Below are 57,671 nucleotides of genomic sequence, written 5' to 3' on the forward strand. Positions count from 1 at the left end.
TTCGGATGTGAATCGCTTTTTCGGCATGGTCTGACTCTCCTTTTCAATAGCATATGAAATTTCAAGTCGGACCAGTTTTTTCAGGTCAGGTCAATGTCAGGGATTGTGTTGGTCAGGCCCAGTTCGTGGGACGCTGGCTGCACAAGGGGGGAACGTCGTCGACGGTGATGGCGATGCTGGGGGTACAAGCATGATTCAAATCAGAGGCATTGTCGCGTACAGCCACGATGGGCGTTCGCGGACGTTGGACATCGAGCCAGGGCGCGTCAATATCATTTCAGGAGACTCGCGAACCGGCAAGTCCGCTATCCTGGGCATCATCGACTACTGTTTCGGCGCGTCCGAGTGCGACGTTCCTGAGGGAAAGGTCCGCCGCAATGTGTCCTGGTTCGGTTTACTCCTTCAAACGGAACGAGGACAGGCGTTCGTCGCCCGACAGGTTCCTGCCGGTGAGGCCAAGTCCAGCGAGTCTGTTTATGTCAAAACTGATGTCGAGGTTGCCATCCCGATGGCGGGAGAGCTTCGCCAAACAACAAACAAGGAAGGGCTGCGGTCGTTGCTGGCTTCCTGGGTCGGGTTGTCAGACTACCTCCATGAGCCTCCGGGTGGGCAGACTCGACTTGCGCTTGCGGCAACCATAAGCCATGCGCTGGCATTTTGTTTGCAGTCACAGAACGAGATAGCGCAGCGACGCCATCTCTTCCATGGTTCGAGCGACAGATTTGTTGCGCAGGCGATAAAAGACACTTTGCCTTACTTTCTGGGCGCTGTGACCGATGACTATGTCGCTACGCAGCAGGAGCTCAAGAAGGTTCGCGCCGAGGTGCGCCAGATCGAACGACGATTGGCTGAAGCATCTGCGATTCGTGGAGAAGGTGTTACCCGCGCGGACACGCTGTTGGCAGAGGCCAAAGCGGCCGGAATTTCCTCGCTGGAAGATAGTGCGCCGTGGCAACAGAAGCTCGAAGCTTTACGGTTGCTTCAGAGTTCGCCTGTTTCAAGTGCACTCGGTGAGGACCTCGACGATACCGAATTTCGCCGGCTGTCCACTGAACGGAATGTGCTTGTTCAGGAGCAGCGTGCATTGACGTCAACGCTGGAGCGCGCCCGCGCCTTTGAGGGTAATTCACGAGGATTTTCTTCCGAGGTCAAGGAGCACGCTGCCCGGCTGAATGCTGTGTCGGTGTTCGAGCACGACGTGGAGGGGCACGCATGCCCGTTGTGTTTGCAAGATTTGCCGAATGAGTCGAGCGCGCCATCAATTGGGGATCTGCGTGCCGCGCAGGAGTACATCGGTGAGCGGAGCGGCGCAATGGATTCTGCAACGCCGCGCATCGAATCGGCCATCCAGGACGTCGAGGCAAAGTTGGTCGATGTCCGACGGCGAATGAATGACAACCGCGAACTGTTGACCGCGGTCAAGCGGTCTAGTCAAAGATTGCAACTGGCGGCAGACACCGACGCGCGGCGTGCAATGGTCCTAGGTCGTATCAGCCTTTATGTGGAAAACATTCCGCAGATGCCAGATCTCACCGTGCAGCAGCAGCGCTTGAATGAACTGAAGGTGCAGGAAAAGCAATTGGATCAGGCGGTCAGCACCGATGTGATTCAGCAAAAACTCGAATCCTGTCTATCGAACGTGAATCGCCATCTTTCCGACTATGCACAGCGAATTGGCTTGGAGTACTCGGATAGTCCGCTCCGGCTTGATCCTCGGGCACTGACCATCATTGCGGACACGCCCGAGCGATTCATTCCGATGTCCGAAATTGGCAGCGGCGAAAATCATGTCGGTTACCACATCGTTGCACATCTGGCACTTCATACCTGGTTTGCGAACAGACAGCGGCCAGTCCCGTCATTTTTATTGCTCGATCAGTTGTCGCAGGCACACTTCTCGCCCGATGCAGTGCCACGTGACGGCGTGACTCAGGAGAAGCTCGATTCTGATCGGAAGGCTGTCAAAGGGTTGTTCTCGCTCATATTCGAAGTTGTTGAAAGCCTTAAGGGGAAATTCCAGGTCATCATCACCGATCATCCTGATTTTACCGATGACATACGTTTTCAAGCTGCGCTGCGCGAGCGCTGGCGGGATGGGGTGAAACTGGTGCCCGAGGATTGGCCCGCAAGTAGCAACGCCGCATGATCGATTCTCGTATAAGCGTGGTGTGCTGTGAAGTGTCTGAGTTGACTAGAGGGTTATGCAGCCCTCGATTACCGCGCATCGACTGGCTAACGAGGGCATTGCGTGGTTCTTCTCGGCTGTGAAACGCCGCGCAGTGTGCATGCGACGACCCTTGTTGGTATCATGACCAACGATTGATCATGGTGTCTTCAGAATTGTCGTCCCGCAAATCACCCCATCTTTCGCGCCAGCAAAAGATGTGCGCTTCTGACGGTAAAAGCGACGGTAAAGCCCAAGTCAATCACCACCAATCCCTTTAACCACGCGGATCTCGGTGGCCTATTGATGACCGAGTGGGAGTGAGTTGCAATTGTTATTAATATTGCATAGTCGCGCATTTGAAGGATTTAAGGCCCTGTTTTTACAGGGCCTTTTTCATATATTCGTCGTTCGCGAGCCGCTGGTTTTTCATCCCTTTGGCCGCCATTTCAATCGGCCGTGTCTATAGGACAGAACAGAACTGTTTGCTATCGGCCCGCGTGGCCGTTGCCCCCGTGTGCGGCAATGAACATGGCGACGGCGGAGCGGCAATAGGATTCGATTTCCTTGTCGTCCTCTGCTCTCGCCTCATCGAAGAGAGCGATTGTCAGGAGGTCGGATCCTTTGATAAGCGCGGCAAACAAGCGGGCGGACCGGAGAGGATCGGGCACGTTCAGAACCGCGTTCGCGTGCAACTGACGCAACAGTGCCTCGATCTGGGCGATGACATAGGCAGGGCCGGCTTCGTAATGGAGCTTGCTTAACGACTTCTGATTTGTCTTGTCGGCCATGATCATGGCTTCGACACTGCGCACGTCCGGGCTCAACAGCGTGCGAAGGAGGGATGATCCCACCGCCATGAGCTGTTCTTCGGCCGAACCGTCGACGTCTTCCATAAGGGCCTGTGGTGCAAACTGATGACAGTGAGCCGCGATGGCTGCGCTGAACAGCGCCTCCTTGTTCTCGAAGTGCCGATAGATACTTAGCTTGGATATTTTCGCCCGTTGGGCGACCTTGTCCATTGTCGTCGCTTGAAAACCCAATTCCACAAAGAGTTCGCTCGCGGCGTCGACTATCGTTTGGCCAAGCGCCTCGTTGGCCGGCCGGCCGCGCCGCCCCTGTTTTTTTTCGGTCACGAAAATTCCAGTACTTGACAGTATTCAAATTGATAAATTATGATACTGTAAATTACCTGAAATTTGCAACCAATGGACAGGTTTCAACCTGTTGCCCAAATCAAGTTTCCCGGGGCCGCCCTGCGATATCCCCTCCATCCACAACACGGAGCCCATCACCATGAATGACGTCATCATCATCGGCGGCAGCTTTGCCGGTCTCGCCGCTGCCTTGCAGCTCGGCCGTGCCCGCCGCAAGGTCACCGTTCTCGATACCGGCCTGCCGCGCAATCGCTTCGCCGGCCACTCGCATGGTCTGCTCGGCCACGATCACAAGCCCCCGCAGGACATCCTGGCCGAGGCACGGCGGCAGCTGGCGCGTTATCCCGCGATCAGGCTGGTCAGTGCCCGGGCCGACAGCGTCTCCGGCGCCATCGACGATTTCTCCGTGTTGACTGGCGATGGCGAAAACCTTGGAGCGCGCCGCCTGATCCTGAGCTATGGCGTCGCTGACCAGATGCCTGATGTTCCGGGCTTTGCCGAAAGCTGGGGCACGTCCATCGTGCCTTGCCCCTATTGCGACGGCTTCGAAGTCGCCGGCCAGCATTGGGGCCTCGTCTGGTCTGGTCCGCAGTCGCACAATCAGGTCAGGCTGTTCCTCGATTGGACCGATAAGTTGACTGTCTTCGCCGATGGTCACGACATTGCGCCCGATATCCGGGCCGATCTGGCACGCCGCAACGTCCCTGTCGTCGATGGCCGGATCGTCGAGATCTCCCATCAAAAGGGCCATATCACCACCGTCAATCTCGATAGCCGCCTTAATATCGCGGTCGACGTCCTGTTCGCCCATCCGCGCACCAAGCCCTCCGCAAGCCTGCATGAATCATTGGGCCTCGCTACGGTGGATACGCCCACTGGAGTCGTTCTCAAAGTCGACGAGCGCCGCCAAACCAGCATGCCCGGCATCTACGCCGCCGGCGATCTCACGACGCCTTTCTTGCCCTCGGTCACCCAGGCATCGTCGCAGGGTGCGATGGCGGGTATCTTCGCCCAGCAATCGATGCTGGTCTGAGGAACAAATTCCTTCTCCGGCTGCCTCGATCCAAGGGGCGCTAATCAAGAAAGTTAGTTAAGAACGAATCAGAGCAAGGAGAGGGCATGGCGGAGCAAAATGCCTATCAGGTTGCCGACTGGAATGGCCAAAGCGGGGAGTACTGGGGCGCCAACCAGGCTCGGCAGGCCACCAAGCCCAACGCCGGCCTGCGCGCCCGCGACGAACTGATGCGCGACTGGCCCGCCATGGCCGGCACGCTCCACAAAAGCCCGCTGTAACCGATAGTGCCGCAGAGGCGGAGGCGCGCGATTCTGGAGCGTGCAGTGAAACCGTGAAGGCCTGTTGAGTGCGTTTCGGGAATTCCCGGCCTGTCCCTGCCGCTGTGCATGTTTTTTGTGCAATCACCGCGAGAATGTTTTGCAGGGGGCCGGCCTGACGGGGATAATAGCCGCCACTCCCATTTTTAGAGCCCCTCATGGAAATTAAGGTCAACTTCCTCGACAAGCTGCGCCTCGAAGCCAAGTTCGACGACTTTACCGTCATTGCCGACCAGCCCATCCGCTACAAGGGCGACGGCTCGGCGCCCGGTCCGTTCGATTACTTCCTGGCTTCGTCGGCCTTGTGCGCGGCTTACTTCGTGAAGTTGTACTGCAACACGCGCAACATTCCGACCGAAAACATCCGCCTGTCGCAGAACAATATCGTCGACCCGGAAAACCGTTACCAGCAGACCTTCAAGATCCAGGTCGAGCTGCCGGCCGACATCTCGGAAGCCGACCGCCGGGGCATCCTGCGTTCCATCGAGCGCTGTACCGTCAAGAAAGTGGTGCAGGAAGGCCCCGAGTTCGTCATCGAAGAAGTCGAGAACCTGGATGCCGATGCGCAGGCCTTGCTGACGGTGAAGCCGGACAGCGAGGCCAATACCTACATCCTGGGCAAGGACCTGCCGCTGGAGCAGACCATCGCCAATATGTCGGGCCTGCTGGCGGAGCTGGGCATCAAGATCGAAATCGCCTCGTGGCGCAATATCATTCCCAACGTATGGTCGCTGCACATCCGCGACGCGCACTCGCCGATGTGCTTCACCAACGGCAAGGGCGCGACCAAGGAGAGCGCGCTGGCCTCGGCGCTGGGCGAGTACATCGAGCGCATCAGCAACAACCATTTCTACGCCGGTTCCTACTGGGGCGAAGACATCGCCAACGCCGGGTTCGTGCATTACCCGAACGAGCGCTGGTTCAAGCCGGGCCGCAAGGATGCGCTGCCGCAGGAGATCCTCGATCCCTATTGCCTGGCAATCTACAACCCCGACGGCGAGCTGCGCGCTTCGCACCTGGTCGACACCAACTCCGGCAATGCCGGGCGCGGCATCTGCTCGCTACCGTACGTGCGGCAGTCGGATGGTGAAACGGTGTATTTCCCATCCAACCTGATTGAAAACCTGTTCGTCAGCAACGGCATGAGCGCCGGCAATACGCTGGCCGAAGCGCAGGTGCAATGCCTGTCCGAAATCTTCGAGCGGGCGGTCAAGCGTGAAATCCTGGAAGGCGAAATCGCCTTGCCCGACGTGCCGCAAGAAGTGCTGGCGAAATACCCCGGCATCGTGGCCGGGATCCAGGGGCTGGAAGAGCAGGGCTTTCCGGTGTTGGTCAAGGATGCCTCGCTGGGCGGGACTTATCCGGTGATGTGCGTGACCCTGATGAACCCGCGCACCGGCGGCGTCTTCGCCTCGTTCGGCGCGCATCCCAGCTTCGAAGTGGCGTTGGAGCGCAGCCTGACGGAATTGCTGCAGGGACGCAGTTTTGAAGGCCTCAACGATTTGCCGCAGCCGACCTTCGAAAGCAACGCGGTGACCGAGCCCAACAACTTCGTCGAGCACTTCATCGATTCCAGCGGCATCGTGTCGTGGCGCTTTTTCAGCGCCAGGTCGGATTTCGAGTTTGTCGAGTGGGACTTTTCCGGCCAGGGCGAGAACTCCAACGCCGACGAAGCGGCGGCCTTGTTCGGCATTCTCGAAGCGATGGGCAAGGAAGCCTATACGGCGGTGTACGACCAACTGGGCGCGACGGCCTGCCGGATCCTGGTGCCGGGATATTCCGAGATTTATCCGATCGAGGATCTGATCTGGGACAACACCAACAAGGCGTTGCTGTTCCGCGCCGACATCCTGAACCTGCATCGCCTGAACGACGCCAGCCTGGCGGCGCTGCTCGATCGCCTGGAAAACAATGAACTGGACGAGTACTCGGACATCGCGACCTTGATCGGCATCGAGTTCGATGAAAACACCGAATGGGGGCAACTGACGGTGCTTGAGCTGAAGCTGCTGATCCGCCTGGCCCTGAAGCAGTACGAGGAGGCGCACGAGCTGGTGGGCGCCTTCCTGCAGTACAACGACAACACGGTCGAGCGCGGATTGTTCTACCAGGCCTTGAACGTGGTGCTGGAAGTGCTGCTCGACGACGAACTGGAACTGGCCGATTACGAAGCCAACTTCCGCCGCATGTTCGGCAATGAACGGATGGATGCGGTCATCGGCTCGGTGGACGGCAGCGTGCGTTTCTACGGACTGACGCCAACCAGCATGAAGCTGGAAGGGCTGGACCGGCACCAGCGCCTGCTCGACAGTTACCGGAAGCTGCATAAGGCGCGAGCCAATGCGGCGGCAGGCGTGAAGAACTGATTGTGCGTTTCCCGGAGACGGGCAAATAAGGCGGGCGGACAAGTCGGGCGGATAAGTCAGGCCGCCCGTTCCACAATCACATAATGCTTGCGCACCGGTTCCACGACTTCAAAGACGCCCTTGAAGCCGCCGGGGATCACCAACGCATCTCCCGGGCCGGCTTCTGCGGCATGGCCTTGTTCATCGATGACGCGGCAACGGCCTTCCAGCACGTAGAAATATTCGTCCTTGTTGGGGGCGAAGGCGATGCGCCAGCTGCCTTTCTCGCAGGCCCAGATGCCGGCGTTGATTTCGCCGCTGGCGTTGGTGAAATGATTCCAGGTCGTGCGTTTCGGATTGCCTTCCAGTCTGCGCTCTTCACGTGGATGATCGTATTCAGGCGAGGGAGCCTGGTGGCGGAATTCGGTGATGGCGGGTATGTTCATGGCATAAGGAGGGGGAAATTGGCCGGGAGTTTAACAGGGGCCAGCTCCGCCGCGCATCTCAAGGCGTTTTCTTGCTTGCCTTGCCGGCCCGGTTCAGTTGCGCGGCGGCACGCACCAGCGCCTGGAATGCATCCCGATTCAGTGTCGCGCCTTCGTGGATGTCGATGGCGCGTCGCGTATTGCCTTCCAGCGAGGCATTGAACAATCCGGCTGGGTCGTCCAATGACGCGCCTTTGGCAAAGGTCAGCTTGATGTAATTCTTGTAACTTTCCCCGGTGCAAATGATGCCCCCGGCTTCCCACACTGGCACGCCGCGCCATTTCCATTGTTCGACGACGTCCGGCACCGCCTGTCTGATCAGGGCGCGCACATGCGCCAGTTGTTCGCCGCGCCAGTCGCCAAGCTCGGCAATACGCTCGTCGATCAGGCTGGAAGGGGACGCTTGTTCGCTTGTTGCAGGCTTGGCCATGGGCTCTCTCATTGATGTGATCGACATGCCGATTCTAGCCGACCGGAAAAGCCAGGGGCGGAACGGCTATAATGTTGCCCTCGGCCGTTGGGGGAATTTCCCCGAAATATCAGGCATTTAAGCAAACATTCTCACCGGCCTGCCAACCCCTTCCCGCAGCGATATCGTGACCTACAGCATCAAAGAAATCTTCTATACCTTGCAAGGCGAGGGCGCCCACGCCGGCCGGCCGGCGGTGTTTTGCCGTTTTTCCGGCTGCAACCTGTGGACAGGGCGCGAAGAGGATCGCAGCAAGGCGATTTGCCGGTTTTGCGATACCGATTTCGTCGGCACCGACGGCGAGAACGGCGGCAAGTTCAAGTCGCCGCAGGAGCTTGCCGCCAAGATCGACAGCCTGTGGCCGTCCACTTATGCGCTTAGCAAGTATGTGGTCTTTACCGGCGGCGAGCCGTTGCTGCAACTGGATGGCCCGCTGATCGACGCCATGCACGCGGTTGGTTTCGAGATCGCCATCGAGACCAACGGCACCATTCCCGTGCCGCCGGGCGTGGACTGGATCTGCGTCAGCCCCAAGATGGGTTCCGAACTGAAGGTCACGCGCGGTAGCGAACTGAAAGTGGTTGTGCCACAGCCCGGCCAGCCGTTGGCCGAGTACGAGAAGCTGGACTTCCAGAACTTCCTGCTGCAGCCCATGGACGGTCCCGACGCCGCCGCCAACACCCGGCTGGCCATCGAGATGGTCAAGAACAACCCGAAGTGGAAACTGAGCATCCAGACGCACAAGCTGCTGAATATTCCCTGACGCTTCCTGACCTGATTACAATCGCTTATCGCTTGCCGGACATGGTTCGGCGGGCTCCCATTGAAAATACAGATTCATGCTGACCATCACCCGCAAACTCGAATTCGACGCCGGCCACCGCATTCCCGACCACAAGAGCCAGTGCCGCAACCTGCACGGCCATCGCTATACGCTGGAAATCACGCTGACCGGCGCGGTGATCGACATCGAAGGCAATTCGGACAACGGCATGATCATGGATTTTTCCGACATCAAGTCGCTGGCCAAGGAGCATCTGGTCGACGTCTGGGACCATGCCTTCCTGGTCTATGAAAAAGACACTCCGGTGCGCGACTTCCTGGCCAGCCTGCCGGGCCACAAGACGGTGGTCATCGACAGCATCCCGACCGTGGAAAACCTGGCGCGCGCCGCCTTCAATATCCTCAAGGCGGCCTACAAGGACCGCTACGGCACAGGCTTGCACCTGCAAAAACTGGTACTGCATGAAACGCCCAACTGCTGGGCCGAAGTCACTGCGGATTGATACCGATGGATGAGGCCATGCAAACCGAAGACGACTTGCGCCATATGCGCGCAGCGCTGGACCAGGCCAATAACGCCTGGGCGCTGGGCGAGGTGCCGGTGGGCGCGGTGGTGGTCAAGGACGGGGTGGTGATCGCCACCGGGTTCAACCAGCCCATCGGCAAGCATGACCCGACCGCGCATGCGGAAATCATGGCGCTGCGCACGGCCGCCGAGAAACTGGGCAATTACCGTTTGCCGGGCTGCGAGCTGTATGTGACGCTGGAGCCTTGCGCGATGTGCTCGGGCGCGATGATGCATGCGCGCCTGGCGCGGGTGGTATACGGCGCGGCCGACCCCAAGACCGGTGCCTGCGGCTCGGTGCTCAACCTGTTCGAACAGGAACAGCTGAATCACCATACCGAATTGCAGGGCGGCGTGATGGCCGAAGAATGCGGCCAGCTGCTGAAGGATTTTTTCGCCATGCGGCGCGACCAGCTGAAGCAGCAGCGGCTGCTGGATACGGCGGCGAATGGGCAAACCGACGACGAAAGCGAACAGCAATGACAGAGGCAGCAACGGCCGCCGGCCGTGAACTACTCGATGGGCTGGTGCCGGCCGGCACCGGCGTGGCGATCGTGGCCCCGTGCGGCCATGCCGGTGATCCGGCAAACGTGGAGCGCGGCGTGGCCCTGCTGGAGTCGCTTGGTTGCCGCGTGCGCAATTTCTACAGCCACGGGGCGCGCTTCCAGCGCTTCGGCGCCACCGACGAGCAGCGCGCCGCGCAACTGATGGAAGCCGCGGCCGATCCGGATATCGATGTGCTGCTGTGCCTGCGCGGCTCCTACGGCATAAGCCGCATCCTGCCGGCGTTGGATATCCCGGCGCTGGCGGCCAGCGGCAAGCTGCTGGTCGGCTACAGCGACGTCACCGCCTTGCAGTTCGCCTTGTTGAAGCAAGCCGGCATGGCCGGTTTCCAGGGGCCGATGCTGGCCGGGGATTTCGGCGCCGAGCAGCCGAACAGGCAGGCGCTGGCGACGTTCTGGAACACCCTGTCTGCGCCGCAGACTGTGGTGCGCAACTACACCGGCCCGGCCGGCGCCGACCGGGCGCCCAACGGCGACCGCCGGACCGACCCGCACAGCCCGGCCGTGCAATGCGAGGGCAAGCTGTGGGGCGGCAACCTGGCGATGGTGGCGCACCTGGTCGGCAGCCCGTGGTTTCCGCAGATCGATGGCGGCATCCTGTTTCTGGAAGATGTCAACGAGCACCCGTTCCGGGTCGAGCGCATGATGCTGCAACTGGAGCACGCCGGCGTGCTGGCGCGGCAAAAGGCGATCGTGCTGGGGGATTTTTCCTGCTACCGGCTGGGCGAGGTCGACAACGGCTACGACTTCGGCGAGATGCTGGCCTTTCTGCGCCGTCGCATCGCCGTGCCGATCGTCACCGGCCTGCCGTTCGGCCATGTGCGCGACCTGGTCACGCTGCCGGTGGGCGCGCATGCGGCGCTGGATGCGAAGGGGGCCGAAGGCTTCACGCTGACGCTGTCGGGCTATCCGACGCTGCGCAGGCGATAATTCCAATAATTCCTACTGCTCCTTGATTTCCACCTTCACCGCATCCTTTTCCACGGTGATCTTGCCCGGTTCGAAACGCTTGCCGTTCATTTGCAGTTGCTCGGGAGTGAAGGTATAGACCGCATAGTCGCGCAGCAGCTTGTCGGCGGCGGCATTGCCCAGCGCGCTCAATTGCTGGCTGTATTGCGGCGGCAGGTCTTGCGAATCGACGTTTTCCACCCTGGGCGCATCCAGCCGCAGCGAGCGCGTGGCGGGATCGTACTTGAAGCCGCTGCTCATGGTCAGCACGGCATTGACCGGCCGGGCCAGCAGCAACGAGTTGGCGATTTGCGCATCGACCACGGTGCTCAGGCGGTTCTTGTCCGGCTCCATCCCCAGGCGCGGGTTGCTCAGGGTAACCTCGAAAATTTCCATATAGCGCAGCTTGCGCGGAAACTGCGGCGCGATCGCCGCCTCCAATTCTTTTTTCGACACGCTGTATTCGCCGGTCCAGAGGTTGTAGGCGGCATGGCTGGCCGCGGCAAGTCCCATCCCGATGAGGGCAACAGCGGCGAGGGCGGCGAGAGTGGTGCGGCGGGGCATCTTTTTTGCTTGCGTCATATCGTCTTCATGTCAATGCTGCGAAGCAGCTTGGAGTGAGAGCGTGTTATGAACTATTACAGCTCCCGCGCAGCCCCGGCAACGGGCCGGATGCAAGGCGCGACGACGCGCCGTGGTGGCGCCACGGCACAGCAGGCGGCCCGTTGCCGGGGCTGCCCGAAGGGTTCAAATGAGAAGGGCACAGTGCGGCGTTGCGGCGCTTGCACAGGGCACCACCCTGTGCGGCGCACCGCGCCTTGCACTGCACCCTTCTCATTTGAACGCGGGGGCTGTAATAGTTCATAACATGCTCTGGGCTGGCTAAAATCCCGGCCATTGTAGCTTTCGGCGGGCAGGCGGGCTGCGCCTGAGGCTTGCTGCCGGGAAAGGGCAGCGGAATCGGGCGGCGCCAGTTGCCCCGCAGGCGGGCTGCAACGCAAGCCGGCACTGGCCCGCAGTGGTAAAATTGCCGTTTTCGCCCGTTTTGGCGCGCCTGGCGGCAATGCCCGCTTTTTTGCCGCGCGCACGTTTCATTTTAGAAAAGGTTTTTCGCAGTGCTATCCACCGCTAACATCACCATGCAGTTCGGCGCCAAGCCGTTGTTCGAGAACATCTCCGTCAAGTTCGGCGACGGCAACCGTTACGGCCTGATCGGCGCCAACGGTTGCGGCAAGTCGACCTTCATGAAGATCCTGGGCGGCGACCTCGAGCCGTCGGCCGGCAACGTCAGCCTGGACACCAACGAGCGCCTGGGCAAGCTGCGCCAGGACCAGTTCGCCTATGAGGAAATGCGCGTGCTGGATGTGGTGATGATGGGCCACGTCGAGATGTGGGCGGCGATGACCGAGCGCGACGCCATCTACGCCAATCCGGATGCCACCGACGACGACTACATGAAGGCCGCCGACCTGGAAGCCAAGTTCGCCGAGTACGACGGCTACACCGCCGAAGCGCGCGCCGGCGAACTGCTGCTGGGCGTGGGCGTGCCGATCGAACAGCACCAGGGGCCGATGAGCAATGTCGCGCCCGGCTGGAAGCTGCGCGTGCTGCTGGCGCAGGCGCTGTTCTCCAACCCGGACATCCTGCTGCTGGATGAACCGACCAACAACCTGGACATCAACACCATCCGCTGGCTGGAAGACGTGCTCAACGAGCGCAACTCCACCATGATCATCATTTCCCACGATCGCCACTTCCTCAACCAGGTCTGCACCCACATGGCCGACATGGACTACGGCACGCTGAAGATCTATCCGGGCAACTACGACGAATACATGCTGGCCTCGTCGCAGGCGCGCGCGCAGCAACTGGCGGTCAATGCCAAGGCCAAGGAAAAGGTCGCCGAGCTGCAGGACTTCGTGCGCCGCTTCTCGGCCAACAAGTCCAAGGCGCGCCAGGCCACATCGCGCGCCAAGCAGATCGAGAAGATCAAGGTCGAGGATGTCAAGCCGTCGTCGCGCGTGAACCCCTTCATCCGCTTCGAAGGCGAGAAGAAGCTGCACCGCCTGGCGGTGGAAACCCAGGGCATCGCCAAGACCTACGACCGCGACATCTTCAAGAACTTCAGCATCATGGTCGAAGCCGGCGAAAAGATCGCCATCATCGGCGCCAACGGCGCCGGCAAGACCACGCTGCTGCGCACCATCGGCGGCGACGCGGCCGGCGGCGTCCATCCGGACCAGGGCCTGGTGAAGTGGGCCGAGAACGCCAACGTCGGCTACATGCCGCAAGACCCGACCGAAGAGTTCGCCAAGGGCGAGACCCTGACCGACTGGATGGGCATGTGGACCCAGGAAGGCGACGACGACCAGGCCGTGCGCGGCATCCTGGGCCGCCTGCTGTTCTCGGGCGACGACGTCAAGAAATCGGTCAAGGTGCTGTCCGGCGGCGAGAAGGGCCGCATGATGTACGGCAAGCTGATGCTGGGCCGCCACAATGTGCTGCTGATGGACGAGCCGACCAACCACATGGACATGGAGTCGATCGAGTCGCTCAACATCGCGCTGGAAAAGTACGCCGGCACGCTGATCTTCGTCTCGCACGACCGTGAATTCGTGTCCTCGCTGGCCACCCGCATCCTGGAGGTGAAGGATGGCCAGGTGATCGACTTCCAGGGCAATTACGAAGACTACCTGGCCAGCCAGGGCATCCAATAACCCGCAGAGACAACCTACTGCCATGCAAGCAACAGCAACCAAGGTCGTCGAATTCGAGCGGCCGCAAATGGAGACCGGCGGGAGTTGTACCGCCAACGCCTGGGCCAAGGTGCCGCCGACGCCCAGCGCGGAGGAGCGCGCCAGCCTCAAGGCGCGCATCAGGCAACTGCTCAAGCAAAAGCAGGCGGTGCTGGTGGCGCACTATTACGTCGACGCCGACCTGCAAGACCTGGCCGAGGAAACCGGCGGCTGCGTGTCCGACTCGCTGGAGATGGCGCGCTTCGGGCGCGACCATCCGGCCCAGACCCTGGTCGTGGCCGGGGTGCGCTTCATGGGCGAGACCGCCAAGATCCTGAGCCCGGAAAAACGCATCCTGATGCCGGACCTGGATGCCACCTGTTCGCTCGACCTGGGTTGCGCCCCGGACGAATTCGCCGCCTTCTGCGACTTGCATCCGGACCGCACCGTGGTGGTCTACGCCAACACCAGCGCCGCCGTCAAGGCGCGCGCCGACTGGATGGTGACCTCCTCGATCGGGTTGGAGATCGTGCAGGAGCTGCACGCGCAGGGCAAGAAGATCCTGTGGGCGCCCGACAAGCACCTGGGCAGCTACATCCAGCAGCAGACCGGCGCCGACATGCTGCTGTGGCAGGGTTCCTGCCTGGTGCACGACGAATTCAAGGGCGTCGAGCTGGAACTGATGCGCGCCGAGCATCCCGAGGCGCTGGTGCTGGTGCACCCGGAGTCGCCCGCGGCGGTGGTGGCGCAGGCCGATGTGATCGGCTCGACCTCGCAGCTGATCGCCGCCGTGCAGGCCTCCGATGCGCCATCGTTCATCGTGGCCACCGATAACGGCATCCTGCACAAGATGCGCCAGGCCGCGCCCGGCAAGCTGTTCATCGACGCGCCCACGGCCGGCAACAGCGCCACCTGCAAGAGCTGCGCGCATTGCCCGTGGATGGCGATGAACGGCTTGCAGAATCTGTTGCACGTACTGGAAACCGGCGCCAACGAGATTCACGTCGATCCCGCCGTCGGCAAGCAAGCCGTGGTGTGCATCGACCGCATGCTGGATTTCGCCGCCAGAAAGAAAGCCAATGTCCGCCCCTCGGCGCGGCTTGAAGACGAACAGACCCTGTTTGCAGGAATCGGCCCAGCATGACACTCCACGCCATCAAAACCAGCCCCAGCAGCATCAGCGCCACCAGCAGCCTGCGCAATCCCTTCGCCCCGTTCGATGCCGCGCTGCACGCCGCGTTCGACGCCAACGTTAACCAGGCCATCGCCGAGGACGTGGGGGATGGCGATTACACCGGCCTGTTGGTGCCGGAGAACGAATTCGTCAAGGCGCGCGTGATCGTGCGCGAAGCCGCCGTGCTGTGCGGGGCGCCCTGGTTCGAAGCCGTCATGACCCGTCTCGACCCGCGCCTGCAGATCGGCTGGCGCTATGCCGAAGGCGACCTGATGCAACCCGACACCGAGGTCTGCACCATCGAAGGCCCGGCGCGCGCCTTGCTGACCGCCGAGCGCGGCGCCCTGAATTTCCTGCAATTGCTGTCCGGCGTGGCCACCGCCACCCGGCGCTACGTCGACGTGGTGGCCGGCACCGGAGCGAGCATCCTCGATACCCGCAAGACCTTGCCCGGCCTACGCCTGGCGCAGAAGTACGCGGTCCGCGTGGGCGGCGGCGCCAACCAGCGCCTGGCGCTGTACGACGGCATCCTGATCAAGGAAAACCACATCGCCGCGGCCGGCGGCATCACCGCCGCGATGAACGCCGCGCAGAAACTGGGGGCGGGGGTGGGCATCCAGGTCGAGGTGGAAGACCTCGCGGAACTGAAGGAGGCGCTGGCCGCCGGCGCCGTCTCCATCCTGCTCGACAACTTCTCGCTGGAGATGATGCGCGAAGCGGTCGCCTGCAATGCCGGTCGCGCCGTGCTGGAGGCGTCCGGCGGCATCAACATGGAAACCGTGCGCGCGATTGCCGAAACCGGGGTGGACCGCATTTCCATCGGCAGCCTGACCAAGGACATCCGCGCGGCGGATTTTTCCTTGCGCGTGATTGCTTGATCATCTGCTATCCCATCCCTGAAAACGCAGCATCAATAGCAGAAATTCCGTTCCGTTCAATTAAGAAAATCGTCATCCCGGCGAAGGCCGGGATCCAGTGCCTTTCGTTGTGCTTCAATGGCCGGTCAACGACCCTGGGCCCTGACTTTCGTCAAGGCGACGGAGGATGGATTTCGACTTAACTGAACGGCATTCGACGCAATAGCGGCTTTTTATTGCCGGTCTCTTGAGCGCCTGCTTGCCAGTGCGACGCCATGCGCCGTCCTGATAGAATGGCCGGCATTATCGCGGCCAAGATCGCGCAGGCATCGCCACCTTCATTTCCGGGGACTCCATTGTGAAACCAGACAATCTTGTTGCGCCATTGGCGTGGGCTGTCGTGTATTTCCTGTTCGGCTTCGCGTCGCATGAGCTCAACGGGGCATTCATCGCCAGCGGCTATATCTGGCTGCCGGCCGGCATCACCGTCGGCGCGCTGCTGCTCACGCCGACCGCGCGTTGGTTCCCGTTGCTGGTGCTGCTAGTGGCGGCCCAGGTGTTGCTGGGCTGGATCGAGCAGCGCGAACTGTGGCGCATGATGCTGTTTTCGCTGGACGAGATCGGCGTGGCCGCCATCGTCGTATGGCTGGTACGGCGCGCGCCCTTCCCGATGGAAGGGTTGTTCTTCGTGCGCGGCCTGCTGATCATCGGCGTGGGCGTGAGCGTGGTCAGCGGTATTTTCGGCGCCGCCTGGTTCCAGTTCACACAAGGCTTGTCGTTCTGGCAGACGCTGCGCATCTGGGCGCTGTCCGACCTGGTCGGCATCCTGATCATGACGCCGGTGCTGGCCGGCTGGTCGCAGTTTCGCGCGACCCGCTCGGGGGGCATCGCACGCACCGAGTTCCTGCTGGGCCTGGCCTCCTTCGTCGCCATGGTCGCATCGGCGTACCTGGCCTTCGACAGCCACATCGACCGCCTGGTATTCGACGTCGAATTCTCCACAACTTACGTTCCCCTGTTTTTCATCGCGCTGGTGACCCTGCTGTGGGGCGGGCGCGGCGGCGCACTGTCGGTGGTGGTGCTGTCGCTGATGGCCTTCGTCTACAACTCGCTGGGGCGCGGCCCCTTCGTCGAGCTGGTGCGGCTGCATTCCAGCAATGCCTTGCTGGAGCTGCAGGTCTACCTGGCGGTGGCCTCGCTGCTATCGCTGCTGATCAGCACGCTCAAGACTACCCGCGAGCAATTGCATGACGATGTCGCGCGCTGGAAAAACGAGGTCGAGCTGTCGCTGTCGGCCAGCCGCCAGTTGGCTTATACGCTCGATCCGCAGCAGCTTGTCTTCACCTGGAGCGGCGATGTCGAGGCGCTGCTGGGCTTGCCGGCGACGCAGTTGCACACGCTGGATCAGGTGCTGCGGCGGGTGTCGCCGCTGGACCAGGCGCGTCTGCGCCAGCGTTGGCTGGACGGGAGCGATGGCGAGGCGCGCGCCGACATGCAGTTCCGCCTGCAGGATGGCAGTGCGCTGGTGCTCGACAGCAGCCGTAGCCTGCTGGACGCCGAAGACCGCCTGGCGCTGGTGGCCGGCGTCTGGCGTTTCTCCGACCAGGCGCTGCAGGCACAGGATACGGCGCCAAGCCGGGGCGCGTAGTGGGTGGCCGTGTCGGCGCCTTGCTCATCCATGGGTTGGGCGGCACCCAGTACGATCTGGGCTCGATGCACAAGATCCTGCAGAAGGCCGGGGTGGAAACGCACGCCATCACCCTGGCCGGCCACGGCACCACGCCGGAGGATCTGGTGCGGGTGCGTGCCGAGCAATGGGTCGATGCCGTTGAGGCCCAATACCGCGAACTGCAGCCGCAGTACGACCAATTGCATATCATGGGCATGTGCATGGGGGCGCTGGTGGGGTTGGCGCTGGCCGAGCGCGTGCAGCACGGCGCGGCCCAGGGCAAGCTGGTGGCGCTGGCGCCGCCGATCCATATCGACGGCTGGTCCACGCCCTGGTACGCCATGCTGCGTCCGCTGTTCTACCTGATTCCCGGCGTGGCCGCGCGCATGAAGGTGGAGGAGGGCGAACCCTACGGCATCAAGAACACGCTGGTGCGCGCCGTGGTGAAAGCCAAGTTCGAGCGCGGCGACAATTTCCATTACCGCTGGGTGCCGTTGAGCTGCGTGCGGCAGGTCGACCGCCTGCGCGCCTGGGTCATGCGCGACGCCAGGAACATCAAGGCGCCCACGCTGGTGGTGCATGCGCGCGAGGATGAGCTGACCAGCCTGCGGTCGGCAGATTTCCTCAAGGAGCAGATCGCGCAGGCGCGCGTGGTGGTGCTGGAAAACAGTTACCACATGATCTGCGTGGACAATGACCGCGACCAGGTCGCCAGCAGCATCCTGGCGTTTTTCGGCTTGCCGCCGCAGGAATTCCGCCCGCGCAGGCGGGAACGGGGCGGCGAAGCGCCGCCGCAGGGCTGAGTCCCGATCATTTCATGCCAGTGCCTGTGCCGTGTGCGGGTCAGAACACCCGGCCTAACTGCATATACACGTTCCACACGCCGCGTTGCCCCACTGCGACGCCGAAGTAGATCGGCCCGACCGCGCTATTGCCGCCCAAAAATACGCTGGCGCTGGTCTTGTAAGGGCCGTCGCCGAAATTCTCCTTGTTTTGCCAGACGTTGCCCACTTCCAGGCTGGTGCCCAGCACGGGGTTGCGCAGGCCGGCCAGGCTGTACTGGTTAAGGTCGCGCAGCCAGGTCAGGCGGGCGTACAGCAGGTAGTTGCCGGAGAATTGGTCCTGCGCGTAGGCCGACAGGTGCTGGAAGCCGCCGAGCATGAATCCTACGCCGTTGCTGCCCAGGCTGGTGCCGTTGGCCGACAGGCTGCGGGCGCCTTCCAGGGCGACGTTAATGGTGTTGATCCCGCTGCCGAAGGCCCATAAGCCCTTGGCCTGGATGTCGGAATAGCGCGCCTCGCTGTTGCCGAAACCATGATTGGTCTCGGCATAGGCGTAGTAGCCCTTGCGAGGGAACAGCACATCGTCCAACTGGTCGATGGTCACGCGCAGGCGGGCCGTGGGCTGGTTGTCGCTGCCGCTGGGAAAGCCCAGTCCGTCGCCGATCGGGTAGTCATAGTTGGGCGAGTAGCGCTGATGGCGATAGTTCAGGCCCAGCCGCATCTCGCCCAGGCGCGCCAGCGGCAAGCCCAGGTCGATCCCGGCGATGGCGGTGTCGAGGCGATATTCGTTGAGCGGCGATGCCTTGACATCGCTGCCGTCGGCATACAGGTCCAGATAGCGGCGGCTGATCTCCAGATACGGGGCGACATAGGCCCCGGTGCCGCCCCAGATCGGCTGGCGCAGTTCGCTTTGCAGGCTCAGGCGCGTATTGCCCAGCACCAGGTCGTTGCGCCATTCCAGCCCGCTGGCATTGATCCACGGATAGCGATGCCCGATCTGCAGGTTATAGCCGCCGCGGCCGTTGAAACTGTTGGACAGGCCCAGGCCGAACAGCAGGTATTGCGGCCCCCAGGATTTCTCTTCGGCGTCGATCACCAGCACATTGCCGCCGTCGCGCGTGATCATTTCCTGCGTCACGCTATTGAAGTCGCCATTGGTCGAGAGCTCCGACAATTGGCGATTGAGGTCGGCGCCGTCGTAGACGTCGCCTTCCTTCACCGCCAGCCTGCTGCGTACGTAGTCGGTGGGAATGCGCGTGCCGTTGTGAATTTCGATGGCGTCGATGCGTGTGCCTTTGGCCAGGGTACTGCCGCTGTGCGCGCGCTCGGCCAGATAGGCTTGCCATTGCATGGGCGGCATCGACAGTTCGGTCAGGCGGACGTTTTGTTGCTGCGCCGCCTCCCAGCCGGCATTGATGCCATCCTTGCCGCGCGCGAAGTCGGTGAAGGACATGCCGGCCAGGTGCGGTTCGATCAGCACGTCCGATTTGCCGAGCAGGGCTTTTTGCGCCTTCACGTTCTGCTGGATCAGGATTCCCACCATCTGCTGCGCCACCGCGGTGGGCGATTGCAACTGCGCAGCGTCTTGCAGCGGGGTGGCGATGTTGACCGCGATCACCACGTCGGCGCCCATGTCGCGCGCGATTTGCACCGGCAGGTTGCTGACCAGCCCGCCATCGACCAGCGTGCGCTCGCCGATGCGAAAGGGGGCGAACAGCCCCGGCACCGCCATGCTGGCGCGCATGGCGCGCGGCAAGGAACCGTCTTCCAGCACTACTTCGCTGCCTTTGCCGAGGTCGGTGGCCACGGCGCGAAATGGAATCGGCAGGCGGGAAAACTCGATATTGGCCGGCAACTGCGCGGTCCAGTTCTGCAGCAGCGAGAGCAGGTTGTTGCCCTGGACCAGGCCGGAGGCCAGCTTGATTTTTTCGCCGTCAAAACCGGCTGCCAGCGCAATCGGATACTGGAATTCATCCTCGCGCTGCGATTGCGGCAGGTGCGAGCGCTCGCTGCGGTCGAAGGCGATGTCGGAAAGGTTGGTGGCGGCCAGGCGCTTTTCCAGCTCGTCGGCCGGGATGCCGCTGGCGTACAGCCCGCCGATCAGCGCCCCCATGCTAGTGCCGGCGATGCAGTCGACCGGGACGTGCAGTTTTTCAAGGTATTGCAGCACCCCCAGGTGGGCATAGCCGCGCGCGCCGCCGCCGGACAGCACCAGGCAGATGCGCGGACGCTGCTTGCCGGCAGCCGGGCTGCTGGCCGGCGCATCGGCCCGGGCAGGTGCGCCCAGGATGGCCGCCAGGGCCAGGGTCGCCAGATGAATGAACAGGATGGACAGGCGCAGACGGCTGCGCCGAAAGAGGAAAAAGGGCCGTGGCACGGTGGGTGTTCCGCAATGAAATAGGGAAAACGGCCAGTTGCCTGAATACGCTTCCCAGGCGAACGATGGCCGATGATCGATGGCGGATATTACACCAGAGCGGCGCTTGCGCCGCATCCCGGCCCGGCAGGAATCCAGCTCAGGAGTAGTAGGCGCCGGTGGGCGGTTCGGCCAGGAACTCCTTGGCCTGGCGGATGCTTTCGGGCGGCACGTGGCGCAGCGATTCCTTGTGCGCTTCCACACTGTCCCAGACCTCGACGATGACGATGCGGCGCGGATCGGCGTGGTCTTGCAGCAGTTCGCAGGATTGGCAGCCGGCGGAGGCGCGCACGGCGGGCAGGATGCCCATCAGGAAGTTCTTGAGCTCGCCGGCCCGGTGTTCCTGTGCGCGGAAGCTGTTGATGCGGGTGATGCTCATGATGACCTCCTTGGCCGTTCTCTGTGTTGACGCAATGCGCCATGCCTGGAGCGTGGCGCACCGTGCATCCAAAGGTAAAGGTGCTGGCACGCTCTGTCGATGCTAGTCGCGCGCAGGGCGGCATGGCAAGGGGATTTGATGCTGCGCGGCGTCATCGGCCGCGCAGCCCCCGCCAGGCGTTTATAGCCCCGGCAGGATGGTCGGCGTGGCGCGCGGCAGCGTGCGCGGGTAATCCTGGCTGAAATGCAGGCCGCGGCTTTCCTTGCGGGTGAGCGCGCTGGCCACGATCAGCTGGGCCACGTCGACCAGGTTGCGCAGTTCCAGCAAGTCGCGCGTGATGCGGAAGTTGGCGTAGTACTCGTCGATCTCTTCCTTGAGCAGGCGGATGCGGTGCTGGGCGCGCTCCAGGCGCTTGTCGGTGCGCACGATGCTGACGTAATTCCACATGAAGCGGCGCAGCTCGTCCCAGTTGTGGGCGATGACCACTTCCTCGTCGGCATCGGTGACGCGACTCTCGTCCCACTGCGGCACCTCGGCGGCGGGCTGTGCGTCGGCCGCCAGTTCCCGTTCGATGTCGCCTGCCGCCGCGCGACCCAGCACCAGGCATTCGAGCAGCGAGTTGCTGGCCAGCCTGTTGGCGCCATGCAGGCCGGTGTAGGCGGTCTCGCCCACCGCATACAGGCCCGGCATGTCGGTGCGCCCGGCCATGTCGGTGACCACCCCGCCGCAGGTGTAGTGGGCAGCCGGCACCACCGGGATCGGTTGTCTGGTGATGTCGATGCCGAACTCCAGGCAGCGCGCCATGATGGTCGGGAAATGTTCGCGGATGAATTCGGGGCTCTGGTGGCTGATGTCGAGGTCGACATGGTCCAGGCCGCGTTTTTTCATTTCGAAGTCGATGGCGCGCGCCACGATGTCGCGCGGGGCCAGTTCGGCGCGCTCGTCGTGCTCCGGCATGAAGCGCATGCCCGCCGCCGCGCCGGCCGACTGCGGTAGTTTGAGCAGCGCGCCTTCGCCGCGCAGCGCCTCGCTGATCAGGAAGGATTTGGCATAGGGATGGTACAGGCAGGTCGGATGGAACTGGATGAATTCCATGTTGGCCACCCGGCAGCCGGCGCGCCAGGCCATGGCGATGCCGTCGCCGGTGGCCGAATCCGGATTGGAGGTGTACAGGTAGACCTTGCCGGCACCGCCGGTGGCCAGCACCGTATGGCGCGCGGCGATGGACAGCACGCGTTCCGAATCCGTATCCTGCACATACACGCCCAGGCAGCGCGCCTCGGCCCGGGGATCGAGCTTGCGGGCATGGATCAGGTCGATCGCGCAGTGGTGTTCCAGCAGGGTGATGTTGGGATGCGTGCGCACCCGTTGCTCCAGCGTCACCTGCACCGCATGGCCGGTGGCGTCGGCCGCGTGGATGATGCGGCGTTGGCTGTGGCCGCCTTCGCGCGTGAGGTGGTAACCCAGTTCGGCGCTGTCGTCGCGGGTGAAAGGCACGCCTTGTTCGATCAGCCATTCGATGGCTTCGCGGCCGTGCTCGACGATGAAGCGCGTGGCGCCCTCGTCGCACAACCCGGCGCCGGCCACCAGGGTATCGGCGATGTGCTGGCCGTGGCTGTCGCCGGAATCGAGCACGGCGGCGATGCCGCCCTGGGCCCAGTTGCTGGCGCCATCGAGCAGTTCGCCCTTGGAGACGACGACGACCCGGTGTTTTTCGGCGAGGTGGAGCGCAACGGAGAGACCGGCCAGACCGCTGCCGATGATGGCGACATCGAACTTCATGATGGTGGGCAACACTGCTGTTGTGTGAGGGGTGGGGCAGTGATTATAACCACCGTGCGCTGGAAACTGTTTAGCGCGTTTGGGAGCGGATGGGCGGAGAGCGTTTCGGATACGTCGTTTTGCTGTCGCTCCCCAAAACAAACCGGGCTCCGATTCGCATCGGAGCCCGGTTCAAGGCAGGACAGCTGGCAGCGTGTCCTTATTCGGGAATCACCGGCTTGACCTTGGCCGCGGCCTGCTTGGCGCGGATGCGGGCCGATTCGATGTTTTCGCCGCAGGCCAGCGCTACGCCCATGCGGCGGCGCTGGAAGGATTCCGGCTTGCCGAACAGGCGGATGTCCGCGCCGGGGATGCGCAGCGCATCGGCCACGCCTTCGAAGGCGATCGCGCGGGCGTCGTGCTGGCCGTAGATCACGGCGGAGGCGCCCGGGGTTTTCAGCGCGGTGTTGACCGGCAGGCCGAGGATGGCCTTGGCGTGCAGTTCGAACTCGCTCTGCACCTGGCTGACCATGGTGACCATGCCGGTATCGTGCGGACGCGGGCTGACTTCGGAGAACCACACCATGTCGCCCTTGACGAACAGCTCGACGCCGAACAGGCCCAGTCCGCCGAGGTTGTCGGTGACCTTGCGGGCGATGTCGCGGGCCTTGTCCAGCGCCGCGGCCGGCATTGGGTGCGGCTGCCAGGATTCGACGTAGTCGCCCTTGACCTGTACGTGGCCGATGGGGTCGCAGAAGCTGGTGACGGTATCGCCATTTTCATTGAGCGAACGCACGGTCAGCAGGGTGATTTCATAATCGAAATCGATGAAGCCTTCCACGATCACGCGGCCGGCATCGACGCGCCCGCCGGCGGCCGCGTAGTTCCACGCAGCCTCGATTTCATCGGGGCCGTCGACCTTCGACTGGCCCTTGCCGGAGGACGACATCACCGGTTTGATCACGCACGGGAAACCGATCTGCTGCACGGCGGCCTTGAGCTCTTCCAGGCTGTCGGCAAAGCGGTAGGGGGAGGTGGCCAGGCCCAGGGTCTCGCCGGCCAGGCGGCGGATGCCTTCACGGTTCATGGTCAGCCAGGCGGCGCGCGCGGTCGGGATGACGCGGGCTTTGCCGGCTTCTTCCAGCTTGACCAGGGTCTCGGTGGCGATCGCCTCGATTTCCGGCACCACCAGGTCCGGTTGTTCCTTTTCGATCAGCGCGGCCAGCGCGGCGCCGTCGGTCATGTTGATCACGTGGGCGCGATGCGCGACCTGATGGCCGGGCGCATTCTCGTAGCGATCCACGGCGATCACTTCCACGCCCAGGCGTTGCAGCGCGATGATGACTTCCTTGCCGAGCTCGCCGGAGCCGAGCAGCATGACTTTGGTAGCCGATGGGGAAAGCGGAGTGCCGAGTCGGATTGGTTTTTTCATAACGGGAGGGAGCTAATCAGGAACAGCCTGATCCGGGTGCGAGGAATCGATAACGGCGGGACGATACCAAATCTTGCCGTGTTTGGACAGCCGCATTATCCGGAGTAATGCGCGCTGGATGCCCGTTATCGGCACAAGGCACAGCCAATGGTTTCTTATTGGAAACCTTGCAAGGCGAGCTTCGGAACACCTTTTCGTCAAACTTCACCGTATGTTCCGATAACAGAGCGCAATTGCCGGCAAAACGGATTGGCCGGAACAGATCGTGTTTGCGAATGCCCATGCCTTCCTCCGATGGGAATCTGTTCGCCGGCACGAATTATTTTTCGTTCAAATGCAAATTAAGCATCGCTCCCGACAGCGATTTTCCGTGTGCATCCAATGCCAGCGAACGGGTGACGCCGCCGCCCAGGGCTTTTTGCATGACGAAGTTGAGCGCGCCCAGGTGCGGCAGCGCATGGCGCACCACCTCGCCGTGCACCACGCCGGCGAAATGCGTGCGCACGCGTTCGGCGGTCAGTTCGCGCTCCAGCAGGGCATAGTCTTGCTGGCGATAGACGATCACCGAGATATTGGAAATGTCGCCTTTGTCGCCGGCGCGGGAATGGGCAATGTCACGCAGCAGCATGTCAGATCTCCTCGAAATGGACCGATGCGTTTGCCAGCTCGCGCGGCAGCAACATGGACAGCACCGCGATCACTTCGCGCGCCGATTTGGTGGCGCCGCCGCCGCCGGCCGGGCCGTTGGTATAGAGCGTCTCGACTTCATTGCCGATGCGCACCGCCTCCTTCATGCTGGCGGTGCGGCCGGCGACGCGGGCGCGCACCTCGAACGGTTCGGCGGCGGCAGATGACATGTCGTTGCCGCAGATGGCGTTGACGCCGATCAGGTCGAAACGCAATTCGTCGGCTTGTACGCCGGTCAGTTGCAGGCGTTCGCGCACGATGTCCAGCGCCAGTTGCGCGCGCGCCTGGGCGCCTGGGCCGGCATAGGAAATCTGGCCCTCGCCGATGAAGCTGTCGCGGTAACCCAGCGTGGTCTTGAGCGTGGCGGTGCGGGGGCGGCCGCGGCCGCCGGTGACGGCCACGCGGTCGGGGCCGATCTCGGTGATGTGCACGGCGGAGAAGTCGGCCACCACATCCGGCGTGAAGTAACTGCGCGGGTCATGGATTTCGTAGAGCAATTGCTCTTTGCAGGTTCGCGCCGTCACCTGGCCGCCGGAGCCGGCCACCTTGGTGATGACCGCGCTGCCGTCGGCGCTGACTTCGCCGATCGGGAAACCCAGCCGCGCCAGCCCGGCCACATCCTTCTTGCCCGGATCGGCGAAGTAGCCGCCGGTGATCTGGCCGGCGCATTCCAGCAGATGGCCCACCAGCGTGCCCTGGCCCAGCTTGTCCCAATCGTCCATGGCCCAGCCGAATTCATGCACCAGCGGCGCCAGCACCAGCGCCGGATCGGCTACGCGGCCGGTGACCACGACATCGGCGCCGCCTTGCAGCGCCTCGACGATGGGGGCGATGCCGAGATAGGCATTGGCCGAGATCAGCTTGTCGCCCAGCGAGGCGACCGGCTGGCTGTTGTCTTCGATGGTGAAGTTGCTGCCCTTGAGCACATCCAGCACGTCATCGCCGCTGACGGCGGCGACCTTGAGCCGCTTCAGGCCGATCTCTCGGGCGATTTCCCGGATGCGGCGCGCGGCGGCTTGCGGATTGGCCGCGCCCATGTTGGTGATGATGCGGATGCCCTTTTCTGCGCAGGTCTTGAGCACCGCCCGCATGCGTTCGGCCAGCAGCGGGTCGTAGCCCTTGGCCGGGTCGGCCAGGCGCGCCTGCTGGCCGATGGCGATGGTGCGTTCGGCCAGGCATTCGAAGATCAGGTAGTCGAGTTCGCCTTGTTCAGCGAGTTCGACAGCGGGTTCGATACGGTCGCCGGAATAACCGGCGCCGGTACCGATGCGGATGGATCGCATTGCATACTCCTTGAAACGGGCCTATGCCTAGAATGGGAATAAGCCGAACGCCACCGCAACGAAGGTCATGAAGACCGAGGTGGCGAACAGAAACGGAATGGTGAATTTCTGGTGATCGCCCAGTTCGATGCCGACCAGGCCGATCAGCAGGAAGGTCGCCGGCGTCAGCGGGCTGACCGGAAAACCGGTGGTCATCTGGCCCAGCAGTGCGGCTTGCGCCATCTGCACGCTGGGAACGCCGAGCGCATTGCTGGCTTCGGCCAATACCGGCAAGACGCCGAAATAGAACGAGTCAGGATCGAACAACAGGCTCAGCGGCATCGACACCAGGCCGAGCAAAAAGGGCAGGTGATGCGCCATATCGAGCGGAATGCTGGAGGCGACGAATTTGGCCATCGCGGTCAGCATGCCGCTGCCTTTCATGATGCCGGTGAAGACGCCGGCTGCCAGCAGGATGCTGGCCATCATCAGCGCCGCCTTGGCATGCGCGTCGATGCGGGCGCGTTGCTGCGCGACTTCAGGATAATTGATGAACAAGGCCAGTACGGTGCCGATCATGAAGCAGACCACGGGATCGACCTTGCCGGTGATCATGCAGCCGAGGACCAGCAAGACCAGCACGACATTGATCAGGAATTTGCCGGGGCGGCGCAGGCTGCGCTGTTCTTCGCTCAGTTCCTGCTGGTGGTAGCCGGCGCCGACATCCTGCGTTGCCAGGGCCGGGGCGGCGCCGGAAGCGGTCAGGCCGAGGCGGCGTTCTTCCCGTTTGCCGAGCAGCCAGGCGCAGGCAAAGACGAACAGCATGCCGCAAATCTGCACCGGCACCAGCGGCAGATACAGGTCGGCGACCGGAATATGCAATGCGGCGGCGGCGCGCAAGGTCGGCCCGCCCCAGGGCAAGGCATTGGCCACGCCGGCGGCCATGGCGACCACGCAGGCCAGGATGCGCTTGTCCATGTTCAGGCGCTCATAGAGCGGCAGCAGGGCCGGAATCGTCACCAGGAAGGTGACGGCGCCGGAGCCGTCCAGGTGCACGATGGCGGCCAGAATGGCCGAGCCGAGCACGATGCGCGAGGGCCGCAGGCCGACCACTTTCAGGACCTTGTTGATGATCGGATCGAGCATGCCGGCATCTTTGAGGATGCCGAAGAAAAGGATGGCGAAGACGAACATGCCGACGATCGGGGCAATGCTCTTGATGCCGTCGAGCATGAATTTCCCGGTTCCCAGGCCGAAGCCGCCGATCAGGGCCGCCGCAAACGGAATGGCGATCAGCGCCGCCAGCGGCGACATTTTCTTGGTCAGGATGGCGGCCAGCAAAACGACAATCGTGATAAAGCCGAGCAGGGCGAGCATAGATGTCTCCGGTTTTTATTCGAGGATGTCCGCAGGCGGCGGAGCATCGCATTTATGGTTTGAAGTACGACGCAACGAGTGTAGGTGGTGGTCGATTTTGCTGTAAAGTGCGTATTTTCGATCAATTAATCGTTTTTTAAGATTAATAATGGCCGCCAATATTTCGACCCGCCTGCTGCAGGCCTTCCTGGCGCTGGCCGAGTGCCGCCATTTCGGCCATGCGGCCGAGCGTTGCCATGTTTCGCAGTCGGCTTTCAGCGTGATGATCCAGAAACTGGAGGCCGCCGCCGGCGCACGGCTGTTCGAGCGCGACACGCGCAACGTGACGCTCACGCCGGAAGGCGAACTGTTCGTGGAAGTGGCGCGTCAATTGGTGGCCGACATCGAATCGGCTTTCTCCGACATGAGCGACTATGTGGCGCGCCGCAAGGGGCGGGTCGCCATTGCCGCCTTGCCTTCGCTGGCGGCCGGCTGGCTGCCGCCGGTGCTGGCGCAATATCGGCAGCGCTACCCGGGGGTGACGGTGGAGTTGTTCGACGCCATTTCAGACCACTGCCTGGATCTGCTGCGCCACGGCAAGGCCGATATCGCATTGACCGCGCCGGGGCCCAGGCTGCTGGAATTCGATACCCGGCCGTTGTGTTCCGATCCGTTCTATCTGGTGTGCCGGCGCGACCACAAGCTGGCCGGCAAACGGCGCATCAAGGTGGCCCAGTTGGCCGGTTGCGCGCTGATCCACCTGGCGCGCTCGACCAGCGTGCGCCAGCACCTGGATGCGATGCTGCATCCAGGCGGGACGGTCAATACCGGGCTGGAAGTGGAACATCTGGCGACGGTGGCGGCGCTAATCGAGAGCGGCCTGGGCGTGAGCGTGGTGCCTGAGTTGACGCTGTTCCAGTTCCGCCTTCCCAACCTGGTGGCGATTCCGCTGGATGCGCCGGAGCTGGTGCGGCCGCTGTTGATCGTCACGCCCAAGGAGCGCAGCCTGTCGATCGCGGCGCAGGGCTTGCTGGCGCTGGTGGAGGAGAAAGCGGCGGCGGAAACGGGCAATGCGGAGAAAGGGCGGCCGCCGGCAGGCAAGCGCGGCGCCAAATAAAAAAGCCGATCGGATATCCGGTTCCGATCGGCCCAACGAATGCAGGAATAATTTTTTTCTGTCGATCCCGCCGTCCTGCGCAACTCAAGCAATCCAAGCTGCGGCAGGACGGCGTCCCCCACCATCTGTGCCCCGATTCAGTCGGCGGCGTAGATGTTGTTGTGAACGCTTTCCTTCACGAAGAACAGGCCGATCACGAAGGTCGCCAGGGCGATCACGATCGGATACCACAGGCCGTAGTAGATGTCGCCCTTGAAGGCCACCAGCGCGAACGAGGTGGTCGGCAGCAGGCCGCCGAACCAGCCGTTGCCGATGTGGTAAGGCATCGACATCGAGGTGTAGCGGATGCGGGTCGGGAACATTTCCACCAGCGCGGCGGCGATCGGGCCGTACACCATGGTCACGTACAGCACCAGGATGAACAGCAGCAACAGGACCATGGGCTTGTTCATCTGGTCCGGATCGGCCTTGCTCGGATAGCCAGCGGCCTTGATGTCGTCAGCCAGTTCCTTGGACAGGGCCTTGTCTTTCGCGGCGGCTTCTTCCTTGGACAAGGTGGAGGCGTCATACGAGGTGATGACCTTGTCGCCGATGGTGACGGTGGCCACCGAACCCGGTGCGCCGGCCACGTTCTCGTAGTTCACCGATGCGGCCGACAGCTTGGCCTTGACGATGTCGCACGAGGAGGTGAACTTCTTGGTGCCGGTCGGGTTGAACTGGAACTGGCAGTTTGCCGGATCCGCGGTCACGATCACCGGCGCCTTTTTCAGGGCTGCTTCCAGCGCCGGGTTGGCGAAGTGGGTCAGGCCGCTGAAGATCGGGAAGTAGGTCAGCGCGGCGATCAGGCAGCCGCCCAGGATGATGGGCTTGCGGCCGATCTTGTCGGACAGCGAACCGAAGAAGATGAAGAACGGCGTGGCCAGCAGCAGTGCCATCGCAATCAGGATATTGGCGGTGGCGCCATCGACCTTGAGCGATTGCGTCAGGAAGAACAGCGCGTAGAACTGGCCGGTGTACCACACCACGGCCTGGCCGGCGGTCAGGCCGATCAGCGCCAGGATCACCAGCTTCAGGTTCTTCCATTGGCCGAAGGCTTCGGTCAGCGGCGCCTTGGAAACCTTGCCCTCGGACTTCATCTTCAGGAACGCCGGCGATTCATTCATCGACAGGCGGATCCACACCGAGATGGCCAGCAGCAGGATAGAGACCAGGAACGGAATGCGCCAGCCCCATTCGGCAAAGGCGGCTTCGCCCACCGAGGTGCGCACGCCCAGGATCACCAGCAGCGACAGGAACAGGCCCAGGGTCGCGGTGGTCTGGATCCATGCGGTGAAGGCGCCGCGGCGGCCTTCCGGCGCGTGCTCGGCCACGTAGGTGGCAGCGCCGCCGTATTCGCCGCCCAGCGCCAGGCCTTGCAGGATGCGCAGGATGATCAGGATGATCGGCGCGGTGATGCCGATGGCGTTGTAGTTGGGCAGGATGCCGACGATGAAGGTCGACGCGCCCATGATCAGGATGGTTACCAGGAAGGTGTACTTGCGTCCCACCAGGTCGCCCAGGCGGCCGAACACCAGCGCGCCGAACGGACGCACGATGAAGCCCGCGGCAAACGCCAGCAGCGCGAAGATGAACGCGGTGTTGGGGTCGGTGCCGGCGAAGAACTGCTTGGCGATGATAGCCGCCAGCGAGCCGTACAGGTAAAAGTCATACCATTCGAAAACGGTGCCGAGGGAGGACGCGAAAATGACCTTGCGTTCCTCAGGTGTGATGCCGCGCGCAGTCGTGTTGACTGAAGCTGTCGTCATGCTGGTCTCCTAGTTTTAATTGATTGGCTGATGCATGGCCGAATGGGGCGTTATGCAAGAACGCAGCGGAGATGTTGTGATCGATGCGACAGCCATCCCCGGATACACAAAGTTGCGATATTGGTTCCGCATTGCTTGCGTAATGGCCCACTTGTCCACGCGGCGAGTGTGCGACTCAAAACTTACGCAGGACTTGCTTGAAACTTACACAGGCTTACAGGCAAAGGGCGGCGAAATCGGTTGCGCTGCAGCATGGAGGGGCCATGCCGGCGCGCATGCCAAGGGAAGGGCGGTTTTTGCGGCGCAGCGGCCGGGGTGGATGTGTCGAAGAATGATTTTCTGGCGGCCGATGCCGGCCAGGCCTGGCGCCGGGGGCGGGCGGCATTTCTGCGGCGGCTAACGGTACCGAAACCTGGCGCAAGCCAGGAGCCGGTGCCGCGCATCGCCTCTCGCGGAATGCCCGGACAAGTCTATCCGGTCCTTATGCCAGCACCGTGCTTGGCGCAGGCGCCGCGGCGGTACTCCCCGAAGGCAGCGCATCGCCGGCCAGCAGCGCCTTGACCACGCGCTCGCCCAACCCCAGTCCCACGCTCATGCCGATGCCGGTATGCATCAGCACGGCCGTGGTCTTGTCATCGATCGGCAGCGCCGAGAACGGGCCGGGGCCCTTGCTGCCGTACACGCCTTGCCAGCGTTCGAGCACCTGCACGCGGGTGGCCAGCGTGTCTTCGGCCAGGCCGATCATCAACTGGTCGATCTCTTCGCTGTTGAAGGGCGGCGAGTCGGCGCCGTAGTAGTGCGAATCGCCGATGATCAGTTCCTGATAGGGCGTCGGGCTGACCAGCAGGTGGATGCCATGCTTGTTGAGCAGCGGCGCGGTCTGGTCGATCTCGGCATGTACCGCGCGCGCGGTGGGCAGGTCGGAGAAGGCGCCGTAGTGGGTGCAGGAGAGGCCGGTCAGCACCGCGTGCGTCAGCGGCAGCGCGTCTTCGGTTTTCACGCGCAGCATCTGCAGGCGGCATTGCTTCAGGTTCATCGCCTGCAGGCGGTCGGCGAACAGGGTCTGGTAGTCGTGGCCGGAGCACACCACCACGCGTTCGGCGCGGAATTCGCCGGCGGTGGTGGAGAGGCGGCCGTCGCCAGCGCCATGCACCAGCGTGTTGAAACGGAAATGCACGCCCTGCGAATGCAGGTAGGCCACCAGGGCCGGCATGGCCTCGCGCGAATACAGTTGCAGGTCTTCGGTGCCATGCAGGGCCGCGAGGTGATGGCTGAAACGGCCGTTGTAGAGGGTATTGAGCTTGTCGCCTTGCAGCAGCGAGGCGCGGTATTCGTATTGGCGCGCGCGCACGATCATGAATTCCTGCAGCACGTCGCGTTCGGCCTCGGTGCGGGCGAACAGCAGGGTGCCGGCTTCGCGCGCGCTGAAATTGGCGCGCGTCGACAGGTGGAGCCACAGCTCGCGGCTTTCGCGGGCCAGCTCCAGCATGATGCCGGGCGGCTGGCCGGTGACCAGGCCCATGCCGAAGTTGCGGATCGAGGCGCCCAGCGGGGTGCCGGTGCGCTCGAAGACGGCCACGCGCAGGCCGCGCTTGACGGCGGCGTAGGCGTGCGCCAGGCCGAGGATGCCGGAGCCGACCACGGCCAGGTCGAAGTGTTGGGGATCGGTGCTGTTCATGAATGCTCCATCTGGTTCTGTTTGCAAAGATGTCGTTGAAGAACCTGATTGAAATGACATTTGCTCAACTCCCATCGAGATCGCAATCAGGTTCTAAGCGGGCGCTCTGACGTCGCCCGTCGGTTGCCGCTGTTCCTCTTGCAGCCTGCGCCACCGGGTGGCGGCGCAGGCCGTACTGCCTTGGCCGTACGGCTTATTGCTTCTTCTCGGCCTTGCTTTCGTAGCGTTTGCTCCACTCGGTCAGGATGCGGTCGCGATTGGTGCTGGCCCAGGTGAAGTCGTTCTTGATCAGGCGCTTTTCATAGTCGGCCGGCAGCAACTCGTCCGGTTTGGCGATGCCGGGCATGGCGACCACCGCGAAGTTCTTCTCATACAGGGCCATGGCATCCTTGCTGGCGGAGAAGTCGGCCAGTTTTTTCGCGGCTTCCAGGTTCTTGGTGCCCTTGACGATGGCGGTGGCTTCGATGTCCCAGCCCAGGCCTTCGGACGGCAGGATCACGTCGATCGGCGCGCCTTCCTTCTTGGTCTTCACGGCGCGGTATTCAAACGCGATGCCGATCGGGAACTCGCCGGTGGCGGCCTGCTTGCAGGGCTTGGAGCCGGAGTGGGTGTACTGGCCGATGTTCTTGTGCAGGGCGTCCATGTAGGCCCAGCCCTTTTCCTCGCCCATCATCTGCAGCCACGCCGAGACGTCCAGGTAGCCGGTGCCGGAGGAGGCCGGGTGCGGCATCACGATCTTGCCGGCGTAGACCGGCTTGGTCAGGTCGGCCCAGGAAGTCGGCTTGGGCAGGCCCAGCTTTTGCGCTTCCACGGTGTTGAAGCAGATTGCCGAAGCCCACACGTCCATGCCGACCCAGGCCGGCGGATTGGCGGCGCTGCGGTACTTGGCATCGATGTTGGACAGGGTCTTGGGCGCGTATGGGGTCAGCATGCCTTCCTTGTCCAGCATGGCCAGGCTGGTGGCGGCCAGGCCCCAGATCACGTCGGCTTGCGGATTGGCCTTTTCGGCCAGCAGCTTGGCGGTGACGATGCCGGTGGAGTCGCGCACCCACTTGATTTCGATATCCGGGTTGGCCTTCTGGAAGGCGGCCTGGTAAGCCTTGATCTGGTCCGCCTCGAGGGCGGTGTAGACCGTCAGCGTGGTGGCGGCATGCGCGGCCTGCGCCGAGAACAGCATGCCGGCGCCGATTACCGATGCGAGCAGTTTGAACAGCTTGGTTTTTTTCATGATGGCCTTTGGATGGGCTGGGTTGAAAAAGCGTCCGAGGAACGCCGGATGGGAAAATCGGGTCAGTGGCTGCGCCCGCGGCGCCAAGCCTGGGCGCGGACGATCCAGCGGCTGCCGGCGGCGTGCATCAGCAGCGAGGCGGCGGCCGAGGTCAGCAGGATCAGCGTCGACATCGCCGCAGCCGGGCCGACGTCGCCGGCGTCGTCCATGTTGAGCACGGCGACCGAGGCCAGCACGGTGTCGGGGCGGTACAGGAAGATCACCGCCGAGACCGTGGTCATCGACGATACGAACAGGTAGCGGAAGATATCCAGCAGCGCCGGCAGGCACAGCGGCACGGTGATGCGCACGAAGGTCTTGAGCAAGGGCACCTTCAGCGACAGCGAGGCGGCTTCGAATTCGGGATCGAGCTGCTTGAGCGCGGTGACGGCGCTCAGGTGGGCGGTGGTGTAGAAATGCACCACCGAACACAGCACCAGCAGCGTCATCGTGCCGTACAGGAAATTGAACGGATTGGCCGGGTGGTTGAAGAACAGCAGGCTGCCCAGGCCCAGCACCAGTCCGGGCACCGCCATCGGCAGGAAGCACAGGAACCGCAACAGCGGGCCGAGCATGGCCGGGCCGCGCGTCTTTTCCATCAGCCAGGCGCCGGTGAAGATCACCAGGGTGCCGGCGATGCTGGTGCCGCAGGCCAGCTTGAGGCTGTTCCAGTAGGCCAGCCAGCCGCCGCCGTCCATGTTGTCGAAATCGTAGTGCTGCAGCGTGAGTTGCAGGTTGTACGGCCACAGCTTGACCAGCGAGGCGCCGATGGCGACCGCGATGATGGTCAGGATGGCGGCGGCCAGCGCCGTCACCGCCAGCAGGTTGGCGCCATCGCGGCGCCAGTCCGGGCGCGGCACATAGGATTCCGAGCGGCTGCTCATCTGGGCGCGCTGGCGGCGCTGCAGCCAGGCGTCGACGGCGAAGGTGAGCACCGCCGGCACCAGCAGCAGCAGGCCGATCAGCGCGCCGCGGCCGAACTGCTGCTGGCCGACCACCGCTTTGTAGGCTTCCACCGCCAGCACGCTGTAGGCGCCGCCGACGATCTTGGGCACGCCGAAATCGGTGATGGTGAGCGTAAATACCAGGCAAAAGGCGCCGAAGATGCCGTAGCGCGTGGCCGGCAGGGTGACGCTTTTGAAGGTGCGCCAGCGCGACGAGCCCATGGCGGCGGCGGCGTCGTACAGGCGGCCATCGGCTTGCGACAAGGCCGACAGCAAGATCATCAGCGCATGCGGGAAGGTGTAGAACACTTCGCCCAGCAGGATGCCCCAGAAACCGTAGATGCTGCCGTCCATCCATTCCTTGAACAAGCCCTGGTTGCCGAACAGGTAGATGAGCGCGATGCCAGGCAGCAGCGACGGCGCCAGCAGCGGCAAGAGCCCGATGCCGCGCCACACCCCTTTGAGCGGAATGCAGGTGCGCTGCAGGGCGTAGGCGAACACATAGGCCAGCGGCACCGTGACCAGCGCGGTGACAAAGGACACCCACAGGCTGCGTCCCAGCATGGGCAGGAAATTGATGTTGGAAAACAGGGCGGTCAACGGCTGCAAGCCGGCCCAGCGGCCATCGGGAGTGAGCGCCGCCTGCATCAGGATGAACGCCAGCGGGCCGCCCAGCCCCAGCAGCAGCGCGGCCAGCAGCAGCCACTTGAGGCCGCCAGCGCTGTGCAGGCCCGGCGCTCCCAGTTCGGGCATGGCGCTGCTAGCAGTGGCGGCGGTGGCGGCGGTGGGAGGCATCGCGGCGGCGTTTCTCATCAGACGAAGACCTGCAGCGATTGCCGCGGCAAGGCGATCCAGATGCTTTCGCCGCCATGCATGGCGCCGAGGCGCTCATGCGTCCCGGCCATGATGTCGGCCATCAGCGTTTGCCCGGGCAGGGCATCGGCGGCAAGGGCGATGCGGTAACGGTTGCCGAGATAGATGCGGTCGATCACGCGGGCCTGGAAGCGGTTGGCGGCTTGCTCGGCGGGGAACAGGTCGACCGCTTCCGGCCGGCAGAACAGGCGGCCGCTGGAGAGTTCGTCTTCCTCCGGCCGGATCTCCAGTTGCAGCGAACCGACCGCGACCTGGGAACCCGAGATCCGGGTGAAGGGCAGCCAGTTGGACTGGCCGATGAAGTCGGCCACGAAGGGCGAAGCCGGGCGGCGGTAGATCTCGTCCGGCGTGCCGAATTGCTCGATGCGGCCGCGGTTCATCACGGCGATGCGGTCGGCCATCACCATGGCTTCTTCCTGGTCGTGCGTGACCATCAGGGTGGTGATGCGGAATTCCTTTTGCAGGCGGCGGATTTCCAGTTGCAGGTGTTCGCGCACCAGGGCATCCAGGGCCGACAGCGGTTCGTCGAGCAGCAGCAGCGAAGGCGACGGCGCCAGCGCGCGCGCCAGGGCCACGCGCTGCTGCTGGCCGCCGGAGAGCTGGCCGGGATATTTGCGCTCGCTGCCGGCCAGGCCCACCATGCCCAGCATCTCGGCCACGCGCTCGCGCCTTTGCTGGCGCGACAGCTTGCGCTGGCCGGCCGCGGCATTGAGGCCGTAGGCCACGTTGTCTTCCACGGTAAGGTTGGGGAACAGCGCGTACGACTGGAACAGGATGCCGTAATCGCGCGCCTGCGGCGGCAACTGCGAGATATCGCGCCCGCCGGCCTGCAGGCTGCCGGCATCCTGGCGTTCCAGGCCGGCGATGGTGCGCAGCAGGGTGGTCTTGCCGCAGCCGGACGGTCCCAGCAGGCAGACCATCTCGCCCTGCCTGACCTCCAGCGAAACACGGTCTAGCGCGGTGAAGGCGCCGAAACGCTTGTCGATGCCGCGCACCGACAGGAAAGCCTCGCCGCCATCGGTATGGGACAGGTCGCCGGCATGGGGATGGGAGGCGGTCGGAAGGTGGGAGGCAGTCTGCATCGTCTGGTTGGTCTGGCTGGTGGGGCGGCTGGGCCGCAACGCTGCCGCAATCGGTTGCCGTGCTTGCAGGAATTGAGCGCTGTCGCGCATTTGCGGGACGTTGTCGGTCTCAAGGCAAGCGGATGTTACGGGGCAAATATGACTGCTGGATGACAGCTCCCTCTGTGATAGCGGGGTAATATCCGACCTATAGATTGAAGTTATGGATGGCGCGTAAACAGGCTTGATGGAGAAGGCGGCGGCACTGATATAGTGTCGGGATTGCTGGCGCGGGATCGCACGGCGTCGCTGTGTTGCCAGCCGCCATCGGCGCACGTGCAGGGAGAACGAATATGAGTCAAACAAGGAAACTGGCATATCGCGGGCCGTCCCGCCTGACGCTGGCCAGGATCGGCGTGGCGGCATTGCTGGCCGCCTGTTCGGGGCCGGAGAGCACGCAGCAGCAGCGCGACGACTTGGCCAGGTCCATCATCGAACAGAAAAAGACCACGGCGGACGGCACCTCGACCGCCACCACCGCCGATGGCTACAAGCAGGATCTGGCCAAGCGCATCTCGCAGGTCAATTTCACCAGCGTCTATGTCGAGCGTCCGCAGGCGCTGCTGCGCTCGGTGATCGTGGTCAAGTATGTGGTCGACCGCGACGGCAACCTTGTCAACAGCGAGATACTGCGCAGCAACCGCGACAAGCAGGCCGAGGCCAGCGCGCTGGGCAGCCTGAAGAATACGGCGCCGTTCCCCAAGCCGCCGGAGGCGCTGCTGCGGCACGGCCGCATCGAATTGTCCGAAAGTTGGCTGTTCAACAATGACGGACGCTTCCAGTTGCGCAGCGTGGCGCTGGCGCAGATGGGCGAATGAATGCAGGCATCCGCGACCGGTGCGGGGATGTTGCCGGGGATGGGCATGTGTATAATGTCGCGCGTGCACGACTGAGTGCGTTGTGCGCCTGAGGGCTTGCCGCAGGAAGCGTTTCCTGGCGGTTTCCCGCTCCGCCGGACCAGGGCGAACGTGAGTTCGCCTTTTTTATTACCGAATCCGGCGCGAGACAGCGAGGGGCGCGCACCTTCATTGACCGGATCGTTTATTGATTGGCTATTCATGTTTGAATTCATTCGTACCCACCAGCGCCTGATGCAGTTCCTGCTGCTGCTGTTCATCTTCCCGTCGTTCGCTTTCTTCGGCCTGGAGGGCTACAGCAGCCTGACCGACAGCGGCAGCGCCGTGGCCAAGGTGGCCGGACAGACCATTACCAAGGAAGAGTGGGATGCCGCGCATCGCCAGCAGCTCGAACGCATGCGCCAGGCCTATGGCGATCGGTTCGACACCAGGCTGTTCGATACCCCCGAGGCGCGCCGCGCCATCCTCGACAACCTGATCGCGCAGCGCGCGCTGGGCGCCGAAGTGGCGGCCAGCAAGCTGGTGGTGCCTGACCAGGCGCTGCAGCAAAGCATCCTGCAAATCCCGGGCCTGACCAAACCGGACGGCACCTTCGATAACGACCAATACCGCGTGCTGCTGGCGGCCCAGGGCATGACTCCCAAGGGCTATGAGGCCAGCCTGCGCCGCGAAATGGCGCTGCAGCAGTTGAATGCGGCGATCCAGAACACCGCATTCGCGCCCAAGACCGTGGCCGACAACCTGTCGAACCTGAACGACCAGGAACGCACGGTGCAGATGCTCAACTTCAAGCCGGAGAGCTACGCCTCCCAGGTCAAGGTGACCGACGAGATGCTCAAGGCCTACTACGACAAGAACGGCAAGCGTTTTGAAACGCCGGAGCAGGCCAGCATCGAATACGTGGTGCTCGATGGCGCCGCCGTGGCCGCGCAGTCGCAGGTGACCGATGACGACATCAAGTCCTACTACGAGCAAAACCAGAAGCTGTATGCGACCGAAGAACAGCGTCGCGCCAGCCACATCCTGATCACCGTCAAGAAGGATGCGCCGGCCGCCGACAAGGAGGCCGCCAAGGCCAAGGCGGCAGGCCTGGTGGCCCAGCTGCGCAAGAATCCGGGCGATTTCGCCAAGCTGGCCAAGGCCAATTCGCAAGATCCGGGCTCGGCCGAGAACGGCGGCGACCTGGGCTTCTTCGGCCGCGGCGCGATGGTCAAGCCTTTCGAAGATGCTGCTTTCGGCCTCAAGCAGGGCGAGATCAGCGATCCGGTGGAGTCGGACTTCGGCTATCACGTGATCGAAGTCACCGGCATCAAGCCGGCGTCGGTCAAGCCGCTCGACTCGGTGAAGGATGAGATCGCCGGCGAGATCAAGAAGCAGATCGCGGCGAAGAAGTATTCCGAGCTGGCCGACCAGTTCAACAACCTGGTCTACGAAAACGGCGACAGCCTCAAGGCGGTTTCCGACAAGCTCAAACTGAAGATCCAGACCGCCACCGGCGTCACGCGTGCGCCCAACCCGGCGGCCGGCGCGGCGCCGTACAACAATGCCAAGTTCCTGGCGGCGCTGTTTACCGACGACGTGATCAAGTCCAGGCACAACTCCGAGGCCGTGCAGGTCGCCCCCAATACGCTGGTGGCCGGCCGCATCAGCCAGTACACGCCGGTGACCGTGCGTGCCTTCGAGGACGTCAAGGCTGACGTGCACAAGGCCGTGCTGCAGCAGGAAGAGCAGGCGCTGGCCACCAAGGCCGGCCAGGCCCGCCTGGCCGAACTGCAGGCCAAGGATGACGGCGCCGGCTTCAGCGAGGCCAAGGTGGTGTCGCGCGTGAAGGCCGAAGGCTGGAACGAAGAGGCGTTCAATGCCGTCATGAAGGTCGATGCCGCCAAGCTGCCGGCCTACACCGGCGTGGAAATGCCGGGCATGGGTTACCAGATCTACCGCGTGACCAAGGTGGAGCAGCCCAAGACCGTGGATGCGGCGCGCCGCAAGGCCGAGCAGGAACAGATCGCCAATGCGCTGTCGCAGCAGGAAGCGCTGGCCTATCTCGGCTACCTGCGCGAAAAGGCCAAGACCAAGCTGTTGAAGGGCGCCGCCGCGATCAGCGCCGACGATGCCGCCAAATAAGGCCGCTAAATAAGGCCGCTAAATAAGGCAGCCAAGCCGCAGGACGCACCGCAGATGTGAAGCGGCGCGCCTGCGGCGCCCCATGCCGATGATATCCGTGCATGGGCGCGACAATCAGCTAAAAAATTTATACAGGCCGCTTCTCCAGCGGCCTTTTTTGTTTCATTATTGAGGCAGCGCAGCATTTTTCAGCATGCTTCGCTTGCCATCCCGAGCGCAGTTCGCCTCATCCCGGCGTGATCCGGCTGCCGTAGCATGATCAGGAATCGCCCGATGGGAATGCTTCCGATGCAATGTTTTGCCATTGAATAGCCGACTACTGTTTTCCATGCCAGCCCCAGTCCTGATCATCCAAACCGGCGATCCCAACCAGACCCTCAAGAGCAGCTATGGCGGCTACGCGCAGCAGATCCAGTCTGCCGCCGGACTGGCCGACCATGAAACCGAAACCGTCACCGTGTACCAGGGGCAGGCCTTGCGCTCGCCCTGTTCCTACCGCGCCGTCTTCATCACCGGTTCGCCCGCCATGGTGACCGACAAGGAAGACTGGAGCGAGCGCACCGCCGAATGGCTGCGCGATGCGGCGGCGGAACAGACCCCGATGTTCGGCATCTGCTACGGCCACCAGTTGCTGACCTATGCCTTCGGCGGCGAAGTCGGCTACAACCCGGCCGGCCGCGCGGCCGGCACCATGCATGTGCAAACCTACGACTGCTGCCGCAAGGATGCCTTGCTGGGCGAGCTGCCGACCACTTTCCCGGCGCACATGCTGCACATGCAGTCGGTGCTGCGCCCGCCGGCGGAAGCAGTCGTGATGGCGCGCTCGCCGCTGGATCCGCACCACATGCTCAAGCATGCGGAAAACATCTATTCGACCCAGTTTCACCCGGAATTCTCGCCGGATTTCGTGCGGGCTCACCTCAATTACTACGCCGAGGTGTATCGCGGTTGCGGCATCGACGCCGCGGCGCTGTGCGAGAAAGTCAGCGAAACGCCGCAATCGACCGGCTTGCTGCGCCGGTTCCTGGCGCTGTATGCGCGGCACTGAGCGGTTCAACCAAGCCCGTTCGCCCTGAGTGCCGCCTGGCGGCGTATCGAAGGGAGCGCGCCTGCCCAGCCCGAATCAGGGCCGCCCGAACGGGGGCGATGAGGGCGCTTATTTCAATCCGACCAGCGGCTTCAAATGCGGCCAGACGTTATCCAGCAGCATGGTTTGCGCCTGTTCGTTGGGATGGATGCGGTCGGCCTGGAACAGCTCCATGTTGGCGGCGATGCCATCCATGAAGAAGGGCACCAGCGGCGCCTTGTTCTGCCTGGCCAGGCGCTGGAACATGTCAGTGAAGCGGCGCGTGTAGTCGGCGCCGTAGTTGGGCGGGATCTGCATGCCCACCAGCAGCACCTTGGCCTTGCTCTGGCGCGCCAGGTCCATCATGGCCTGCAGGTTGTCTTGCGTGGTGTTGAGCTGCAGGCCGCGCAGGGCGTCGTTGCTGCCCAGTTCGATCACGACGATATCGGGCTTGTTCTTTTCCAGCAGCGAGGGCAGGCGATTCTTGCCGCCGATGGTGGTGTCGCCGCTGATGCTGGAGTTGATCACCACGGCATCGACCTTGTGTTGCTGCAGGCGCTGCTCCAGCAGCCGGGTCCATCCGGTGCCGCGCGCCAGTCCGTATTCCGCCGACAGGCTGTCGCCGAGCACGAGCAGGGTTTTTGGGGCAGAATAGGCGCTCATCGCCGCCAGCATCAGGGCGATGCCCGCCAGCAGCCGCAACCATGCCTTGAGGCCGGTTCGCGCTGCGAATGTCGCCATCCTTCTTGCCTGAATGCCCTGCATGCCCGATTCCGCTGCCGCCATTGCTGCCGATCCTGTCGCCATTTCCGCTGTTCCCGCCATTGAAGTCCTTCAGTTGTCCAAACGCGTTGCCGATGCATCGGCCGAATTCGGCCAGCTCACGATTCTTTCCGGCATCGATTTTACCGTGGCCTCCGGCACCACGCTGGCCATCGTCGGCGCGTCGGGTTCCGGAAAATCCACGCTGCTTGGCCTGTTGGCTGGACTGGATACCCCCAGCAAAGGTTCCGTGCGGCTGGATGGCACAGACATCTTCGCCCTCGATGAAGACGGCCGCGCGGCGCTGCGCAAGCGCAAGCTGGGTTTCGTGTTCCAGTCCTTCCAGTTGCTGGGTCACCTCAACGCGCTGGAAAACGTGATGCTGCCGCTGGAGTTGCGCGGCGACGGCGAGGCGCGCGCCAAGGCCGAACGGATGCTGGCGCGCGTGGGCCTGGGCAGCCGTCTCAAGCATTATCCAAAATACCTCTCCGGCGGCGAGCAGCAGCGCGTGGCGCTGGCGCGCGCTTTCGTCACCGAGCCGCCGCTATTGTTCGCCGACGAGCCCACCGGCAGCCTCGATGCCGCCACCGGCGAATCGGTGATCAAGCTGATGTTCGAACTGAACCAGGAACGCGGCTCCACGCTGGTGCTGGTGACGCACGACAATTCCATCGCCGCGCGCTGCGCGCGTACCATCACCATCGCTGCCGGCCGCCTTGCCGGCAATGCCTGAACCTGAGGTTCAGACCGCTTCCATCGGATCGGCCGGCGGCAGCGGATGCGCGCGCTTGTGCTCGACATAGGCGATGCCCATGCCGCTGGCGCAGATGATGGCGATGCCGATGAGAGTGATGTGGTCGGGAAACTGGCCGAACACCAGCCAGCCCATGCCGGATGCCGAGATGATCTGGGCGTAGAAGAAGGGTGTGAGCACCGAGGCCTCGGCGTGGCGGTAGGCGTTGTTCTGCAGGAAGTGGCCGATGGTGCCGGTGAGGCCGGTGGAAATCAGGATCGCCCATTCGACCAGGTCCGGCGTATGCGAACTCCAGAAGAACGGCACCGCCAGCGTGGATAGCGCGCTGCCCATCAGCGCGCCGTAGAACAGCGTCACCATCGGGTCGTCGGCCTGGTTGGCCTTGCGGTTGAGGATGGACATGAGCGCCATCGTGCAGGCCGACAGCAAGCCCAGCGCCACGCCGTGCGGCGGGATGTCGCCGCCGGGGCGGATCACGATCAGCATCCCGGTAAAGCCGACCAGCACCGCGATCCAGCGCGAGACATACGCCCGTTCCCCCAGCAGCCACGGCGAGATCGCCAGCACCACCAGCGGCGCGCAGAAATTCATCGCTGTGCCTTCGGCCAGCGGCACGACCTTCAATACCGAGAAAAAGATCAGCGTCGACGCCAGCAGCAGGGTGCCGCGGCCGATCTGCAGGCCCAGCCGGTTGGAGCGGAAGATGCTGCGCCCGGTGCGTTTCTGGTAGAGCGGCACCATCGTGGCCGCCATGAACAGGACGTTGATGGTGTAGCGCATCCACGCGATCATCACCACGTGGTAGCCGGAAATGGCCAGCAGCTTGCCGGCCGCGTCCAGCAGGGACAGCGTCCACAAACCAGTGACCAGAAAGATGATCCCCAGCCAGAGCTTAGGTGTATGTACGACTCGGAATTGCGGCAGGGCGCTGGTGGACATGGTCTCGGATGATGTTGTTGAACACGGCTCGGATGGCCGGGATGAATTCGCTGGCAGTCAGCCCGACCGGGCCCAGGCCTTGCGCCACCAGCCGGTCGGCCGCGGCGCCGTGGATCCAGGTGGCGGCCAGCGCGGCGGCGCGCAGGGGCCAGCCTTGCGCCAGCAGCGCGCCGCACAGGCCTGACAGCACGTCGCCGGTGCCGGCCGTGGAGAGCGCCGGATTGCCGGTCGGGTTGATCACCATCTCGCCATCGGGAAAGGCGACCACGGTGCCGGCGCCCTTGAGCACGGTAATGGCATTGAAGTGGCGCGCCAGCATGCGGGCGGCCTGGGGGCGGTCGTTCTGGATGTTCTGGGTCGTGGTGTCGAGCAGGCGCGCGGCTTCCAGCGGATGCGGGGTGATGATGCTGGCGATCTCCCCGCTGCCGCCGCGGCGGTCGTGCAGCTTGTGCTGCAAGGTCGGTTCGGCCGAGATCAGGTTGAGGGCATCGGCATCGACCACGATGTCGGCCTGGCTGTCGAGCGCGCGGGCCAGGATGTCGTGCGCGTGGCGCGAGGTGCCCATGCCGGGACCGACCACCAGCGCCGCGCTGGCGCCGAATTCGACGCGGTCGGCGACGCGGAACATCAGTTCCGGATGCATGCTGTCGTAGGCCGGCCCGTCGTCGACAAACGCCAGGTAGACCCGGCCGGCGCCGCCAAACGCCGCGGTGCGCGCCGCCAGCACGGGTGCTCCGGCCATGCCGCGCGCGCCGCCGACGACGATCACGTCGCCGTAACTGCCCTTGTGCGAGTTGTTGGCGCGCGGCTTGAGGGAGGCCGCAAAATGCGCCGGCCCGTTCAGGAAGGCGCGGGTCGGCCGGTAGCAGCCAGGGGCGATGTCCAGCGCTTGCAGCGCGATGAGGCCGCTATGGTCCTTGCCCTCGCAGGTATGCAAGCCGGGCTTGTCGCCGATGAAAGTGATGGTGTGGGTGGCATTGACCGCCACGCCATCGGCGCCCCCGACGATGCTGCCGGTGTCGGCATTGAGCCCGCTGGGGACGTCGATGGACAATACCGGGCAGGGCAGGCCGTTGACATGGTCGATGATGGCGCGCAGCTTGCTCGTGGGCGCGCGCGCCAGGCCGATGCCGAACAGGCCGTCGATCACCAGCGCCCAGGATTGTCCGCGCAGGCCGGCCGGCGTGAGGTCGTCGATGAACTGGATTTCCGCTTCGCGGGCGCGCGCCAGCGCGCGGCGCGCATCCTCGGGCTGCTTGCCCTGGTCGGCGTGCAGTTGCACGGCGACTTCGATGCCGGCTTCTTCCAGGATGCAGGCCGCTTCCAGCGCATCGCCGCCATTGTTGCCGGGGCCGGCCAGGACCAGCACCGAGGGCGAGGATTGCGTGGTGGACGACAGCAGTTGCTGCGCGTATTCCGCCACGGCCGCGCCGGCGCGCTGCATCAGGGTATAGGAGGGGAGCCCGGACAGGGCGGTTTGCTCGATTTCGCGGATTTCGGCAACAGAATAGAGCGCGCTCATGGCTGTGATCGCTGATGCGTTGGTGTTGCGGTGATCGGGATGAACTGCAGAGGTGAGGCTGTGCCTCGAAATCATTCTAAGTCAATTGCGCAGAATGCGCTGCACGCCGGCAGATGAAAAAAATCGACGACGAAGTAAAACGCCGTCGCCCTGACGAAAGTCAGGGCCCAGTGTCGTTCAACGGCTGTCGAGACACAATGAAAGACACTGGATCCCGGCGTTCGCCGGGATGACGAGTTACGGCAGGGACTTGGCCGAACGATATTGCGGTGGCGTCGGGTGTGGGGGAGAAGTCAGGCCGTCGCCAGATCCTGCGGCAGGAAGCCTGCCGGATCCACTTCCGGCTGCTCGCCGGCGACCATATCGGCCAGCGCGCGCGCCGAGCCGACTGCGGCGGCCCAGCCGGCGATGCCGTGGCCGACGTTGACGAAAACGTTGCCGTGGCGCGTGGGGCCGAACAGCGGCATGCCGCTGGGCAGGAGCGGGATCGTGCTGCTCCAGAAGTGCGCCTGGTTGTAATTGGCGGCGTTCGGGTAGTAGTCGCCCGCGATCTTGAGCAGGTTGCGCAGCGCCTTGGGCGGGATCGCCTGCGACGGCGGCAAAAAGCCGAGCAGGCCGGTGATGCGGATGCGGTTGCCCAGGCGCGTCATGGCAACCTTGTAGCTGTCGTCGAACAGCGCCATGTCGGGCGCATCGTCGGGGTTCTTGACCGGCACCAGCGCCGAATAGCTTTGCAGGGCGCGCATCGGCAACGGCGTGTCCAGCGGGCGCAGCAGTTCGGCCGTTTGCATGCCGGCGGCCAGCACCACGCCATCGATGGTCAGGCGGCTGGCCAGGTGCGGCGACTCCAGTTCCAGCGCCACGCGTGCGCCGAATTCAGGCTGGATCGACTTGACGGTCGAGCCGAAATGGAAAGACACGCCCAGTTCCTGGGCCGCGTTGCGCATCTGCTTGGCGAACAATACGCAATTGCCGGCGATGTCGTCCGGGTAATACAGCGCGCCGGCCAGGGCGGCTTCGGAAGAGAAGGCCGGTTCCAGCTGGCGGATCGCGGCGGTGTCGAGCGTCTTGTGCCGGATCTCGCATTGCTGCGCGCTTTCTTGCAACGGCGCCATGCGCGCGGCCTCGGCCGGGGTGCGGAACAGATGGAATACGCCGCTGCTGTTTTCATGCTCCATCGCATAATGTTCCTGCAACTGGCGTGTGAGTTCCAGGCCGTAAGCCGACAGGCGGGTGAGCCGGAGCTTGTTGTCGGCCAGGCGCTGCTGCTGGGCCAGGCGCGTCTGGCGCATCCAGCGGCTGCGCTTGAGGTCGGTTCCCGATGCCAGCAGCACGCGCGGTTCTTCCTGGAAACGGCAGGCGAAGGTGGCCAAGGCGCCGGGCAGGGTCAGCGGCATGGCCGCGCCGGGCGCGAGCAGGCCGGAATTGCCGAACGTGGCTTCTTCGGCAACATGGGCACGCCGTTCGATGACGGCGACCTCATACCCCTTGGCGGCCAGGAAGTAGGCGCTGCAAATCCCTGAAAGTCCCCCGCCGATGACGGCGATCTGTCGATGTGTGTTGTTCACTCTGTCTGTCTTAATGGCGGATCAGCCGCTGTTGTCAGCGCCATCGGGCGGCCGCCTTGGCGGCGGCGTTTCCGATGCGGCCGGAATGATACCTCGAAATGCTCTTGCCGCTCCGATATTGCCGGAATGTCATGCAAGTTTCCGACCAAAGGGGGGCTTGTTTGACTGATTCCGGGAACGGCGGGTGTTGTTGGGGACAACGCATGGGCAGGAAGTGTCGATGACAGCGCGGATGCCCGCAGGCGCCCGCTTTCAGTGGGCCGAATACCCTTGTCCACTGTATAATTCGGTCTTTGCTGACAAACGCGCGCACGATCCACGGGTCGGCCACAAGCCGCACCAGCACCAGTTTTCCCGATTCAAGCCAACTGCCTCGACCTCGCCATGCTGATTCTGCCGGGCTCCAATGCCCTTTCCGCTTTCCGCACCCAACGCCTCCTGTCCCAACTGCAAGCTGTCGATCCCGCCATTACCGGCGTTTCCGGCCGTTTCCTGCATTTTGTCGATGCCGCAGGCGCCCTGACCAAGGAAGACGAGGCGCGCCTGAACGGCCTGCTGACCTATGGCGACCCGTTCAACGGCAGCGACGAGGGCGAGTCCTTCGTCGTCATTCCCCGCTTCGGCACGATTTCGCCCTGGGCCAGCAAGGCCACCGATATCGTCCACAACTGCGGCATGGCCCATATCCACCGCGTCGAACGCGGTATCGTCTACCACGTCCAGGTCAAGAGCGGCCTGCTGGGCGGCGCCAAGAAGCTGGCCGATGCCAGCATCCCGGCCGTGGCGGCGCTGCTGCATGACCGCATGACCGAGACCGTATTGCGCCATCCGGACCAAGCCGCCGGCCTGTTTACCGAACTGCAGGCCAAGCCGCTGGAGTCGGTGGATGTGACCGGCGGCGGCCGTGCCGCCCTGGAGCGCGCCAACGTCGAACTGGGCCTGGCCTTGTCGGACGACGAAATCGATTACCTGGTGGACGCCTTCACCAAGGCCCGGCGCAACCCGACCGATGTTGAGCTGATGATGTTCGCCCAGGCCAACAGCGAACACTGCCGCCACAAGATCTTCAACGCCGACTGGACCATCGATGGCGCGGCCCAGGACAAGTCGCTGTTCGGCATGATCAAGAACACCCATCAACTGAACCCCAAGGGCACGGTGGTGGCCTACAGCGACAACTCCTCGGTCATCGAAGGCGCGACAGTGCCGCGTTTCTACCAGCGCGGCGCCGGCCGCGGCAACGTGTACGAGGCGTCGGAAGAGCTGACCCACATCCTGATGAAGGTGGAAACCCACAACCACCCGACCGCGATCTCGCCGTTCCCGGGCGCCTCCACCGGCGCCGGCGGCGAAATCCGCGACGAGGGTGCTACCGGGCGCGGCGCCAAGCCCAAGGCCGGCCTGACCGGTTTCACCGTCTCCAACCTGATGGTCACGCACGCCGTGCAGCCCTGGGAAAACGCGCGCGATGTGGCGCAACCCGTGGCCGAGCGCGATCCCCGCGCCGACGGCGGCATCTACGGCAAGCCCGAGCGCATCGCCTCGCCGCTGCAGATCATGATCGAAGGCCCGCTGGGCGGCGCCGCGTTCAACAACGAATTCGGCCGTCCCAACCTGGGCGGCTACTTCCGCACCTACGAGCAGAACGTGGGCGGCGAGGTGATGGGCTACCACAAGCCGATCATGATCGCCGGCGGCATGGGCAACATCTCGGCCAAGCACACCAAGAAGAACGACCTGCCGGCGGGCAGCCTGCTGATCCAGCTGGGCGGCCCCGGCATGCGCATCGGCATGGGCGGCAGCGCTGCCTCGTCGATGGCCACCGGCGTCAATACCGCCGACCTGGACTTCGACTCGGTGCAGCGCGGCAACCCGGAAATGGAACGGCGCGCGCAGGAAGTCATCAACGCCTGCTGGGCACTGGGCGACGAGAACCCGATCCTGTCGATCCACGACGTCGGCGCCGGCGGCCTGTCCAACGCCTTCCCCGAAATCACCAACGACGCCAAGCGCGGCGCGCTGTTCGACCTGCGCAAGGTGCCGCTGGAAGAGTCCGGCCTGGCGCCCAAGGAAATCTGGAGCAACGAATCCCAGGAGCGTTACGTGCTGGCCATCGCGCCCGAGCACCTGGAGCTGTTCAGGTACCTGTGCGAGCGCGAGCGTTCGCCGTTCGCCGTGGTCGGCACCGCCACCGAAGAGCGCCAGCTGAAAGTGATCGATCCCGAGCACAACAACAGCCCGGTCGACATGCCGATGGACGTGCTGCTGGGCAAGCCGCCCAAGATGCATCGCGACGTCACGCGCTTAACCAAGGAATTGCCGGCGGTGGACCTGACCGGCATGGACCTGGTGGATGTGTCGTACCGCGTGCTGCGCCTGCCGACCGTGGCTGACAAGTCGTTCCTGATCACCATTGGCGACCGCAGCGTGGGCGCCATGACGGTGCGCGACCAGATGGTCGGTCCCTGGCAGGTGCCGGTGGCCGACGTCGCCGTGACCGCGATGGGCCTGGAAGGCTATCTGGGCGAGGCGATGGCCATGGGCGAGCGCACCCCGTTGGCCGTGATCGATGCCCCCGCATCGGGCCGCATGGCGGTGGGCGAGGCGATCACCAACATCGCCGCCGCCCCGATCGCCGCGATCGGCGACATCAAGCTGTCGGCCAACTGGATGGCGGCCTGCGGCCAGCCCGGCCAGGATGCCGCGCTGTTCGACACCGTCAAGGCGGTGGGCATGGAACTGTGCCCGGCGCTGGGCGTGTCGATCCCGGTGGGCAAGGATTCGCTGTCCATGCGCAGCACCTGGAGCGACGACACCGGCGCCAAGTCGGTGACGTCGCCGGTGTCGCTGATCGTGTCCGGTTTTGCGCCGGCGACGGACGTGCGCCGCGTGCTGACGCCGCAACTGCGCAAGGATTGCGGCGAGACCGTGCTGATCGTCATCGACCTCGGCCGCGGCAAGAACCGCATGGGCGCTTCGGCGCTCACGCAAGTCATGCAGCAGATCGGCAATGAAACCCCGGACGTGGACAGCGCCGAAGACCTGAAGGGTTTCTTCAACGCCATCCAGCAACTCAATGCCGACGGCAAGCTGCTGGCCTACCACGACCGTTCCGACGGCGGCCTGTTCGCCACGCTGGCGGAAATGGCCTTTGCCGGCCATACCGGCATCTCGGTCAACCTCGACATCCTGACCATGGAAGGCGAGCATGCGGCCGACTGGGGCGACTCCAAGAACTGGACCACGCAAGTGGCCGAGCGCCGCAATGAACTGACGCTGCGCGCGCTGTTCAACGAGGAACTGGGCGCGGTGATCCAGGTGCGCGCCGAAGAGAAGTCGGACGTCATGAACGTGCTGCGCAGCTTCAACCTGGGCGCCTGCAGCCACATCATCGGCAAGCTTAACGAGCGCGACGTGGTGGAATTCCTGCGCGACGCCAAGAACATCTACAGCCAGCCCCGCATCGAACTGCAACGCGCCTGGAGCGAAACCAGCTGGCGCATCGCCCGCCTGCGCGACAACCCGGTCTGCGCCGACGCCGAATACGACCGCATCCTGGACGCGGCCGACCCCGGCATCAGCCCGAAGCTGACGTTCGATCCGCAGGAAGACATCGCCGCGCCGTTCCTCAACATCGGCGCCGCCGCCCGTCCCAAGGTGGCGATCCTGCGCGAGCAGGGCGTGAACTCGCACATCGAGACCGCCTTCACCATGCACAAGGCCGGCTTCACCGCGGTCGACGTGCACATGAGCGACCTGATCGCCAACCGCGCCAAGCTGGACGACTTCAAGGGCTTCATCGCCGTCGGCGGCTTCTCCTACGGCGACGTGCTGGGCGCGGGCGAGGGCTGGGCCAAGACCATCCTGTTCAACGCGCAACTGGCCGAGCAGTTCTCGCGCTTCTTCCAGCGTGGCGACACCTTCTCGCTGGGCATTTGCAACGGCTGCCAGATGATGAGCAACCTGAAGTCGATGATCCCGGGCGCGCAAGACTGGCCCAAGTTCACCCGCAACAAGTCCGAGCAGTTCGAGGCGCGTTTCGTGAACGTGGAAGTGGCGGATTCGCCGTCGATCTTCATGCAGGGCATGGCCGGCACCCAGGCGCCGATCGCCACCGCCCACGGCGAAGGCTTTGCCGACTTCTCGCAGACCGGCGACATCAGCAAGGCCATCGTCGCCATGCGCTACGTCGACAACAAGGGCGCCGTGACCGAGGCGTATCCGTACAACCCGAACGGTTCGCCGCAGGGCATCACCTCGGTGACCACGCCGGACGGCCGCTTCACGGTGCTGATGCCGCACGCCGAGCGCGTGTTCCGCACCGTCACCCAGTCCTGGCACCCGGAATCCTGGGGCGAGGATTCGCCGTGGATGCGCATGTTCCGCAATGCGCGCAAGTGGGTGGGGTAATCCTAGCCGGCCCGCCTGGCGGGCCGTTGACGCGATAGGGCAATAAAAAAGCGCAGTTCCGAAAGGAACTGCGCTTTTTGCTTTCTGAATCGTCTGACTTGCGCCGCAGCCTTTGTGGGGCATGCGGCGCGGTTCAGGCTGGATCAGAAAATGTGGCGGATGCCCATGCCCACGGTGGTCAGGCTGTTCTTGCCCGAAGCCGAGTTGGTCAGCTCGTACACAGCAGCGTCCTTGGCCTTGTTGTAGTCGATCGTGGTGTACAACTGGGTACGCTTGGACAGTGCATATTCGGCCCAGCCAACCACAGCATAACGCTTGCCGTCGCCGACATTACCCAGGCCGGTGTAAGCCACGTTCTTGCTCTTGTCGTAGTAGAACGCGCCGGTCAGGGTCAGGGCGCTGGTGGCCTTGTAACTGGTACCCAGGAAGAAACCGGTGTCCTTGCGTTGAGTACCCGCCAGGCCGCCATTAGCGCCAGCGATGGACCAGGTATTGGCAGCCATGTAGACCGCAGTCATGCCAGTGGCATCCTTGATGTTGAAGTAGCCACCAAACAGCTTGGTCGCGCCAAAGTCATAGGATGCCGACAGGTTGTAGGCGGTGTCCTTGTTTTGGCTGTTGTCATTGGTTTGTTGGAAGCCGCCGCCAATGGCGAAGGCACCAGCGGTGTAACGCAAGGCGCTGCTGAACTGGCTACCACTACGAGTCGAGCCAGCGACTTCACCGAAAGCGTAGCTAACCGAGGCAGACACAGGGCCGAAGTCACCGTCATAACGCACCATGTTGCTGGTGCGGATACGGCTGGCTGCGGCCGGGAGCCACGAATTGGTTTCGTAGTTACCCACTGTCAACGGATCGAAGTGATCGGCCAACAGATCGAACAGCGGGGTATTTTGTCGACCCACGCGAACCTTGCCGAAGCTGCCTTGCAGGCCAACCCACGACTGACGGTTGAAAATGGTATTGGTTTGGCTCATTGCGCCAGTGTCGCTGGAAAAACCGTTTTCCAACTGGAACATGGCCTTCAGGCCGCCGCCCAGATCTTCGGTGCCCTTGAAGCCGATACGGCTGTTGGCGATGGCGCCGTTGTCCATGCGAAAGTTGCTGTTGCCTTGGGCGTTGTCATTGCTAAGGTAGCGGATGCTGGTGTCGACGATGCCGTAGATGGTCACGTTCGTCTGTGCAAACGCCGCGCCGCCGCTGGTCAAGCCTGCGGCGATCAGCAACAAGGAACTCTTTTTCATAGGTGTCTCTCCTGAAACCACGATGTTGTGTAATGTGCGGCATTACGGAGCGACCTTGTGCGCCTCCCCCGAAATGCCTGTTGTCGCCGCTCTTTTGCTGTTGGTGCTTGGTGAGCGGACGGCCTTGTCCCGCTTGGGACAGGATCGAAGAATAGCAGAATGCGTATTGGTGAAATGATTGAAGTGAAGCCGAATTATTTTATTTTTCTAATTATTTATAAAAAAATTATTAAAAGATAAAAAATAAATAACAATTATTTTTCTTGGGGGCTTATCCATCGATGGGTTGCCCGGTGTTTTTCCGGCGCATCGCCTGAAGGCGACTGTGCATGGAAAAGTGAGCGGAATGCCGCGCGCAAGGAGCCGGCATTCGGACATTGCAAGGCCCGACGGCGCGAATCGCGCAAAAATCATGCCTGTAAAACAACAAACCCGGCAAGGAGGCCTTGACCGGGTTTGTCGGATACCGCTCCGGCGGCCAGCGCTGGCCGCCGTAAAGCCAGGGTGTTACTGCACCTTGGCCTTCTTGCGCAGTTCTTCCTGATACGCCTGCAGCTTCTTCTGTTGCAGGGCTTCGGCGATTTGCGGCTTGACTTCGTCCAGGGTCGGCACCTTGGCCGGACGCACGTCTTGCAGCTGGATCACGTGCCAGCCGAACTGGGTCTGCACCGGAGTCTGGGTGATGTCACCCTTCTTCAGGGCGACCATGGCGTCGGAGAACGGCTTGACGAAGGAGGCCGGGGTTGCCCAGTCCAGATCGCCGCCGTTGGCAGCCGAGCCGGTGTCCTTGGATTGCTTGGCCAGGTCTTCGAACTTGGTGCCGGCCTTCAGCTTGGCGATGATGGCCTTGGCGTCTTCTTCCTTGTCCACCAGGATGTGGCGGGCATGGTATTCCTTGTCGCCGGCCTGGGCCTTGAACTTGTCGTATTCAGCCTTGATGTCGGCGTCCGACACCGGGTTCTTCTTCAGGTAGTCGGCGATCAGGGCGCGGATGACGATCGACTGGCGCGCCAGTTCCAGCTGGTTCTTGACGTCCTGGCTGCTGGACAGGCCTTGCTTGTCGGCTTCCTGCATCAGGATTTCGCGGTTGATCAGCTCTTCCTTGATGGCGCCGCGCAGTTGCGGGCTGTCAGGCTGGCCTTGGGCGGTCATCTGCTTGACCATCAGGTCGGCGCGGGAGGAGGGGATCGCCTTGCCGTTGACGACAGCCAGGTTTTGAGCGACAGCCGGGATCGAAGCGATTGCAAACAGCAGAACCAGCAGACGAGCAGGTTTAAATGTCATTATTGAATCCTAGAAAATGAAGGAGTAAATCAAAATGGAGATGAAAACAGGAAGGAGTGGCGTCTGTTCTTTGTTCTTGATTTCAGTCGGTTGCCTCTGATGGGGCGAGCGCCACAATGGCCAGCGCATGGATCTCTTGCTGCATCAGGTCGGACAGGCAATCATACACCAGCCGATGGCGATTAACCCTATTTTTACCTTCAAACAAGTCGGAGACGAGGCGGACCCTGTAATGACCTCCGCCTGAGGCCGCGCCCGCATGACCGGCATGCAGGGCGGACTCGTCCTCGACCAGACACTGGCTGGGCGAGAAAGTTGCAATCAGCCGTTCGCGGATGCGTTCGGGCCGCGTATCGGCGGCGCTCATTCGGCGTCTTTCATGTACTTCGACAGGAACAGGCTCTGGCCGATGATGAAGGCGAACATCAGGCCCATGCTGCCGAACATCTTGAAGTTCACCCAGGTATCGAGCGTGTAGTTGAACGCGATGTACAGGTTGAGCGCGCCCATGGCGGCGAAAAACAGGATCCACGCCAGGTTCAGGCGGGGCCAGACGGGCTCCGGCAGGCTGACCTGCTTTTCCATCATCACACGGATCAGGTTCTTCTTCAGCAGCAATTGCGAGAACAGCAGCGCCAAGCCGAAGCACCAGTACAGGATGGTCGGTTTCCACTTGATGAACGTGTCGTCGCGGAAATAGATGGTGGCGCCGCCGAAGACGACGATGATCGCCAGCGACACCCACAGCATGCCGTCGATCTTGCGCCGGCGCATCAGTAGCCAGGCGATCTGCGCCAGCGAGGCGACGATCGCCACCGCCGTCGACAGCAGGATGGGCGCCTGCGCCGCGGTGACAGTGCCGCTGGACATGGCGCCGCCCAGGTATTGCATCACCAGTTCCTGCGCGGTCGAGGGGTGGCCTTCGGCCCATTTGAACACGCCGAAAAACAGGATGATGGGGAACAGGTCGAACAGAAACTTCATTGCGTGGGCTTTTCTGGAAGAGGGGTAATCGATAGGAACCGGCCGCGGCGCCCGCCGGGCCGTCAGGCCGTGTCGAACCGCAGCGACGCCGAATTGATGCAATAGCGCAGTCCGGTCGGCGGCGGGCCGTCGGGAAAGACGTGGCCCAGGTGGGCGTCGCAGACGTTGCAGATGATCTCGGTGCGAATCATGCCATAACTGCGGTCGATTTTTTCACGCACGTTGGCGGCATCGATGGGTTCGAAGTAGCTGGGCCAGCCGCAGCCGGAATCGAACTTGGCGTCCGAGGTGAACAGCGGCGTGTCGCAGCAGACGCAGGTATAGGTGCCGGCCTCGTGGTGATCCCAGTAGCGGCCGGTGAAGGCGCGCTCGGTGGCGGCCTCGCGGGCCACCTGGTATTCGATCGGCTCAAGTTGCTCGCGCCACTCGGCTTCGGTCTTTTCTACGCGTTTGGTCATGTCTGGCTCCTGTAATGCTGATGCGATGGCGTTGCCGGAAGTGTAATGGTTTTCAGGAAGAGCAGCTCACTTCCAGGTGACTGGCCCAGTCCGGCGGCAGGCCGGCGTATTTGTCGTGCTCGGGCTGCTCGTCGAACGGGCGGCGCAGGATGGCCTGCAGCTTTTCCACTTCCGAGAAATCCTTTTGCCGGGCACGGTCGATGGCGACCTGGGCCAGGTAATTGCGCAGCACGTATTTGGGGTTGACCGCGTGCATTGCAAGCCGGCGGCCGGCATCGTCGCTGTCTTCGGCGCGCAGGCGCTGGCGGTATTGCGCGGCCCAGGCATCGAAGGCGGGACGGTCGATGATCAGGTCGCGCAGCGGCTCATCGGCGGCCGGGTTGTCGACCTGCAAGTCGCCCAGGCGGCGGAAGAACAGCGTGAAATCGACATGGCTGCCCTGCAGGATGGCGAACATGGCGTCGATCAGCTTGTCGTCATCGGGCTGGAAGGTCTGCAAGCCCAGCTTGGCATGCAGCAGCGCATCCTGTTTGGCTTCGAATATCGCTTCATAGCCGGCCAGCGCGGCTTCGGTGTCTTCCACACTGCCCACCAGCGGCAGCATGGCCTGCCCCAGCGCGAAGCAGTTCCACTGGCCGATGCGCGGCTGCATCTGGTAGGAATAGCGGCCCTGCTGGTCGGTATGGTTGCAGATATGGCGCGCATCGAACGCTTCCATGAAGCCGAACGGGCCGTAATCCAGCGTCAGGCCCAGGATCGACATGTTGTCGGTATTCATCACGCCATGCATGAAGCCGACCGCCTGCCACTGCGCCATCAGCTCGGCGGTGCGGCGGGTGACTTCCGCCAGCAGCGCCTTGTAGGGATTTTCCTGCCGCAGCAGTTCGGGATAGAACTGTTCCAGCACGGCATCGGCCAGCACCTTGAGTTCGTCGAAGCGCTGGTTGTAGTACCAATGCTCGAACGAGCCGAAGCGGATGAAACTAGGCGCCATGCGCGTAACCACGGCGGCGGTTTCGACGGTCTCGCGCATGACGCGCTGGTCGGAGCCGGTCACCACCAGCGCCCGCGTGGTCGGGATGCCCAGCGCGGCCATGGCTTCGGAACACAGGAATTCGCGGATCGACGAACGCAGCACGGCGCGGCCGTCGCCCATGCGCGAATAGGGCGTCTGGCCGGCGCCTTTCAATTGCAGTTCGATGCGGCCGCGGCCGTCGGCGGCGGGCACATCGCCCAGCGAGATCGCGCGGCCGTCGCCCAGTTGCCCGGCCCAGACGCCGAACTGGTGCCCGGAGTACACCGCCGCCAGCGGCTGCGAGCCGTCGGCGATGCGGTTGCCGGTGAATACGTCCAGCCAGGCGGGATCGTCCAGCATGGCGCGGCTCATGCCGATGGTGGCGGCCGCCTCGTCGCTGAAGCCGACCAGATAGGGCGCGGGCAGCGGGGTCGGCTGCAGGCGCGTGTAAAAGGCCGGCGGCAAGTCGGCGAAGCGGTTGCCGAAGGCCGGCAAGGCGGCCGGGGCGTCTGAAGTGATGGTCATGGCAGGTAAATGGTGCCGTCGGCGCCGATCGCAAGCGCGTGGCGGGGCATCCGCACGTAATCCGTCATTTTGACAGAGAACCGCTAATCCCATAGGATCGCGCTACTTTTGAGCTCTGCCGCGATTGCGGGAGGGCAATTTCCGTACCGCGCTGCAAAGGCATCCTTGGAATTCGCACTGATCACCTTCCTGAACGGTTTGGGCTACGGCTTTTTGCTGTTCATGCTGTCCTCCGGGCTGACGCTGATCTACAGCATGATGGGCGTGCCCAACTTCGCCCACGCCAGCTTCTACATGCTGGGCGCCTATGTGGCCTATTCGATCTCCAGCGTGCTCGGCTTCTGGCCGGCGCTGTTCCTCGCGCCCGTACTGGTCGGCCTGGCCGGCGCGCTGGTCGAGCATTACGGCTTGCGCATCGTGCACCGCTACGGCCACGTGCCGGAGCTGCTGTTTACCTTCGGCCTGTCCTACCTGGTGGTGGAGCTGGTGCAACTGGTGTGGGGCCGCTCGCCGGTGCCGTACCGCATCCCGGCCGGGTTGGACGGCACGCTGTTTACGCTGTATTCGACCGCGTTCCCGGTCTATCGCGGCTTCATGCTGCTGGTGGCCGGGCTCATGCTGCTGGCCATCTGGCTGCTGCTGCGCCATACCCGCATCGGCCTGACCATCCAGGCCGCGCTGACCCATCCGCAGATGGCCGAAGCGCTCGGCCACAACGTGCCGCGCGTATTCATGCTGGTGTTCGGCGGCGGCTGCGCGCTGGCGGCGCTGGCCGGGGTGATCGGCGGCAATGCCTTCGTCACCGAACCCGGCATGGCGGCGGCGGTGGGCAGCATCATTTTCGTGGTGGTGGTGGTGGGCGGGCTGGGCTCCCTGGCTGGCGCTTTCATTACTTCCATCCTGATCGGCATGATGCAGACCTTCGCCGTGGCCCTTGATTATTCGCTGGCCGGCATGCTGGGGGCGCTGGGCCTGGACATCCCGTCTTCCGGTCCGTTGGCGCCGGTGCTGCGGCTGACGCTGGCGCAGGTCGCGCCGATCCTGCCGTACTTGCTGCTGGTGGCGATGTTGATCGTGCGGCCCAAGGGCCTGATGGGCAAGCGGGAAGGGTGAAGCGATGAATCGTCCTTTGCTCCCCTGGCTGTGTTTCGCGCTGGCGCTGCTGGCCGCGCCGCTGGTGTTCCCCCAGAGCGCGGCGCTGTCTCTGCTGTCGCAGATGGGCACCATGGTGCTGCTCTGCCTCTCATACAACATGCTGCTGGGCGAGGGCGGGATGCTGTCGTTCGGTCACGCAGTGTATTCGGGGCTGGGCGCATTCGGCGCCATCCACCTGATGAACCGCATCGGCGACGGCAGCCTGCCTTTCCCGATTACGCTGGTGCCGCTGGCCGGCGGCCTGGTCGGCGCGCTGTGCGGCATGGTCTTCGGCTACCTGACCACGCGCCGCGCCGGCACCACCTTTTCGATGATCACGCTGGGGCTGGTCGAGCTGGTATCGGCATGCGCCCTGATGTTCCCCGACCTGTTCGGCGGCGAAGGCGGCATTTCCGGCAACCGGGTGGTGGGCGAACCGGTCATGGGCATCAGCTACGGCCCGCAGATCCAGGTGTATTACCTGATCGCCGGCTGGCTGCTGGTGTGCGCTGTCGCCATCCATGCCCTGAAGCACACGCCGCTGGGCCGCATCCTCAATGCCGTGCGCGACAACCCGGAACGCGCCGCCTTCATCGGCTACGATCCGCAGCGCGTGCGCTACCTGGCGCTGGTCCTGTCGGCCTTCTTCGCCGGCGTCTCGGGCGGCCTGTCGGCCATCAATTTCGAGATCGTCAGCGCCGAATATGTGGGCGCGCTGCGTTCCGGCTCCATCCTGCTGTTCACCTTCATCGGCGGCGCCGGTTTCTTCTACGGCCCCATCATCGGCGGCGTGGTCGGGGTGCTGTTCGCCTCGCTGCTGTCGGCCTATACCCAGGCCTGGCAGTTCTACCTTGGCGCGTTCTTCATCCTGATCGTGATGGCCTTGCCCGGTGGGCTGG

47 protein-coding genes and 1 pseudogene (1 of these 48 running past the window's edge) are annotated in these 57,671 nt (G+C 63.5%); 22 read left to right on the forward strand and 26 right to left on the reverse strand.

Annotation, left to right across the window (positions count from 1 at the left end):
* The first annotated feature begins 53 nt into the window (after positions 1-53).
* Both FB597_RS20610 and FB597_RS17535 read left to right on the forward strand, forming a co-directional pair.
* Complete coding sequence (locus tag FB597_RS20610; RefSeq protein ID WP_370454724.1) at positions 54-194, forward strand: three component ABC system middle component; 141 nt, start codon at positions 54-56, stop codon at positions 192-194.
* Positions 191-2,146 carry a DUF3732 domain-containing protein gene (locus FB597_RS17535; RefSeq protein ID WP_144770243.1) on the forward strand — a complete coding sequence of 652 codons (1,956 nt, stop codon included), beginning with the start codon at positions 191-193 and terminating at the stop codon, positions 2,144-2,146. Before FB597_RS20610 ends, FB597_RS17535 begins: the two co-directional genes overlap by 4 nt.
* Positions 2,147-2,652: 506 nt before the next feature.
* Here the strand turns inward: FB597_RS17535 and FB597_RS17540 are convergent.
* The gene (locus FB597_RS17540; protein WP_144770244.1) at positions 2,653-3,300 is read right to left on the reverse strand and encodes a TetR/AcrR family transcriptional regulator; all 648 of its coding nucleotides are present in this window, start codon (positions 3,298-3,300) and stop codon (positions 2,653-2,655) included.
* A 160-nt stretch (positions 3,301-3,460) separates the two neighbouring features.
* Between FB597_RS17540 and FB597_RS17545 the strand changes: the two genes are divergently transcribed.
* The 3 genes and pseudogenes from FB597_RS17545 to FB597_RS17555 all read left to right on the forward strand — a co-directional run bounded on the left by FB597_RS17545 (position 3,461) and on the right by FB597_RS17555 (position 7,019).
* Entirely contained in the window at positions 3,461-4,354 is an 894-nt protein-coding gene (locus tag FB597_RS17545; RefSeq protein ID WP_144770245.1) for an NAD(P)/FAD-dependent oxidoreductase, read from the forward strand.
* A 155-nt stretch (positions 4,355-4,509) separates the two neighbouring features.
* A pseudogene (locus tag FB597_RS17550) lies at positions 4,510-4,614 on the forward strand (class D beta-lactamase); the annotation flags it as partial.
* A gap of 197 nt (positions 4,615-4,811) precedes the next feature.
* Positions 4,812-7,019, forward strand: coding sequence for an OsmC domain/YcaO domain-containing protein (locus FB597_RS17555; protein ID WP_144770246.1), 2,208 nt, complete (start codon positions 4,812-4,814; stop codon positions 7,017-7,019).
* Between the two features lie 56 nt (positions 7,020-7,075).
* Here the strand turns inward: FB597_RS17555 and FB597_RS17560 are convergent, their stop codons facing one another.
* Positions 7,076-7,444 (reverse strand): cupin domain-containing protein, encoded by a 369-nt coding sequence (locus tag FB597_RS17560; protein ID WP_186442813.1) that lies wholly within the window; start codon positions 7,442-7,444, stop codon positions 7,076-7,078.
* Between the two features lie 58 nt (positions 7,445-7,502).
* Entirely contained in the window at positions 7,503-7,913 is a 411-nt protein-coding gene (locus FB597_RS17565; protein ID WP_222428657.1) for a DUF1801 domain-containing protein, read from the reverse strand.
* 166 nt (positions 7,914-8,079) lie between these two features.
* On the opposite strand from FB597_RS17565, the gene queE reads away from it, so the two are divergent.
* The 4 genes from queE (at position 8,080) to ldcA (ending at position 10,793) form a co-directional block, all read left to right on the forward strand.
* The gene (gene queE, locus FB597_RS17570) at positions 8,080-8,715 is read left to right on the forward strand and encodes a 7-carboxy-7-deazaguanine synthase (protein WP_144770248.1); all 636 of its coding nucleotides are present in this window, start codon (positions 8,080-8,082) and stop codon (positions 8,713-8,715) included.
* Between the two features lie 76 nt (positions 8,716-8,791).
* Positions 8,792-9,238, forward strand: a complete 447-nt coding sequence (queD, locus tag FB597_RS17575) for a 6-carboxytetrahydropterin synthase QueD (protein WP_050466852.1) — start codon at positions 8,792-8,794, stop codon at positions 9,236-9,238.
* Positions 9,239-9,255: 17 nt separating this feature from the next.
* On the forward strand, positions 9,256-9,783 hold the full coding sequence (tadA, locus tag FB597_RS17580) for a tRNA adenosine(34) deaminase TadA (RefSeq protein WP_370454725.1): 528 nt from the start codon (positions 9,256-9,258) through the stop codon (positions 9,781-9,783).
* Positions 9,780-10,793, forward strand: a complete 1,014-nt coding sequence (gene ldcA, locus FB597_RS17585) for a muramoyltetrapeptide carboxypeptidase (protein ID WP_144770250.1) — start codon at positions 9,780-9,782, stop codon at positions 10,791-10,793. The genes tadA and ldcA overlap by 4 nt, the downstream gene beginning before the upstream one ends.
* Before the next feature lie 12 nt (positions 10,794-10,805).
* Here ldcA and FB597_RS17590 read toward each other — a convergent pair whose 3' ends face one another.
* Positions 10,806-11,393 carry a DUF1439 domain-containing protein gene (locus FB597_RS17590; protein WP_370454726.1) on the reverse strand — a complete coding sequence of 196 codons (588 nt, stop codon included), beginning with the start codon at positions 11,391-11,393 and terminating at the stop codon, positions 10,806-10,808.
* 533 nt (positions 11,394-11,926) lie between these two features.
* On the opposite strand from FB597_RS17590, the gene FB597_RS17595 reads away from it, so the two are divergent.
* From FB597_RS17595 to FB597_RS17615, 5 genes are all read left to right on the forward strand, one after another.
* Complete coding sequence (locus FB597_RS17595; RefSeq protein WP_144770251.1) at positions 11,927-13,528, forward strand: ABC-F family ATPase; 1,602 nt, start codon at positions 11,927-11,929, stop codon at positions 13,526-13,528.
* Between the two features lie 22 nt (positions 13,529-13,550).
* Positions 13,551-14,690: a quinolinate synthase NadA gene (gene nadA, locus FB597_RS17600; RefSeq protein ID WP_144770252.1), complete on the forward strand. Its 1,140-nt coding sequence runs from the start codon at positions 13,551-13,553 to the stop codon at positions 14,688-14,690.
* Positions 14,687-15,598: a carboxylating nicotinate-nucleotide diphosphorylase gene (nadC, locus tag FB597_RS17605; RefSeq protein WP_144770253.1), complete on the forward strand. Its 912-nt coding sequence runs from the start codon at positions 14,687-14,689 to the stop codon at positions 15,596-15,598. Before nadA ends, nadC begins: the two co-directional genes overlap by 4 nt.
* 337 nt (positions 15,599-15,935) lie before the next feature.
* Positions 15,936-17,225 (forward strand): MASE1 domain-containing protein, encoded by a 1,290-nt coding sequence (locus tag FB597_RS17610; protein WP_144770254.1) that lies wholly within the window; start codon positions 15,936-15,938, stop codon positions 17,223-17,225.
* Positions 17,225-18,049: a carboxylesterase gene (locus tag FB597_RS17615; protein WP_144770255.1), complete on the forward strand. Its 825-nt coding sequence runs from the start codon at positions 17,225-17,227 to the stop codon at positions 18,047-18,049. Before FB597_RS17610 ends, FB597_RS17615 begins: the two co-directional genes overlap by 1 nt.
* Before the next feature lie 40 nt (positions 18,050-18,089).
* Here FB597_RS17615 and FB597_RS17620 read toward each other — a convergent pair whose 3' ends face one another.
* The 7 genes from FB597_RS17620 to FB597_RS17650 all read right to left on the reverse strand — a co-directional run bounded on the left by FB597_RS17620 (position 18,090) and on the right by FB597_RS17650 (position 27,342).
* On the reverse strand, positions 18,090-20,342 hold the full coding sequence (locus FB597_RS17620; protein WP_370454727.1) for a patatin-like phospholipase family protein: 2,253 nt from the start codon (positions 20,340-20,342) through the stop codon (positions 18,090-18,092).
* Between the two features lie 202 nt (positions 20,343-20,544).
* Complete coding sequence (locus tag FB597_RS17625; protein WP_141915202.1) at positions 20,545-20,823, reverse strand: putative quinol monooxygenase; 279 nt, start codon at positions 20,821-20,823, stop codon at positions 20,545-20,547.
* Between the two features lie 180 nt (positions 20,824-21,003).
* The gene (gene nadB, locus FB597_RS17630) at positions 21,004-22,605 is read right to left on the reverse strand and encodes an L-aspartate oxidase (RefSeq protein WP_141915199.1); all 1,602 of its coding nucleotides are present in this window, start codon (positions 22,603-22,605) and stop codon (positions 21,004-21,006) included.
* 199 nt (positions 22,606-22,804) lie between these two features.
* Positions 22,805-24,016 (reverse strand): formate-dependent phosphoribosylglycinamide formyltransferase, encoded by a 1,212-nt coding sequence (purT, locus tag FB597_RS17635; RefSeq protein ID WP_141915196.1) that lies wholly within the window; start codon positions 24,014-24,016, stop codon positions 22,805-22,807.
* Positions 24,017-24,335: 319 nt separating this feature from the next.
* Positions 24,336-24,644, reverse strand: a complete 309-nt coding sequence (locus FB597_RS17640) for a hypothetical protein (RefSeq protein WP_141915193.1) — start codon at positions 24,642-24,644, stop codon at positions 24,336-24,338.
* Position 24,645: 1 nt separating this feature from the next.
* Positions 24,646-25,986: an acyclic terpene utilization AtuA family protein gene (locus FB597_RS17645; RefSeq protein WP_141915190.1), complete on the reverse strand. Its 1,341-nt coding sequence runs from the start codon at positions 25,984-25,986 to the stop codon at positions 24,646-24,648.
* Between the two features lie 27 nt (positions 25,987-26,013).
* Complete coding sequence (locus FB597_RS17650; RefSeq protein WP_144770257.1) at positions 26,014-27,342, reverse strand: CitMHS family transporter; 1,329 nt, start codon at positions 27,340-27,342, stop codon at positions 26,014-26,016.
* A 148-nt stretch (positions 27,343-27,490) separates the two neighbouring features.
* Between FB597_RS17650 and FB597_RS17655 the strand changes: the two genes are divergently transcribed.
* On the forward strand, positions 27,491-28,438 hold the full coding sequence (locus FB597_RS17655) for a LysR family transcriptional regulator (RefSeq protein ID WP_141915185.1): 948 nt from the start codon (positions 27,491-27,493) through the stop codon (positions 28,436-28,438).
* 137 nt (positions 28,439-28,575) lie between these two features.
* Here the strand turns inward: FB597_RS17655 and FB597_RS17660 are convergent, their stop codons facing one another.
* From FB597_RS17660 to FB597_RS17680, 5 genes are all read right to left on the reverse strand, one after another.
* A complete protein-coding gene (locus FB597_RS17660; protein WP_141915183.1) occupies positions 28,576-30,243 on the reverse strand; it encodes an MFS transporter in 1,668 nt (555 codons plus the stop codon).
* A 481-nt stretch (positions 30,244-30,724) separates the two neighbouring features.
* On the reverse strand, positions 30,725-31,921 hold the full coding sequence (locus FB597_RS17665) for a TIGR03364 family FAD-dependent oxidoreductase (RefSeq protein WP_141915181.1): 1,197 nt from the start codon (positions 31,919-31,921) through the stop codon (positions 30,725-30,727).
* 193 nt (positions 31,922-32,114) lie between these two features.
* Entirely contained in the window at positions 32,115-33,098 is a 984-nt protein-coding gene (locus FB597_RS17670; RefSeq protein WP_255464047.1) for a putative 2-aminoethylphosphonate ABC transporter substrate-binding protein, read from the reverse strand.
* A 113-nt stretch (positions 33,099-33,211) separates the two neighbouring features.
* Complete coding sequence (locus tag FB597_RS17675; RefSeq protein WP_255464048.1) at positions 33,212-34,885, reverse strand: putative 2-aminoethylphosphonate ABC transporter permease subunit; 1,674 nt, start codon at positions 34,883-34,885, stop codon at positions 33,212-33,214.
* A 59-nt stretch (positions 34,886-34,944) separates the two neighbouring features.
* Complete coding sequence (locus tag FB597_RS17680; RefSeq protein ID WP_255464036.1) at positions 34,945-36,177, reverse strand: putative 2-aminoethylphosphonate ABC transporter ATP-binding protein; 1,233 nt, start codon at positions 36,175-36,177, stop codon at positions 34,945-34,947.
* 242 nt (positions 36,178-36,419) lie between these two features.
* Between FB597_RS17680 and FB597_RS17685 the strand changes: the two genes are divergently transcribed.
* The 3 genes from FB597_RS17685 (at position 36,420) to FB597_RS17695 (ending at position 40,155) form a co-directional block, all read left to right on the forward strand.
* Positions 36,420-36,944 carry a TonB family protein gene (locus tag FB597_RS17685; protein WP_141915174.1) on the forward strand — a complete coding sequence of 175 codons (525 nt, stop codon included), beginning with the start codon at positions 36,420-36,422 and terminating at the stop codon, positions 36,942-36,944.
* 240 nt (positions 36,945-37,184) lie between these two features.
* A complete protein-coding gene (locus tag FB597_RS17690) occupies positions 37,185-39,107 on the forward strand; it encodes a SurA N-terminal domain-containing protein (RefSeq protein WP_141915172.1) in 1,923 nt (640 codons plus the stop codon).
* A 328-nt stretch (positions 39,108-39,435) separates the two neighbouring features.
* Positions 39,436-40,155 carry a glutamine amidotransferase gene (locus FB597_RS17695; RefSeq protein ID WP_141915170.1) on the forward strand — a complete coding sequence of 240 codons (720 nt, stop codon included), beginning with the start codon at positions 39,436-39,438 and terminating at the stop codon, positions 40,153-40,155.
* 108 nt (positions 40,156-40,263) lie between these two features.
* On the opposite strand, the gene FB597_RS17700 is transcribed toward FB597_RS17695, so the two are convergent.
* Complete coding sequence (locus FB597_RS17700; protein WP_304599192.1) at positions 40,264-40,914, reverse strand: arylesterase; 651 nt, start codon at positions 40,912-40,914, stop codon at positions 40,264-40,266.
* Positions 40,915-40,936: 22 nt separating this feature from the next.
* Here FB597_RS17700 and FB597_RS17705 point away from each other — a divergent pair, with 22 nt between their 5' ends.
* The gene (locus FB597_RS17705; RefSeq protein WP_186442815.1) at positions 40,937-41,668 is read left to right on the forward strand and encodes an ABC transporter ATP-binding protein; all 732 of its coding nucleotides are present in this window, start codon (positions 40,937-40,939) and stop codon (positions 41,666-41,668) included.
* 9 nt (positions 41,669-41,677) lie between these two features.
* Here the strand turns inward: FB597_RS17705 and FB597_RS17710 are convergent, their stop codons facing one another.
* From FB597_RS17710 to FB597_RS17720, 3 genes are all read right to left on the reverse strand, one after another.
* Positions 41,678-42,628, reverse strand: a complete 951-nt coding sequence (locus FB597_RS17710) for a DMT family transporter (RefSeq protein ID WP_141915165.1) — start codon at positions 42,626-42,628, stop codon at positions 41,678-41,680.
* The gene (locus FB597_RS17715; RefSeq protein ID WP_141915162.1) at positions 42,582-44,150 is read right to left on the reverse strand and encodes an NAD(P)H-hydrate dehydratase; all 1,569 of its coding nucleotides are present in this window, start codon (positions 44,148-44,150) and stop codon (positions 42,582-42,584) included. The genes FB597_RS17710 and FB597_RS17715 overlap by 47 nt, the downstream gene beginning before the upstream one ends.
* A 293-nt stretch (positions 44,151-44,443) precedes the next feature.
* Positions 44,444-45,718, reverse strand: coding sequence for an FAD-dependent oxidoreductase (locus tag FB597_RS17720; protein ID WP_141915160.1), 1,275 nt, complete (start codon positions 45,716-45,718; stop codon positions 44,444-44,446).
* Between the two features lie 384 nt (positions 45,719-46,102).
* On the opposite strand from FB597_RS17720, the gene purL reads away from it, so the two are divergent.
* Entirely contained in the window at positions 46,103-50,128 is a 4,026-nt protein-coding gene (purL, locus tag FB597_RS17725) for a phosphoribosylformylglycinamidine synthase (protein ID WP_144770259.1), read from the forward strand.
* A gap of 143 nt (positions 50,129-50,271) precedes the next feature.
* Here purL and FB597_RS17730 read toward each other — a convergent pair whose 3' ends face one another.
* From FB597_RS17730 to FB597_RS17755, 6 genes are all read right to left on the reverse strand, one after another.
* Positions 50,272-51,372 carry a porin gene (locus FB597_RS17730; protein ID WP_144770260.1) on the reverse strand — a complete coding sequence of 367 codons (1,101 nt, stop codon included), beginning with the start codon at positions 51,370-51,372 and terminating at the stop codon, positions 50,272-50,274.
* Positions 51,373-51,879: 507 nt separating this feature from the next.
* Positions 51,880-52,656 (reverse strand): peptidylprolyl isomerase, encoded by a 777-nt coding sequence (locus FB597_RS17735; RefSeq protein WP_141915153.1) that lies wholly within the window; start codon positions 52,654-52,656, stop codon positions 51,880-51,882.
* 82 nt (positions 52,657-52,738) lie between these two features.
* Positions 52,739-53,023 carry a BolA family transcriptional regulator gene (locus FB597_RS17740; RefSeq protein ID WP_141915151.1) on the reverse strand — a complete coding sequence of 95 codons (285 nt, stop codon included), beginning with the start codon at positions 53,021-53,023 and terminating at the stop codon, positions 52,739-52,741.
* Positions 53,020-53,640 (reverse strand): septation protein A, encoded by a 621-nt coding sequence (locus FB597_RS17745; RefSeq protein WP_144770261.1) that lies wholly within the window; start codon positions 53,638-53,640, stop codon positions 53,020-53,022. The genes FB597_RS17740 and FB597_RS17745 overlap by 4 nt, the downstream gene beginning before the upstream one ends.
* Positions 53,641-53,702: 62 nt before the next feature.
* Positions 53,703-54,098: a peptide-methionine (R)-S-oxide reductase MsrB gene (gene msrB, locus FB597_RS17750; protein ID WP_144770262.1), complete on the reverse strand. Its 396-nt coding sequence runs from the start codon at positions 54,096-54,098 to the stop codon at positions 53,703-53,705.
* Positions 54,099-54,150: 52 nt separating this feature from the next.
* Entirely contained in the window at positions 54,151-55,638 is a 1,488-nt protein-coding gene (locus FB597_RS17755; protein WP_144770263.1) for a YdiU family protein, read from the reverse strand.
* Positions 55,639-55,803: 165 nt separating this feature from the next.
* Here FB597_RS17755 and FB597_RS17760 point away from each other — a divergent pair, with 165 nt between their 5' ends.
* On the forward strand, positions 55,804-56,751 hold the full coding sequence (locus tag FB597_RS17760) for a branched-chain amino acid ABC transporter permease (RefSeq protein WP_141915141.1): 948 nt from the start codon (positions 55,804-55,806) through the stop codon (positions 56,749-56,751).
* Positions 56,752-56,755: 4 nt separating this feature from the next.
* Positions 56,756-57,671, forward strand: partial view of a branched-chain amino acid ABC transporter permease gene (locus FB597_RS17765; RefSeq protein WP_144770264.1) — the 5' portion only. 380 nt of this gene lie beyond the right edge of the window; 916 of the gene's 1,296 nt are visible here — the first part of the coding sequence; it begins with the start codon at positions 56,756-56,758; the stop codon falls past the right edge of the window.

Source organism: Herbaspirillum sp. SJZ099, from assembly GCF_007828355.1.
Lineage (GTDB): Bacteria > Pseudomonadota > Gammaproteobacteria > Burkholderiales > Burkholderiaceae_D > Herbaspirillum.

Excerpts from the sequence above, each read along its gene's own strand:
- FB597_RS17670 (WP_255464047.1), bottom strand. The coding sequence starts at position 33,098 with ATGCTGTTCTCGGCGCAGGCCGCGCATGCCGCCACCACGCTGACGGTC.
- tadA (WP_370454725.1), top strand. The coding sequence starts at position 9,256 with ATGCAAACCGAAGACGACTTGCGCCATATGCGCGCAGCGCTGGACCAG.
- FB597_RS17735 (WP_141915153.1), bottom strand. The coding sequence starts at position 52,656 with ATGACATTTAAACCTGCTCGTCTGCTGGTTCTGCTGTTTGCAATCGCT.
- FB597_RS17675 (WP_255464048.1), bottom strand. The coding sequence starts at position 34,885 with ATGCCCGAACTGGGAGCGCCGGGCCTGCACAGCGCTGGCGGCCTCAAG.
- FB597_RS17710 (WP_141915165.1), bottom strand. The coding sequence starts at position 42,628 with ATGTCCACCAGCGCCCTGCCGCAATTCCGAGTCGTACATACACCTAAG.
- ldcA (WP_144770250.1), top strand. The coding sequence starts at position 9,780 with ATGACAGAGGCAGCAACGGCCGCCGGCCGTGAACTACTCGATGGGCTG.
- FB597_RS17645 (WP_141915190.1), bottom strand. The coding sequence starts at position 25,986 with ATGCGATCCATCCGCATCGGTACCGGCGCCGGTTATTCCGGCGACCGT.
- FB597_RS17535 (WP_144770243.1), top strand. The coding sequence starts at position 191 with ATGATTCAAATCAGAGGCATTGTCGCGTACAGCCACGATGGGCGTTCG.
- nadB (WP_141915199.1), bottom strand. The coding sequence starts at position 22,605 with ATGAAGTTCGATGTCGCCATCATCGGCAGCGGTCTGGCCGGTCTCTCC.
- FB597_RS17640 (WP_141915193.1), bottom strand. The coding sequence starts at position 24,644 with ATGCTGCTGCGTGACATTGCCCATTCCCGCGCCGGCGACAAAGGCGAC.
- FB597_RS17690 (WP_141915172.1), top strand. The coding sequence starts at position 37,185 with ATGTTTGAATTCATTCGTACCCACCAGCGCCTGATGCAGTTCCTGCTG.
- FB597_RS17545 (WP_144770245.1), top strand. The coding sequence starts at position 3,461 with ATGAATGACGTCATCATCATCGGCGGCAGCTTTGCCGGTCTCGCCGCT.
- FB597_RS17700 (WP_304599192.1), bottom strand. The coding sequence starts at position 40,914 with ATGGCGACATTCGCAGCGCGAACCGGCCTCAAGGCATGGTTGCGGCTG.
- FB597_RS17655 (WP_141915185.1), top strand. The coding sequence starts at position 27,491 with ATGGCCGCCAATATTTCGACCCGCCTGCTGCAGGCCTTCCTGGCGCTG.
- FB597_RS17625 (WP_141915202.1), bottom strand. The coding sequence starts at position 20,823 with ATGAGCATCACCCGCATCAACAGCTTCCGCGCACAGGAACACCGGGCC.
- FB597_RS17685 (WP_141915174.1), top strand. The coding sequence starts at position 36,420 with ATGAGTCAAACAAGGAAACTGGCATATCGCGGGCCGTCCCGCCTGACG.
- FB597_RS17665 (WP_141915181.1), bottom strand. The coding sequence starts at position 31,921 with ATGAACAGCACCGATCCCCAACACTTCGACCTGGCCGTGGTCGGCTCC.
- FB597_RS17560 (WP_186442813.1), bottom strand. The coding sequence starts at position 7,444 with ATGAACATACCCGCCATCACCGAATTCCGCCACCAGGCTCCCTCGCCT.
- msrB (WP_144770262.1), bottom strand. The coding sequence starts at position 54,098 with ATGACCAAACGCGTAGAAAAGACCGAAGCCGAGTGGCGCGAGCAACTT.
- FB597_RS17740 (WP_141915151.1), bottom strand. The coding sequence starts at position 53,023 with ATGAGCGCCGCCGATACGCGGCCCGAACGCATCCGCGAACGGCTGATT.
- FB597_RS17715 (WP_141915162.1), bottom strand. The coding sequence starts at position 44,150 with ATGAGCGCGCTCTATTCTGTTGCCGAAATCCGCGAAATCGAGCAAACC.
- FB597_RS17590 (WP_370454726.1), bottom strand. The coding sequence starts at position 11,393 with ATGACGCAAGCAAAAAAGATGCCCCGCCGCACCACTCTCGCCGCCCTC.
- FB597_RS17705 (WP_186442815.1), top strand. The coding sequence starts at position 40,937 with ATGCCCGATTCCGCTGCCGCCATTGCTGCCGATCCTGTCGCCATTTCC.
- nadC (WP_144770253.1), top strand. The coding sequence starts at position 14,687 with ATGACACTCCACGCCATCAAAACCAGCCCCAGCAGCATCAGCGCCACC.
- FB597_RS17565 (WP_222428657.1), bottom strand. The coding sequence starts at position 7,913 with ATGGCCAAGCCTGCAACAAGCGAACAAGCGTCCCCTTCCAGCCTGATC.
- FB597_RS20610 (WP_370454724.1), top strand. The coding sequence starts at position 54 with ATGAAATTTCAAGTCGGACCAGTTTTTTCAGGTCAGGTCAATGTCAGG.
- purL (WP_144770259.1), top strand. The coding sequence starts at position 46,103 with ATGCTGATTCTGCCGGGCTCCAATGCCCTTTCCGCTTTCCGCACCCAA.
- nadA (WP_144770252.1), top strand. The coding sequence starts at position 13,551 with ATGCAAGCAACAGCAACCAAGGTCGTCGAATTCGAGCGGCCGCAAATG.
- purT (WP_141915196.1), bottom strand. The coding sequence starts at position 24,016 with ATGAAAAAACCAATCCGACTCGGCACTCCGCTTTCCCCATCGGCTACC.
- FB597_RS17755 (WP_144770263.1), bottom strand. The coding sequence starts at position 55,638 with ATGACCATCACTTCAGACGCCCCGGCCGCCTTGCCGGCCTTCGGCAAC.
- queD (WP_050466852.1), top strand. The coding sequence starts at position 8,792 with ATGCTGACCATCACCCGCAAACTCGAATTCGACGCCGGCCACCGCATT.
- FB597_RS17680 (WP_255464036.1), bottom strand. The coding sequence starts at position 36,177 with ATGCGCGACAGCGCTCAATTCCTGCAAGCACGGCAACCGATTGCGGCA.
- FB597_RS17660 (WP_141915183.1), bottom strand. The coding sequence starts at position 30,243 with ATGACGACAGCTTCAGTCAACACGACTGCGCGCGGCATCACACCTGAG.
- FB597_RS17730 (WP_144770260.1), bottom strand. The coding sequence starts at position 51,372 with ATGAAAAAGAGTTCCTTGTTGCTGATCGCCGCAGGCTTGACCAGCGGC.
- FB597_RS17745 (WP_144770261.1), bottom strand. The coding sequence starts at position 53,640 with ATGAAGTTTCTGTTCGACCTGTTCCCCATCATCCTGTTTTTCGGCGTG.
- FB597_RS17650 (WP_144770257.1), bottom strand. The coding sequence starts at position 27,342 with ATGCTCGCCCTGCTCGGCTTTATCACGATTGTCGTTTTGCTGGCCGCC.
- FB597_RS17695 (WP_141915170.1), top strand. The coding sequence starts at position 39,436 with ATGCCAGCCCCAGTCCTGATCATCCAAACCGGCGATCCCAACCAGACC.
- FB597_RS17555 (WP_144770246.1), top strand. The coding sequence starts at position 4,812 with ATGGAAATTAAGGTCAACTTCCTCGACAAGCTGCGCCTCGAAGCCAAG.